This is a genomic window from Variovorax sp. P1_G12 (assembly GCF_056405555.1).
On the sequence record NZ_JBFUBW010000040.1, the window covers coordinates 1 to 56589 of the forward strand.

Here is a 56589-nt window from a genome sequence, read left to right on the forward strand (position 1 = left end):
CCGCCGATGCTGGTGGTGTAGTAGTTGTCGATGTAGGTCGCGATGCCGCCGATGACCGCGATCATCACGGTGGCGATCCCGGCGAACAGCGCCACGCCCAGCGTGTGGCGGCCGATGCCCCACTGGTGCGCCCATTCGAGCCAGTGCGGCAGGTGGTGGGTGCCAAGCGCATCGTCGAGCACCAGTTTGAGGGGCCAGGGGGCGGCCAGGCTCATGACGATCTCCACCATCATGGCGGCGAACACGATCACCAGCCAGGCGTGGTAGGGCTTCAGGAGACCGAGCACGAGTCGCGTCATGTCCTGGCGCTGCGTCTTGGCGGCGTGCTTGGCCACCCGGGTTGCCGAGGCCTGCGGGCGTTCAGTGTCAACTTGGGCTGGCGTCGCGCTTGTTGGATCTGTGGGCGTTGATCGTGACATGTCGAGAAATAGAGAAGAAGACGCGAAGTTTCAAGAGCTCGAGCGCAAGACTCAAAGATAAGGTGTGGTTTGACCTGGACATCCGATCGTTTCATCAGGGCTGGGATTTACCTGTCGCTTTACCCCCTTCAGTTGGCAGATGGTGAAGATGCGACTTCCATGGGTGGCAAATCGAATCCCCCGCCCAGCGCCAAATACAAATTGGTGCGCTGAGCCAACCGTTCGGACTGCACGCGCAGCCGGGAAGTGCGCGCGGCATAGAGCGTCAGCTGGCTTTGCTCGACCGTGCGCAGGTCGACGCTGCCGATGCGGTACTGGGTGCGCGCGAGCTCCAGCGCATCCGAACTGTCGCGGATCGTCGCCGTGAGAATGACCTCGCGTTCGCGAAGGACCGACTCGGTACCCAGCGCGCCTTCGACCTCGCCGAATGCCCGCTGGCCTGCGCGCGCGTACTCGGCCACCGCCTGCTTCTGCTCGGCCGTCCGTATCTCGGCCTGCGCGCGAAGCGCACCTCCCTGGTAAATCGGCGCGATCAGGTTAGCTCCCAGACTCCAGACCGGACTGCTGACGTCCTTCAGCACGATCAGTTCGCTCGACACATTGCTGCCGCCCGCCGTCAGGCTGATCCGCGGGAGCTGCGCGGCCTTGGCTTCGCCCACGCGATCGAACGCGGCGGCGACACGCCGCTCGGCGGCCACCAGGTCGGGGCGGCGCTCCAACAACTCCGAGGGCACGCCCACGGGCAACGGTGGTGGCATCGGCGAAAGCCGGTCCGCCACGGCGATCTCCGCCGTGGGATAGCGGCCGACGAGCAGCTCGAGAGAACGCCGGGCCTGCTCACGTGCGAGTTCGACCTGCTTCAGCGTGTCGCGGTATGTGCCCGCGCTCGCGCGTGCCTGCGCCACCGCCGCAGCGTTGCCGTTGCCGATGCGAAGGCGGTCGTCCGCCATCCGCAGCAGGGCTTCGGAGGAGGTCAGCGCATCCTGCGCGATCGCGCGCTGCAAGCCGGCCTCGACGGCCAGGAACCACGCCTTGGCCACCGTGGCCGCCAGCGATTGGCGCGCATAGGCGTAGTCGGCCTCGGCGGCAGCGGACATTTCATTGGCTGCCGCCTTGCCGTAGCGCAGGCGGCCCCAGACGTCGAGTTCCAGCGATGCATTGAGGAAGACTCCGTCCAGACCGCCACCACCACCCGACTTGCCGCCGCCCAGCCCGATCACACCCGCCGAGGGCAACAAGGTGGCGGATGCCACCTTCACGTAGCCCGCAGCCTGTTCGACCCGCGCCGCGGCCACCCTCAGGTCGGCGTTGTAAATCAGGGCCTCTTTGACGAGGGCGGTCAACGCGGGCTCCTCGAAGGTCGCTAGCCAGCGGTCAGCCACCGGCGCCGCTGCGCCGCCGCCCGCCCGGAACGACGCCGGCAGGGGCGCCTGCGGCAGCACCTCCTTCTGCAGGTCGGCGGCCGTCGGCGGCGACTTGAGCGCACAGCCCGACAGCGCCGCCACCAGCGCCATCGCGAGAATGCGTCGGTGAAACAGAGGTGTGTGCATCAGTGCAGCTTCAACACGAGGTAGTTGGTGATGGCGCCGACGCGAAGGATCACCATGCGCACGATGTGGATCGCCGCAAAGTGATCCGTGTAGACCGCGCCCTGGCCATCCGCGCCGGCGGCGAGGAACAGCCCGGCGTCCTGCTGATCGACGATGAGCTTGACGGGGAAGCGGCCCGGCACCTGCGGGAAGGCGCCCGTCTGCGGCAGCGTGCCCGACGGCGGCACTTGACCCTGGCCCTGCGCCCAGACGATGGAGTCGACTGTTGCGGGGATGATGCGGCCCGCGTACGTCTTGAGCGTGAATTCTGCCCGGTTGCCCGGTTCGACAAGGCGCAGCTCGTTCTGATCGAAGAGCGCAATCACCTGGTAGGTTTCCTCGACGAAGGTCATCGCGGGCGCCAGGGGCACCGAAACCACGAAGGAGCCCGGCCGCAACTGCACATTGATCGCGTAGCCGTTGGCCGGCGCGAACACGGCGGTCTGGTCGAGGTTCCACTGCGCATTGCCGAGCTCCGCGCGGCTGATGTCGACCTGCGCCTTGGCGGTCGCGAGCTGGGCCCGGGCCGACGCGACCGACGCCTGTTCGCCATTGACCCGCCCCGACAGCTTCTGCGAGACCTGAGCCTCGTTCGCCGTCGCGGTCGCGAGCTGGCCTTGCAGTTCGATCAGGTTGGACTCGGCCTGTTCCAGCGCGAACTTGTCACCTGCACCGGTGGCCACCAGTTCCTTGTTCTGCCGCACCCGCAGTCGTGCCAGCTCCAACCTGGGCTGCAGCGACCTGACCTGTCCTGTGGCCGCCTTGAGCTGCTCCTGCAATTGCCGTGCGCCGGCCGAGGCATCGACCAGTGCGGCACCGGCCTGCGCGAACTTCGCCTCGTCGGCGGCAAGCCTGGCCTTGGCGGCGCTGAGTTCGTTCTCGTATTGGGTCGGGTCGATGCGGAACAGCAGCTCGCCTTTCTTCACGAGCCTGTTGGGTTCGACCGGCACCTCCAGAACCCGGCCGCGCACCTGCGGCACGATCTGCACCACGTACTTGATGACCCGGACATCGGCCGACGAGGGCGCCACGACGTTGAGCGTGAAGATCATCGCGCTCAGCGCGACGATCGGAATGATCACGACCGTGACTTGCGTCCCGGTGTTCCACGGCAGCCACTTCAGCTTGATGAAGAAGAGCCAGACGAAGAAGGCGTAGATGGCAAGGAGCAGTGCTTCCATCAGGTGTTCGCCTCCTTGGCCATGGCGGCATCGACTTCTGCTGCCTCGGCTGCCGGCATCGCCACGGTCAGGTCCCTGCGCAACACCTTGAGGTCGGCGGTCAGCGTGCCCTTGGCAGCCATCACGTCGAGTTCCTCGCGCAGGTGGGCGACCTCATGCGCCAACAATTCGCCCGCCCGCGCCTTGTCGCCCTGCTCGTGGAAGTAGTCCTCGTGCTTCTCGGTTCCGTACGCCAGCTGGTAGCCCACCGGCTTCACATAGGCCCACAGCCAGGCGATCGGCCACAGCAGACCGCCGAAGAACAGCGACAGCAGGCACAGCATCTTGATGGCGTCCCGTTGGGGGTGATGCCGCTTGTGCGCGATCTTTTCCGGCAGGACATGCAACATCCAGAACAGCACAATCGCCGCGACGGGCACCGCGAAGATGATGAACCACGCCAGCCCCGTTGCCGCCGAGGCCATCATCTCGGGCGGGAGAAAGGATGCGTGGGCGCCGAAAGGAACGACCCATCCAGCCACGCCCAGCGAGGCTGAAACGAACCTCGGGCTTCGACCGGGAGGCGGCCTCTGCTCCCTTTCTGTCAGCGCGGGAATCGCGATCCTGTTTATCCGGCGAGCTTGCATCTGACGTTCTTCTGGCTTCTTCTGGCAATTGGCAAGCCTCACCAGCTACGTGGCAATGTGCTTGCAGCACCTTCGGGCTCATCTCGGATCCGAGCGCACGCGACGCACCGCGGCGCGCAGCTCGCGCACGCTGACCGGCCGCTCGAGGAAATCCGTCGCCTCCAGGCGCGCGATATCCACGGCCGTGCGAAAAGCGGTGTGCGGACCCAGGACGATCACGGGCAGAGGTACGCCTCGGCGCCTCAACTCGCGCGCCAGTCTGAGCGTCGCTGCCTCGTCCACATCGGCCGACGCAATCAGGCAATGACCCGAACCACAGGGCGGTCGGGCAAGAAAGTCTTCGCCGTCGTCCACAAACAAGACCACGTCGGTGATCCGTCGGAGCGCCGATTCGATCCAGGCGCGCTCATCCGCCTTGAATCCGACGACGTAGACGGTGGTGGACATGAATTCGGCGTCTCCCGAGGCAGTAAAGGTGGTGCTGGATCCCAGCGATGACCAGCTTCCGTGGCGATCGCCCGCGGCCGAAGCACATCGCCAAGCGCAGCGCACTTCGAGTCCGCTTCCGTTCGCCTGGACCGAACCGGAAACCAATGGTGAGGCCATCAGGGCGATGCGACCATCCCGGCGATCACGGGCCATCACGTACGTAGACGCGCGAAAACCCTGGCAGCCTTCATGCGCCATCAACCATTGCTAGCGACCGAAGCCGACGAAGGCGGGACCGCCCCAGCCACCCCAGCCACCCCAGCCCATGGCATCCATCTCGTTCACCTGGGCGGCCTCGAGATTGTTGTTGCTTAGTTGCTTGGCCACGCGCAGCCGTTGGTAGTCCTGGTACTGAGGCAGTCTGCCGACGTAGGCGACGTTGTTCATCGAATCCGGCAGGACGTAGTAGGTCGTTCCCTGGTAGTTGACGGGCGACACCTTGTCCTTCGGGAGCTTCGCGAGCGTGGCCTGCTGGTCCGGCTTCGTGGGTGTGATGACCTTGAAGCCGGCGGCGATGGCCAGATTGTCATTGCCGAGCGCACCGTTGGTGGCGCAGCCAATGACCAGTGCGAAGGAGGTCGCAGCGGCCAGGTATTTCAATGCAGCGAATCGTTGGTTCATGGTTGTTCATCCAATGAGGATTTATTGGCGGGAAGCGATGATGGACTCCGAGCACGCCGCAGGTGTATCCGGGCGGTCACCGACACTACGTACGAGATGCACGTGGCTCGCCTACTTTCCACCCAGCTCGATCTCGGGGTTCTCGCCGGTGTCGTAGCGCGCCACCACGCCGGCGGGATTGAAATAGACATAGAAAAGACGCGGCATGTAGTTGTCCATGTACTGCCAGCTCCAGACGACGCCATCGAACGAGGACACCCGCGTGACCTGATACGGCTTGCCATAGGCACGCAGCACATCGGACTCGGTCCATTTGCCGATCTGGATCGGGTTGTTGTTGAGCGGATTGGTCAGCATCGAGCGCACCGCGACGACCCGGCCGGCCGCATCAAGGTCGACGTTGTCGACCTGGTAGCCCGCGGGCTCGCGCGAGTACTGCAGCCGTTCGCCGCCATCCGACAGCAGGTAGGTGGCGCTCGGCTTGCCCAGCTGCTGCAGCGCCTGGGTGCGTGTCGAGCCTATCGGCAGGCGCGCGGGGTCGGCCGCGCAGCCGGCAAGCGCGGCCCACAGGACTGTCGCCGCAACCCGTACCGTCCAAACCGCTTGCATGAATGTCTCCTGCCGAAACACGAAGTCGAGGAAAACGGGCGACGTATCGGCCGACCGGAACGATGGTGAAGGCCCGAAGGCCCTTCTCTTGCGATCGTCGGTCCATCCTCCCGAGGGGGCAATCCCGGCGGCCACTCAATCCACGTACGTGTACGCGCCGCGAGCCCACGGCCCAGCGCCGGCGAGCGTCATGGGCCGTACTCGTTCTGCCAGGGCGGCAGCCGCTCCCCGCAGTCGCTGCAGTACTGCGCGGCCGGCGAGTGCCCCTCGCTCAGGCATTCGTGGCAGGTCCGGGTCGTGGGTTCGTGCGTCGTGCGCAGGGCCGTGAACTCGGCGCTCACGATGCCGGTGGGCACCGCCAGCGTGCTCCAGCCGAGCAGCATCATGAGCGAGGTAATCATGCGGCCGAGGTCGGTGTGCGGCGTGATGTCGCCGAAGCCGACCGTCGTCATGGTCGTGATCGCCCAGTACACGCCGACCGGGATGCTCGTGTACCCGTGGACGGGCCCTTCGACCACGTACATCAGCGTGCCCATGATCAGGACAACCAGCATCACGAAGGCCATGAAAACGAGGATCTTGCGTCGGGACGCGGCCAGCGCGCGGCCCAGCACGCCGAACTCATAAACGTACTCGGTGAGCTTCAGGATCCGGAACAGGCGCAGCAATCGCAGCACGCGCACGTCGATCAGCGCATGCAGGCCCGGCACGAAGACGGCGAGGTAGGTCGGCAGCACGGCCAGCAGGTCGATGATGCCGAACACGCTTCGCGCGTACCGCAGCGGCCGCTGGACGCAGGCGAGGCGGGCGGCATATTCCAGCGTGAACGCCAGCTGCTGGTGCAGGGGTTCGCGCCCGTCATGCGGGCTGCTCCTGCCCGTCCACCTATCGATCGGGCGTGCCGCCCAGGCCCGAATAGTAGGCCGCGAGGGCACTGATCTCCTGCGCGGTCAACTGGCGCGCGACGCTGCGCATCTGGGCGCTGATGTCGTTGTGCCGACGGCCCGAGGCAAGTGCCAGCAGCTGCACTTCCAGGTAGGCGCGCTGCTGGCCTTGCAGGCCCGGCGCGCCCGGCGTGAGCCCCATCGGACCGTGGCAGGCCGCACAGGCCGCGATGCCGCGCAGCGGATCGCCGACCTCGACCAGCCGGCGCGCCATTGCATCGGCCGACGCGCCCGCCGCTTCGGCACCCGCAAAGGGATCAGGCAGCGCGGCATAGTGCGCCGCGAGATCGCGCACGTCCTGGGGCGACAGCGCCGAAACGTACGCACCCATCACGGCGGCATCGCGCCTGCCGCTGCGGAAATCCTCGAGCTGCTTGTAGATGGCGGCTTGGCTCTGTCCGGCAAGATTGGGGAAAATGGCGTCCGTGCCTACCCCAGTGGCGCCGTGGCAGTTATTGCAGGTGGTGGCCGCGAGCGAAGCGCCCCGGGCCGCATCGCCTGCGGACAGGAACTGCCGCGTCGTCGCGGTCCATGCGACGTTCGAAGCCGGCGGTCCGGCTTGCACGGGCGCCTGTGGGTTGCGAACCGGAAGACCGATGGCGCTGCAGATGACATCCCACAGTCCCGGCTCGCCCGGCCCCGACCCCGCCGCCTGGCTCGCAGGCAGCCAGACGAACCCCACGGCGACCGCGGCGACGAGCAGCGCCGCAGTGGTCCCGATCCACACCGCAAAGCGGGCGTCGCGAGTCGGGGGAGTGCGGGAAGCGGTCATCGCGCCCCGACCGGATAGGTCGCCACGCCGCTGCGCTGAAGGAGCAGGACCTGCGCGATCGGGTAGCCATAGTTCACCACGGTCAACGCCGCCACGAGCAGGATCCAGACGCCGAAGCCGTTCAGCGATGCCGGCAATCGCGAAGGCGGACGCAGCGCCAGCGAGAACCGCAGCGGGGCCTGCGGGCTGGCCGCGCCGCGATGCGATGCCAGCAAACCGATCACCAGCAGCAGCGTCGAGACCACCAGGATCGCCCCGCCAACGGCCGAAATGCTCACCCAGATGGCTTGCGGCGCCAGCGCCGGATCGGAGAAGTCGTAGTAGGCCATGCGGCGGGGCTGGCCCATCATGCCGACCACGTGCCAGGGCAGCGTCACCACCAGCATGCCGATGAACCAGCTCCACAGCTGCCACTGCATGAGCTTCGGCGCAATCGCCCGGCCCGTCATCCGCGGCCACAGCTCATAGGCGATCGCGAAGTACATCATCACGACCGAGCCGCCGTAGATCAGGTGGAAATGCGCCGTCACGAACTGGGTGTTGTGCACGGTGGCGTTGAGCGCATAGCTCATGTTGATGAGGCCCCCCGCGCCTCCCAGGCCCAGCATGACGAGGGACAGCCCCGAGGCCAGCACGACGGGCCGGTCCCACGGCAGCGCTGCGACCCAGCCGAAGATGCCGCGCCCGCCCCGCAGACGCCCGGCGATCTCGAGCGAGGCGCAGATGGTGAAGATCGTCAGCAAGGTCGGCACGGCGACCATCCCGGTGAAGACGGCGTGCAGGAACTTGAAGCCGGCGCCGACCTGCGGATCGGCGAACAGATGGTGCATGCCGATCGGCATGGAGAAGACCAGCAGTTGCAGGAACGCGATGCGGCCCATCTTGTCGCTGTACAGCCGCCCCCCCGCAGACTGCGGCAGCAGCACGTAGAACGCGATGTAGGCGGGCATCAGCCAGAAGTACACAATGGCATGCAGGGTCCAGGAGAAGAGCATCCTCGCAAGCCCCGCGTCGAGCGTATCCGTCCACCCGAATGCGTTGGGCAGGATCAGGAAGGCGATCTCCGAGCCCACCCCCAGCGAAGTCCAGGACCACAGCAACGCGCCCGCCGTGGTGGCGAACATCGCGAGCGGAACCGGTTGCCCCGGATGGTCGCGCTTCCAGCGCCTGAAGTGCCACACCATGAGACCGACCCAGATCCACGAACCCGCGACCGCCAACAGGATGCCGCCGTAGTACCAGGGGCTTCCGAGCAGCGGCGGATAGAAGGTGTAGAGCACCGTCGCCTTGCCCGCGGCGACCGTGGCCAGCGCGATCAGGGCGCCCGCGCACACCATGGCCAGGGAGGTCCAGGCGAGCCGCATACCGTGCATCGGCCGGCCCAGTGAGACCGCGCAGACCGCATAGCCAAAGCCCATCACGATCAGGGTCGGGAATACATAGGCCAGCGTAGTGCCGTGGGCGGTGACCGCCACGTAGTAGCGCTCCGGGTCGACCCAGCGGTGCAACGGGCTGCGCACCCACATCTGCCACGCGCCTAGCAGGACGGCGACAGCGAGTGCCGAGAACGCCGCCCAGAAGTGGGCCAGCACGAGTCGACTACTGCCCTGCACAGGATGCCCTCGGCTGATGGCCATGGAGGCGTTCGAACTCGGTCCGCTCCAACACCTTAACGCGGGCCCACATCCCTTCGTGGCCCACGCTGCAATACTCATGGCAGGGCATCAGGTGATCGCCCGGCGCGTCGAAGCGCGTGCGGACCTCGGCGACATAGCCGGGTATGACCATGGTGTTTACGTTGGTCCCCGTGACGAGGAAGCCGTGGACCACGTCTGGGCTCGTGACACGGAATCTGACCAGCGTCCCGGCAGGCACCACGATGCACGAAGGGACGAACGAATACTGCTGCGCGATCAGCCGTACCACCGCCGTTCGGTCGGGTTGTATGGCTGTGCCGAGATTGCTTTCCATGAACTCGCCCGACAGGTGCAGCCGACTTGCATCGATCGTCTCGACGCTGGACGGCGACATCGCGGTCCATTGCAGGCCGGAATAGACCATCACCGCGAACACCACGGCGATCACGCCCGCCACCCCCCAGGACCATCGACGCTCGGACCGGTCGATGACCCGCGCGGCCGCCAGTTCGACAGACTCAGCCAATGGAGCCTCGCGGCGCAAAGACGAAGAAGAAGAACGCGATCCAGAGCGCGAGCAGGATGAACACGGCCAGGCCGGCCACGGCCAGTGCACCGCGCGGTCCCGCGGCAGCGATCGCCAGGAGCTCCTCCGGACTGCCGTGGAAGGCGACGTTCTCCGCCTGCACGGCGGCCGAGACGTGGTCCTGCGGGTGGCGATTCGACGAGGTGTCCATGCCTTCTACTTCGGTGTGGCGCCAGCGAGCGCGGCCAGCACCGCAGCCGGCCTGAACGGCACCGAGCGCAGGCGCGCTCCCGTGGCGTCCAGCACGGCATTGGCGATCGCGGAGGGCACGGCCGACGTGGTGGGCTCGCCTGCACCCCATGGCACTTCGCCGGGCCGATCGATCAGGTCGATGGCGACCTCCGGGACATCCGGAAAGGTCAGGATCGGATAGCTGGCCCAATCGAGGCTCGTGACCGCGTCGCGGTTGAACGCGAGTTGTTCCACCAGCGTGCGACTCACGGTCTGAACGACGTTGCCTTCGATCTGGTTGCGCAGCCCGTCCGGATTGATGATCTGGCCGCAGTCGTGGACAACAAAAACGCGCTCGACGTGGATCTGCCCGCTGCGCCGGTCGACGGCCACGTCCGCGACCAGGCCCACGTAGGTGCGAACCAGTTCGTACTTCGCGTAGCTGACCCCGCGGCCTCGGGCCAGTGGGCCCGTGTCGCGCACGCGGGTGCCGCGGGGCTGCCATTTCGCGAACTGGCGAAGGCGCTCGAGCAGTTCCAGGCCGCGCTTGTCGCTCAGGCGGCGAACTCGGAATTCGAGCGGATCGACTCCGGTCGCGGCCGCGATCTCGTCAATGAAGCTCTCGTTGCCGAAGGTATTCTGCATGCGCCCAGGGGCGCGGATCCAGGCGGCCGGCAGCGGCGTGTCGTGCAACCAGTGCGCCGTCAGCTTGCTACCGGGCAGGTCGTAGGGAATGCCCAGTCCCGGGTTGTAGGTGCCGGGGCTGTCCGGGCCCTCCTTCGGCAGGCCTGCCAGCACGGCCCCCAGCAGGGTCACGCCGGAACGCTTCATCGGGCGCTCGGGCAGGAAGATGTCGGCTTCCCATGCCGCGACCTGACCCCGAGGATCAATCCTCGCGCGATAGTCCAGCAAAGTCGGCGGACCCTTCGGGTCCCAGCCATGCTCGTCGTGCCGCATCCACTGCAGCCGCACCGGGCGCCCGATCTGCACTGCAATCAGCGCCGCCTCCGACGAGCAGTCGTCGGACCCGTTGCGGCCGTAGCATCCGGCCCCCTCGACGTAGATGCAGCGCACGCGCTCCTCGGACAGCCGCAGCATCGTGGCCAATTGCCGTCGCAGCAGGTGGCTCGCCTGCGACGGGGTCCAGACGGTGAGCGCGCCCTCCTTGAAATCGGCGACCGCGCACGACGGACCGATCGAGCCATGCGTGTTCAGCGGGAAGTCGTAGCTCGCGCGCAGCTGCCGGCCGGCGCCGGCCAGCGCGGCGGTTGGCCCGGCCGTGCTTTGCAGCACCTCGTCGCGATCGACCTTCGCGCCGCGCATCCAGGCCTCGAGGCGGGCATCGTCGGGCAGGCCCTCGCCGGCGCCCCACTTCGCCACGAGCGCGCGCGATGCCCGCACGGCGGCCCATTCGTCATTCGCCACCACGGCGAGGAAGTCGCCCTGGCGCACGGCGCGCAGGTAGCCGGGGATGCCTCGGCACGGGGTGTCGTCCCATGATTCGAGCCTGGCGCCCAGGGCTGCGGGATGCACCATGCGTGCGTGCACCATGCCCGGCAGCCGGACGTCATGCACGAATTCGAAAGTGCCGAAGATCTTGGCCGGAATGTCGAGACGGCGAACAGGCGTGCCGACGATCCGGTAGTCCTTCGGGTCCTTCGTGCGCACCGCCGGGTCGAGCTTCATCGACAGGCTGCGGCCCTGCAGGAGGGCCGCATACGTGACGCCTGGGCCGCCCGCCCGCGACGCCACAGTGCCCGCCTGCACCAGCAGCTGGTCCCTGGCAACGCCCAGGCGGGCCGCGGCCTGGTCCAGCAGAGACTCGCGCGCCGTCGCTGCCGCCTTGCGGATCTGCATGCCGCCGGCCTGGATTGAGAGGCTCGAGTCGGTCGGATGCTGGTCGGGCGTGAGCAAGGTGTCGCCCTGGATCATCGTGACCCGATCCAGCGGTACATCGAGTTCTTCGGCGACGATCTGCGTCAAGGCCGTGAGCACGCCGGTTCCAAGCTCCACCTTGCCGCTGTAGAGCGTGACACGTCCCTGGCTGTCGATCGCAAGGAACCCGCCGACCTCGCCCGCGTCGACGCTCTTGCCTATTGCTGTCGTGCCCGCCCCTTGCGCGAACGCGATGCCCGGTCGCGGCGCGAAGACGAAACTCACCACGAGCACACCGCTGCCGTGCAGAAGTGCGCGACGGGAAAGCGGAGCGAGGCGGGCCATTCGAAACGCTCAGGCCATCTGCTCTGCGGCCCGCATCACGGCGCGCAGGATGCGCACGTGCGTGCCGCACTTGCACAGGTTGGCAGCCAGCGCCTGTCTCACCTGGGCTTCGGTCGGGTGCCGGTTGCTCGCGAGGAAAGCCGCTGCCTGCATGATCATTCCGTTGATGCAGTAGCCGCATTGCGCGGCCTGTTCGTCGATGAAGGCCTGTTGCAGGGGATGTGGCTTCTCGGGCGTACCGAGGCCTTCGAGAGTCACAATCCGGGCGCCGGCCACAGCCGAGACGGGCATCACGCAGCTGCGCAGCGCCTCACCGTCGTAGTGCACGGTGCAGGCGCCGCATTGCGCCAGGCCACAGCCGAAGTGCATGCCGTGCAAGCCGAGCTGATTGCGCAACGCATAGAGCAGCGGCATGGCCGGATCGTCGGCCTGCAGCACCTCGGACTTGCCATTGACAGTCAACGCGATGGTCGTGGCCACGGTCCGCTTTCGAAGGTGAGTGCCTGGTCCGGCCTCCGGTGCCGGAGCCAGGCGTGGGTCAATGACACGTCAATGTGCGGCGCTGGACGATTCCTGCAGTTTCCGCATGAGCTCATCGAGATTGAACGCGGCCGGCTTCTGGCGCGGCGGGAACTTCTCGAACGCTTCCATCTGCTGCGCGACCGCACTCTGCATCGCGTAGACGATGTAGGCGTGCGAGATGACCCAGTCCCAGTAGGTGTTGGAGTTCTCGTCGGCCCGCTCGAACGGATCGCGCCGCAGATGGAACATCTTGGGTGCCCGGTACTTGACGAAGGGCTCGAACCAGCACTGCAGCGTCTTGGCGCGCTGCTCCATCAACACGACCTTCCAGTCGTGCATGCGGATCGCCATGATGTCCCCGTCATCGCTGATGTAGAAGAACGACTGCCTCGGGCTCTCCTGCACCTGGCCGCTCAGGTACGGCAGCATGTTGTAGCCGTCGATGTGTACCTTGAAGCTCTTCTCGCCGACCGTGCAGCCTTCGAGCAGCTTCTCCTTGACATCGTCTTCGCCGGCCGCAGCCAGAAGCGTCGGCAGCCAGTCCTGGTGCGACACGATGCCGTTGATGACCGTGCCGGCCTTGAACCTGCCGGGCCAGCGCACGAAGCACGGCACGCGCCAGCCGCCTTCCCAGTTGGTGTTCTTCTCGGCCCTGTAGGGCGTGATGCCGGCGTCGGGCCAGCTGTTGTAGTGCGGACCGTTGTCGGTGGAGTACATCACGATCGTGTCTTCAGTGATGCCCAGTTCGTCGAGCTTGTCGAGCATCTGCCCGATGTGCTCGTCGTGCGCGACCATCACGTCGTTGTAGTCGCCCTGTCCGCTCTTGCCCTTGTGCTTTTCCGCGCAATGCGTCCTGAAATGCATCGCCGTCGTGTTGTACCAGAGAAAGAAGGGCTTCTGGTCGGCATGGCACTTGTCGATGAAATCGAGTGCCTTCCCGGTCGTTTCGTCGTCGATCGTCTCCATCCGCTTCTTCGTCAGCGGGCCCGTGTTCTCAATGGTTTGTCCGCCCTTGCCATCGGCCAGGCAATGCAGCACGCCGCGCGGGCCGAAGCGCTTCTTGAACGCGGGGTCCTTCGGATAGTCCGGATCCTCGGGCTCTTCTTCGGCGTTGAGGTGGTAGAGATTGCCGAAGAACTCGTCGAAACCATGCATCGTGGGCAGGTACTCGTCCTTGTCGCCCAGATGGTTCTTGCCGAACTGGCCGCAGGTGTAGCCATGCGGCTTCAGCATCTCGGCGATGGTCGGGTCCTCTGCGTGCAACCCCACCGACGCCCCGGGCATGCCAACCTTGGTCAGCCCGGTGCGGATCGGGTTCTGTCCCGTGATGAACGCCGCCCGGCCGGCCGTGCAGCTTTGCTGGGCGTAGTAGTCGGTAAAGGCAACGCCCTCGTTCGCGACCCGATCGATGTTCGGCGTCCGATAGCCCATCTGCCCACGGCTGTTGTAGCTGATGTTCCACCAACCCACGTCATCGCCCCAGAGAATCAGGATGTTGGGCTTCTTCGTCGTCATGGTTGTTCCTCGACATGGTTGAGGTGCCAGGCCACCTCGGGTCACCCTGGTAATGCTCAGTGATCTGCATACGGTGATCGCAGCACCCTGAGCCGGGGCGATGCTATGTCTGTCGAACCTGCCTGCCTATCCCGGTGACCACGCACGAGCACGTACGTGGCTTTCCGTCATTTGCGAATCTTCCAGCGCAGCACGTGGTTGATCAGGCTGCGAACGACGAGATATGGAATGACCGCCAGAATGACGGCCACCATGATGGTCTCGACCGGATACACCCAGCGCTGCACGATGAACTGGTAGATCGCATCGATGACGATCGCCAGCACGAACACCTTGCCCACGTGCTGCCAGCCTTCCTTCAGCAGGGCCCTGCGCTGCGCCGAATCGGTTGCCAGGGCCCAGAAGTAGAGCGGACGCCCGTCGCGCGCATCCTGCCGGCCGGCCCGGAACGCGAGGAAGGCCGCCATCAACGGCTGAACCACGAAGCGAAATGACAGCGGCGCATGCCTGCCGCTGGTGATGTCCGTCCAAGTACGGACGAAGGCGTTGACGATGAGATCCATGACTTGGGGCCCGTGGCACCGTGTGGGGCCACGGGCTCTGCACGCATTCTGGAATGCCGCCATGGCCCGGGGCAATCCTGGTGGTCACGGAGTGCCACGTACGTGGCTCAGCTCAGAGCAGAGCGTCACGCTCGGAAAGTGTCCGGTGCCTTGTCGATCGGCGACAGGAAGCGCACGAGGTCGATCTTGCTGCCGTCGATCAACAGCCGGTCGGACAGAAGCGTGTCCTTCACGCCGCGGTGCCGGTCATCATCTTGACGAACATCGGCTTGGTCAACGTTGCGTTGGCGTCGGCCGCCAGCGCGGCCCATGGGCGGCAAACTCTGGGCCTCGTACAATCCCGGCGGCGGAGCCTCGTTGAGCTTCACGCTTCCAAGTCTCCAATAGACCATGACCGAACCCACCGTATTCATCATCGATGACGACGAAGCCTATCGCGACTCGGTGCGCGAACTGGTCAACTCGATCGGCCTCGCCGCCGAGGTTCACAGTTCGGCGCCGGAGTTCCTCGAATCCTTCGATCCGTCGCGGCCCGGCTGCCTCGTGCTCGATGTGCGCATGGCTCGCATGAGCGGGCTCGCGCTTCAGCAGCGCCTGGTCGCGATCGGCGCGCGAATCCCGATCGTCTTCATCAGCGGCCATGGCGACATCACGATGGCGGTCAAGGCGATCAAGGACGGGGCCGTCGACTTCGTGCAGAAGCCCTACCGCGAGCAGCAGCTGCTGGACGCGATCGACGAGGCCTTGCGCCGCGATGCCGGCATGCGGTCGGCGCCTGTCGCCGATGTGCATCAGGGCCTGGCCAAGCGCATCGCCGCACTGACCGATCGCGAACGCGAGGTGATGTCGCTGGCACTCAAGGGCTTGCCGAGCAAGGTCATTGCCAAGGAGCTCGCGATCAGTCACCGCACGGTCGAGCAGCATCGCAGCCGGCTGCTTGAGAAGCTCAAGGTCAACTCGATTACCGATCTGCTGCGATTGAATCTCGAACTTTCGACCCAATAGCCACCGACAGTCGGCGGGTCGGGCCCGTCATCGATTCGCCGCCATCGCGTTTGCAGTGCTTCAGGGCGCGGCGGTCGCAGGCCCGGCGGCATCGGCCTGCGCTCGCAGCCCGGTCAGCAGGCGCTGATAGTCCGGGTTGTTGCGCAGTAGCTCCCGGCCGGTGGCAATCAACTGCGCCACCTGCTCCTTGTCCAGAACAAAGCTGGTCGGGATCTCGTTCAGGAATCGGCGCAGCGGCAGGTCGGGAACGTCCTCGAAGCTGAGCCGGATGAAGTACGAGTTCACGGGCCGTCCGGGCGTCGACAGCTCGCGGGTCCAGCGGTCGAGACTCTGCTGGGTCTGCTGAAGCGTCGCCACGTTGTAGCGATGTAACTGCACATCGGTGACGGCGTTCATCGTCTGCTCGAAGGTCGGCGCCCGGTTGCTCTCGCCGATGCCCGCGGGCGCGTCGGCGGCGGCATTGACCGAGACGATGGCGATGCGACGCGGCACCGCGATGTCGAGCTTGCTGACGTATTTCTCGGCACCCCCGGTCAGTTCGACGGCGTCCAGCAGTGCGCGAAGGCCCAGGTTGTCGGTGATCCCGCCATCGACGAACTGGGCGTACTTGTGCGTGACCTTGTTCTGGTAGGCGAGGTCATCCTGCACCACCATGCTCAAGTAGGCATCGTCGCTGTCTCGCTTCTTCGCGGCCGCAAGCCAGCGAGGCATGGCGCTGGCGCAGCCACTGTAGTTCTCTGCCACCACGGGCCCGAACAGCACCGGCACGGCGCTCGATGCGGTGACGGCGCGCGCCAGCGGGAAACTGCCCAGGTCCGAGCACAGCAGGTCGAAGTACTCCTGCACGAACGAGAATCGCCCGCCGGTGCTCAGGTCGGAGCTGTTGATCAGGATCAGCGGCGCATCGCGCTTTGCCAGGTCGCCGAAGGTGGCATCGCCGAACAAGGACTGCTGGTAGTAGGAAACAGCCATCTCGGTACGGCCGTGGCTGCTGAACCAGCGCGTGGGATCCAGCAGGCCTCGCAGCAGGGCGCCCTGGACATCGCTGCGAAGGAATCGCTCCTCGTAGTCGGCGAAGATGCGATCGCCGTAGAGGCCGTAGTAGGCTGAGGTGAAGCTGCCTCCGGACACCGAGCTGATGACGTTGATCGCCTCCAGCAGGCTCGTGTCCCGGCCATCGATGTGCACGCGGGTGTCGCGCAGCTCCTGCATGACCCCAAAGGACAGCGCGGCAGCGCGTGTGCCGCCTCCCGAGAAGGCGACGGCCAGGGTGAGCTCGTCGGAATGTCGATGCGGGTTCCTGGCGAACTCGCCGAGCGAATAGACGGGCCCATGGCGGCCCGGATCCAGGCGCACGTTCTCGACCACGCCGTAGGTGGTGCAGGCGCCGAGCGCCAAGGCCATGCCCGGCAGTAGCCACAGCAGGCTTCGGCGCGAGAAGACAACCGACAAAGCCGCCATGCCGCTCGCCGAAGAACTGGCTACGCGAATTGCAGCTAGCCCTTGCGCACCACCGAAGTGGCGATGGCCTGCGTGATGGTCATCTTCATCTGATCGCCGACCTTGACGCCGTTGAGCATGGCCGGGTCCTTCAGCTTCACTTCGGTGAAGTGACCGAACGGACCCCGGACCATCACGGTGCCCTTGGCCTGGTCGATCGCCCAGATGTTCGACACCATCGTCGTCTGCTTCATCGCCGCCCCGCCGGGGAGCTGTCCGACCTGGGCGCGGTCGACGGCTGTCGTCGACGTGGCCATGCGGATGCCGTTGCCCGTCTGGAAGTCCAGCGCCACCGACTGAATGTAGGTCGCATCGACCATGTCGCCGACCTTCACCTGCGCCAGGTTCTTGACCCGCGGGTCGACCATCACCGCGAACTCATTGCCCTCCGGACCCTTGAGGGTCACGATGCGGTTCTTCGCGTCGATCGCCGTCACCAGCGCGGAGATCGAAACCTCTTTCAACATGTCCCGGACATCCAGCACCTTCGGTGAGGCCGAAGGCGTGCTCGGCTGCGCCATGGCCGGCGCACTGAATGCCAGCGCCGAAGCCAGGGCGAGAACTGTGTAGTGGGCTGCTTTCATTTTTAGATTTTCCTTTTTGTGTCCGGATAGACGGACCGCTCGCGGTACCCATGCCAGATCAGATGACCTGATATCGCGGTGATCGCTCGCACCCCGCCCTACCGATTTTCCCGATTGCCGTGCGGCCCGCAATCCGGACGGCCACGCAGAAATACGTACGTGGCCCTAGGTGGGCACCGGGATAGGCCATCAGGTTCGCTTGACGTAAAAACGGCCAGCGCGTCGAACTACACGATGACTTATTCGATCCCAGGGACTTCCATGCAGCTTTCCATTCGGCCCCGCGGGGCCAGGACCTTCGCCTTCTCATCCATCGCCGCCCTGCTGCTCGGCGTGGCACCCATGGAGCAGTCCGCAGCGCAGCCTGCAGCGACTGCGCCGGGACCCGTCGTCTTCCTCGACCAGGGCTGGACGCCGGCCGAACGGGCCTGGTACTACCAGGTCTCTCAGGGCTCGGCCGTGTTGTCCTACGACCTGTTCCTGAACCTCGAGCAGGCCGGCAGCCAGGAACTGTTCCGCTCCGACGCCAACAGCGACCGCTTCGGCCTGATCACCCAACCGGCCGATCCGCAGAACAATCCCGATGCACTGCCGATCGGGCTGAGCAAGACGATCGTCAAGAGGAAGGGCAGCAGCGTGGAAGACGTGCAGCTCGGCCTGACTTGCGCCGCGTGCCACAACGCCCAACTCAACTACCAGGGCAAGCGCATCCGTATCGATGGCGGCGTCGCCAATACCTTCGACATGTTGGGCTACGTGACCGCCCTCGACGATGCGATGCAGGCCACGCTGGCGGACAAGCAGAAGTTCGATCGCCTGGCGGTCAAGCTCGGCGCGATGAGTGCGGACGCGAAGAGCGAACTGGGCAAGCGCTTCGAGCGCGAAGCCGCCCCGATTCGCGACTACCGCACGCGCACGCTCGCGACGCCGACCCTCTGGGGGCCGTCGCGGATCGACGCCATCTCCGCCATCGTCAACCGGCTGCTGGCGATCGAGACCAACATCCCGCAGAATTCGTCCACCCCGCTCGCGCCGACCAAGCCGCCCTTCCTGTGGAACGCGCCGCACGGTTCGTGGACCCAGTGGCGGGCCTCGCAGCAGGACCCGATCAATCGCAACCTCGTCGAATCGATGGGCGTCTACCTGCCGATGAACCTGCACGCCAAGTCGCCAGAGGAAGGGCTCTTCGATTCGAATGCACAGCTGCTCAACCTGCAGCAGATCGAGAACCAGTTGACGCGGCTCGCGCCGCCCAAGTGGCCGGAAGAGGTCTTCGGCCGGATCGACCGCCAGAAGGCCGCCGTCGGCAAGGCGCTGTTCTCGAACCATTGCGCGAGTTGCCACAACGCCTGGCCCTACACGTGGACGCCGCCGAACAAGTATGGCAAGCGCTTCCTGGAGGTCGGCGTGGTGCCGCAGAAGTACGTCGGCACGGACCCGGGCCAGTTCGACAACCTGCGGCCCTACGCCATCACGGGCAACCTCGCGCCCTACCTTCCTGGACCCTTCAAGGACAAGGAAGTCATCCCGACGGGCGCCCTGTACTTGATCACGCAAAAGCTGGTTCTGGACAAGGCACTGTCCGAGCTGAAACTGGATGAACAGCAAACCGCCAACCTCCACGGCTACCGCGAGTTGCCGGCGCCCCGCCAGACGGAAGACGCGTACAAGGCGGCGCCGCGCGACGGCGTGTGGGCCACGCCGCCGTTCATGCACAACGGCTCGGTGCCCAATCTCTACGAAATGCTGATCCCGGCCAAGGAGCGCACCAAGAAGTTCTATGTCGGTCGCGAATTCGACCCCGTCAAGGTGGGCCTGGACACCAGCGGCAAGAGCGGCACCTTCCTGCTCGACACCTCGCTGAGAGGCAATTCGAACAGCGGCCATTCATTCGAGAACGGGCCGCGCGGCAATGGCGTCGTCGGTCCGCTGCTTACGGAAGCGCAGCGTTGGGCGCTGGTCGAATACCTGAAGTCGATTCCGGAAGAACCTGGACGGGCTACGCCCTTCGGCGGCCCGCCGAATGCGGTCACGGGGACCAGCAAATGGTCTCGCCACTAAGCGAAGGCTGAACCATGTCCGACCACGTCGATGGCCCGCGCCAGATCGGTGACCCCTCGGCCGACCTGACCGATCTTTTTGCCTTCACCAGCCCGGCGGACCCGAACCGCACCGTGCTGGCGGCGAACGTGTTCCCCTCCGCCGGCACGCAGGCGATGTTCTCGAACGCCATCGACCACGCCATCGTCGTGCGCCGGCTGACGATCGCTGGCACGGGCGAGCAGACCAAGTTCAGATCGAGCGATCCGGAGCTTCGATTCACTTTCCGCTTCGACGTGCTGGAGCGCGCCGCGGAAGGCAAGAGGCCGGTGCAACGCGGCACCTGCACGCTGCCCGGCGGCCAGACGATCCGCTTCGTCGTCGACGACGAGAAGGGATCGACCTCGGCCGACGGCACCTACCGCGTGTTCGCCGGGCTGCGCTCCGACCCCTTCTACCTGGCCTGGATCGTGGCCGAGATGAAGAAGTTTCCCAACTTGCTTCAGCACGACAACGTGTTGAGTTTCCTGATCGAGTTCGACACGCGCCGCGTGCTGGATCCGGCCAAGGGTTCCCTCTTCGGCGTCGTCGCCGAGACCATCCCGATACCGAAGCCCGGTGGCTTCATCGGCCACGAGCCGCCGCGCATCGACTGGGTCGGCCGCCCCGAGCAGACCAACATGCGGCTGAACAACAACGGGATGACTGGAACCGACGACCTGCGCGACCTGTGGAACCAGCAGACGCCCTTCGCGATCTCGGAGGAGTTCATGCCCCTGTTCCGCAAGCGCATGGTCGACAGCCTGAAGAACTGGGACCTGCGCGACGGCAAGGCCGACTGGACGCCGGCGGCGCTGGCCGCCAACGCCAACATGTTCCTCGACGACTTCATGGTCATCGATGTCGCGAAACCCACCTCGGACACCAGCCACCTGGAGATCGAGAAAAGCACGCTCGCGGGCCGTCCGCATCAAACGGGCGGGGGCCGCACGGTCGACGCGAACGTCATCGACATCCTGCTCACCTGGATGGTGAACCACGACCGGGAGTTCCTGCAGGGCGGCTCGACCGGTGCGACCAAGCCGGGCACATCGACCTTCCCCTACCTGGCCTCGCCGAACGCGGAACTCCAGAACTTGGCCTTCTCCGTCGATCTCGCCGCGCCGCCCGAGCAGGTCTGGGCCCTCATCGGCGGCTTCGGCGGTCACTGGCATCCACTGATCGCGAGCATCCGATTGACCGGCACCGGGGTCGGTCAACTGCGCACGATCGAGACCATCGACGGCAAGCAGATCATCGAACGGCTCGACGCGATCGACAACGCGCAACGAAGCTACCGCTACACCTCGATCGCCGGTATCCCGGCCACGGACTACACCGGCATGCTGGACGTCAAGCCCAAGGGCAACGGCAGCTCGGTCGAGTGGCGGGTGCAGTACATGCCCGGCGGCCAGCCCGACATCATCGTGAAGACCATCAGCTCGACGCTCCTGAAGGCCGGCCTCGAAAGCCTGAAGCCGCGCTTCGGGGTCCCCAAATGATCGCCGAACCCGATCTCGCGACCGGTCCCGTGCAGGCCACCGACGGCATCATCGCCGCCATCAACCTGCGAAGCACGCTCGCGCAATCATGGAACCGCTTCTGGCACGCGCCGCTGCGGGCGGGCATCGCCGAGGGCCTCCTCGAGCAGGAACAGCTCAACGCGCAGTTCCTGGGTGATCTGGAAGCCTATGACCGGCTGGAGCAGTTGGCAGGTCACCTGATGCGGCGGGATCCGGACTCCGCACGCACGGCGCTCATCGAGGCCCAGGTCGCAGCATCGACCCATCGCTTCGCCCATGCGAGGGAATGCCTCGCACGAGCCACGCAGCGAGGCTGTCCCGCGCTCGACGCGGAGCGGCTCGCGATGAGCATCGACCAGGCCTGCGGCACATCGCTGGAAGCGCTGCTGCAACAGAGGCTGCGCCTCGCCGAGCGCCCGGGACGTCTGGAGGACTGGGTGCCGCTGGGCTCCCTGCTGGCCGACCTGGGCGAATTCGACGCCGCAGAGCGCGCCTACTGCCGCGCGCTGGGCGCCTACCGCGATGTCTCGCCATTTGCGGTCGCATGGGTCTGCTTCCAGTTGGGTGTGCTGTGGGGTGAACGCGCACCACAGGCCCAAACGGAGCGCGCGGCCCGTTGGTACGCCAAAGCAATCGACTACCTGCCCGGCTACGTCAAGGCACGCGTGCACCTTTGCGAGATCCACCTGGCCGAAAACCGCGGCGCTCAGGCTCGCGCGTTGCTGGTTCCGGCGCTCGAGAGCGGCGACCCGGAAGTCAGCTGGCGTCTTTCCGACGTGGCGCTCGCGCTGGGCCGGTCGGCCGAAGCGCAGGCGCTGACGGAGGCCGCCCGCAGCGGCTTCGAGCGCCTGCTGGCCAGGCATCCGCTCGCCTTCGCGGACCACGCGGCGGAGTTCTATGCCGGCAGCGGCGACGATGCGCGCCGGGCGTTCGAACTGACCCGCGTCGACCTCGCGAACCGTCCGACGCTGCGGGCCTTCGAGTCGGCCCATGAGGCGGCGATACGGGCCGGCGAGGCACTGGAAGCCGCAGACATCCTGGCTGCGGCCCGCCAGCGCTGGGGAGCGACGCCCGCCTTCAGGCAGTCGCCGCTGGCCGCCCTGCCGCTACACCCGGAGACCGGCCATGCCGATTGACCGCAGGACCTTCGTGCTCGGCAGCGGCATCGCTGCCGCCGGGGGCGCGCTCGCATCTCTGGGTGCGGTCGCTGCCGTCGACCGGATGGCCGGGCCGCTGCCGGCCGCTGCGGCAACTCCGATGCGCGACGTCGCCGCCGGTCCTTCGTTCGAACTGCGGATCCTGGGATGGGATGCCAGCGACGACCGTATGGCCCTGGCGTCGCCGCCGGCCGGCGACGCCACCGGCTGGATCGCGATCGATTCGCAATGGCGGGGCGCGTGGCGCTGAGCCAACCCGACAAACCCGCTGCCTCGACGTACCCGTTCACTCCAGGGACCTGACATGAAACTTGTTCGCCATCCGACCCGGACCGCTCTCCTGCTCTTCGCCGCCCTGCCCCTCTCGGCACTCGCCCACACCGGCGTCGACCATGGTCTTCACCATGGCCTCATGGCGGGATTCCTGCATCCACTGACAGGCGCGGATCACCTGGTCGCGATGGTGGCGGTCGGGCTCTGGAGCGCCCTCGCGGCACGCCGCTGGCCGGATCTGCTGGCGGCCCCTGCGGCCTTTGCGCTGATGCTGCTGGCCGGAGCGCTCCTTGGCATGGCCGGCGTTCGCCTTCCCGCCGTGGAGTCGTCGATCGCGGTCTCGCTGCTGGTGCTCGGCCTGCTGGTCATGACGCAACGCCGGCTGCCTGCGCCGATGGCGGGCTTGCTGGTGGGCTTGTTCGCGCTCTTTCACGGCCACGCGCATGGGCAGGAACTGGCGAGCGAGTCCGACGCGACACTGGCTCTCGCGGGCATGCTGGCGGCATCGCTCCTGCTGCATGCCTCGGGCATCGCCTTGGGCGCCACGCTGCGCCGTGCGCAGCCCTGGTGGCCCCGGCTGGCCGGCCTCTTCGTCGTCGCCTTCGGTGCCACGATGCTCGGCGCCTGGGCCTGACGTCTCGCACGCTGCCCCCCCAAACACTGAACACTGACAAAGGATCGCCATGCACTTTCAATGTCGCCCGGTCGATGCGTCGTTCTTCGACACCGCGCCCATGCAATTCAAGAACGTCGTCGATCTCGATGCACCGGCATCCAAGGTCTTCGCCATCTTCGAAGACGGCGAGTCCTGGCCCCATTGGTTCCATGCCATCCACAAAGTGGTCTGGACCAGCGACAAGCCGTATGGCGTCGGCACCACCCGCACTGTCTCGCTGGCCGCCGCCACGCTCGACGAACACTTCTTCATCTGGGAGAAGGATCGCCGCATGGCGTTTTACGTGACCGGCTCCTCCATGCCGCTCACCCACGCGATGGCGGAGGACTACCAGCTCGAAGAGACCGAGCCCGGCAAGACCCGGTTCACCTACCGCGTTGCGATGGACCCGCATCTCACGATCAGCATGGGCGGGCCACTGTCGAAGATGTATTTCGAATCGATGTTCGAGAGCGCCTGCAAGAACTTGAAGACCTATGTCCAGCCGTGAGCGGGGGAACCCCGAATCGCACCATGCCTGGACTTCTCGACGGTCGCGGTGCCAGGGTTCAGGCCGACGGCGATGATCGCCGCCTCCGATCGCCAACCCTTGGCCGCCAGCAGCTTCGCGCGATCTTTTCGCCCCATGCTCGGGTGCGGAGCCGATCGGCCGCCACAACCTGCGTGACTATTTCGGGAACATGAACTGCGCTTGCACCCGTATCTGCCAGTTGGCGCCGTTGTCAGGCTTCACGGCGTTGTAGTACGCCGAGAGCTGCGTGTTCACCGGCAGCTTGCCGAGGTGGAAGATCTTCCCAATGCCGCCGCCGAGAGGCACCGTCCATCGCTGGCTGCTGTCGGCCTTCCAGTCGGCCGTGATGATCGGGGCGGTGGTGAGATAGAAGCCGCCGCTGAAGTTGTAGTTGATGAAGGGCTGGAGCAGGAAGTTGTTGTATGAGCCGCCCTGCCTGCTGCTGCTCACCGACCAGATGTTGTTGAACAGCGCGCCGTAAACCCACGGGCTGCCGTGGTCGAGATGCAGCACCACAGCCGACGGACCCAGGCCCCAATTCTTGTTGCCCAGCTCCGAACTGCTGTTGGTGGGCATCTGCACCACCGGGCCGGCGCCCCAGATCCATTTGCCGGGGTTGGCCGGCGAGAGAAAGGCGGTCATCACCACATCGCCGACGCCGCTGGTGCTGTCGATGCCCGGGCCCAGCGCCGGCATCGAGATGACCGGCAGGATCGTGCGCGTGATGATGTTCCAGTCCTTGTTGACCGAGATCGGGATCACCGGCTGGATGTTGAGGATGTTCTGCGTCCCCTTCTCCGGCCCGTAATTCAGGTTCGTGTTGTTCTGGAACGGAACGCTGATCAGGTTGCCGACCGGATTCTGGGCCAGCTTCGCGAGCTCTTCCGCGCTCATCTCCGCCTGTGCCTGCAGAGTCGCGCACGCTGCGACGGTCACGGCGACGCGTGATACCCAGGCTGAAGACCTGAACGACATCGAGGGCACCCTTAGTTTCGAGCAGGCCATTATGGACACCCGCTCTCGAGGTCGCCATCCCGGCGCCCACTCATGGGCACGTACGTGCACCCACCCCACCCCCATCAGCCTCGACGCTCCCGGACATACGCCGGAGTCTGGCCGGCCCACATTCGGGTGACTGCCACAATCCACGGTCGGCAAAATCGTGAGATGCGAGTTGCGGCATGTGGCCGTGCAGCCGGAGCACGCCTCTGCCCAAACCTGATGGCGCCGCATCGGTGGCTACACAAGCCCGGCGCCTGGACGACGGGATACTCTCTTCATACGCACCATGGAACATGAACCAGACCCGCACGCCGAGCTGACGGCGGACCGGCTGCGCTTCGAGCGCCTGTTGTCGGAACTTTCGGCGAGCTTCATCAACCTGGAGCCGCAGTACATCGACCGCGCCATCCAGGACAGCCTCCAGCGCATCGTCGGAACGCTGGAGATCGATCGCTGCACCCTTCACCGCCTCGACCCCTTGACCGGATGGATCGAGATCACGCATTCGTTCGCGGTCGAGGGCGTCGAGCCGGTCCCGAAAGCGTTGCCGTCGCGCTCCCTGTTTCCCTGGATCATGTCGAGGTCGCTGCGAAACCTGCCAACGGTGTTCGAGCGGCTCGACGACCTGCCACCCGAGGCGGACAGCGACAAGGAAGGTTTGATCGGCGTCGGGCTCAAGTCTCACGCGACGATACCGATCGTCGTCGCCGGCGATCTGCACGGCTCGCTGAGCTTCAGCTGCGTGCGGGCCGAACGCTCATGGCCCGACAGCCTGCTGGCACAGTTGAGGCTGCTGACCCAGGTATTCGGCAGCGCGCTGGCCCGCAAACAGGCCCAGGAGGCGCTTGACATCGCGATCGGATTTGAACGTTTGGCAAGCAGCATCCTGGCCTCTCTGGTGCTGGTCCAGCCAGGCATGGAAGGCAGCGCCATCGGATCCGGCCTGCAGCAGTTCGGTGAGTTCGTGGGGGCAGAGCAGGTCTCCCTCTGGGAGCATGTCGGCGTCGAAGCGCACTTCAGCCCCGCCCGGCGCTGGGATGCGCAGGGGGTCGATGCTCCGGCCCCCGCGGAAATGTCCGGCCTGCTGCCTTGGGTCAGTGCCCAGGTGGCGGCCGGCCAGGTCGTTCGCTTGCCGCGCCTTGCCGATCTGCCGCCCGTGGCATCGCAGGACCGGTTTGCGCTGGAGGCCGGAGGCGTTCGTTCGTTGATGGTCGTGCCGATCTCGGTGGCCGGGCGGATCGAGGGCGCGCTGTCGATCGCCAGCGTGGCACGCGAGCAACCGTGGCCCGAAGCGCTGACGCCCGGCATCGCCCTGCTGGCCGGCGTCTTCGCCAGCCTGCACGCGCACGAGACCGCCGAGCGGCGCAAGCTGGCGGCGGAGGTCGAGGCAGCGCATTGGCGTGAGCGGCTGGCCCATCTGGTTCGCGTCCATACGGCTGGCGAGATGTCGGTCGCCTTGGCCCACGAGATCACCCAGCCGCTGGGCGCGATCGAAAACTATGCGATGGCAGCGCGCCGCCGCGCCGAAACGGCGATGCCCGACTTGCCGAGGGTGGTCGAGCTCCTGGACAAGGTCATCGGCCAGGCGACCCGGGCCGGCGATGTCGTGACACGCATGCGAGGCATGGCGCAGCGCCATGATCTGGACCCGAAGCCGATCGACATCATGCGGGCGGTCGACGAATGCATCGGCATGGTCAAGACAGACTGCGATCTGCGCGACATCCACGTTCACTCGGCCCCAAGCGGAAGGCTGCCGGTCGTGACGGTCGACGAGATCCACCTGCAGCAGGTCGTCCTCAACCTGCTGCGCAACGCGATGGAAGCGATCGACCTGGCCGGGCCAGGTGCGCGACGGGACATCGCCGTTGGAGTGACGGTCAACGACCATGAGGAGATCGAAGTGGCGGTGCGCGACAGCGGTGCCGGCATCCCCGAGGGCGACCTCGAACGCATCTTCGAATCCTTCTATTCGACCAAGTCCAGCGGCCTGGGCGTCGGCCTGGCGATCGGTCGCAAGCTCATCGAGGCCCACGGCGGCAAGCTCTGGGCCTCGCACAATCCCGAAGGCGGCGCCCTGTTCCACTTCACCCTTCCCGTCGCCGCACCTGATTGACGCCTGATAGCCCGTTCGCGTTCAGCGCAAAAGGGGCCCCCCATTTATCCCTGGCTTTTGAACAATCGGTCACTGCAAGCGCGTACCCAAACGATTGCGTGGTTGAAGCGCAAGCGCGACCCGGTGGTCAGCATTCGATCGTCCGGGTGACCCGTACGGGTTGCAACCTCGGCAGTCAAAAAAACTCTCCTGACACCAACGTGACGATCCAGAGTGCACCGATGCATACCTTTGGCTGACGAGCACACCGCGATGCACAGCCGGATCCACGTACGTGATGCCGTGGCTGCCGGGATAGGTCGCTCGGCACGCCGGACTCACAATCCTTTCCAGGGGGCGAATGCGATCAGGAGGCCAACATGGAGCAACGACCTGGAATCACGTGGCTCGCGAGATTCCACGATGACCTTGCCTGGGACATCTTCACACTCGACTGCATTCTGGCGACCGCATTGGCGATGACGGTCGCAATTCTCGCGAGCCTCAGCGAGACATTCGCCGAACGACTGGTCGCCTTCGAGCGCTGGGTCTGGGCGCTGTTCGCCGTCCTGGCGACCGTCGCCGTGGCATGCCTGCTGCGCATCGTGGCGTCCGATCGACACGGACCTGCCGAGCTGAACGAAGAGGCCGAACCACTCGAGAGCCGCGAAGCTGGAGACGCTGCATGAACAGGACTTTCAGAAGCCTTTGGAACGCCGCATCGGGCACCTGGGTGGCGGCACCGGAGACCTCATCCCGCGGTCGGTGCACGGGTGGCAAACTGGCCGCGCTGGGCCTGGTGCTCGCTTGCGTCGCTTCTGCAGACGCGCAGACCTTGTACTGGGACACCAATGGCACCGCTGCGGGGCTGGGCGGCGCCGGCGTCTGGGACACGACCAACGCATACTGGAACACCAACTCGACGGGCACCGGCGGCACGGTGTCGGCATGGAACAACGGTAGTCTCAACAGCGCCGTCTTCGCCGGCACGGCTGGCGCGGTCACGCTCGGCATCCCCATCACCGCCGGCAACCTGACCTTCAACACCGCTGGCTACACGCTCAGCGGGTCGACCCTCACCCTTGGCGGGGGGACGCCGACCGTTACCACGACCGCTTCCGCAACCATCGGCTCCGTCATCGCCGGCACCACGGGCCTGATCAAGGCCGGCGCTGGCACCTTGACGCTCAGTGGTGCCAACACCTTCAGTGGCGGCATCACCGTCAATGCCGGCACGCTGAGCGTCAACGCCAACGCCGCCCTCGGCAACACCGCGAACGGCATCACCATGGCCGGTGGCACCGCGCTGAACCTCACCGGCTCGCTCGCCAACAGCCGGGTGGTCACCCTGACCAGCGGCAACGTCACCCTGAGCGGCGGGGCGACCGGGGCCCGCTTCACCGGCGCCGGCGGGCTCCTCGTGCAGTCGGGGGTCACCCTGAACAACAGCGCCAGCAACTACACCGGCCAGACCATTTTCAATGGGACTGGCACGGCCGCCGTCTCATTTTCGTTCGCCTCCATCGCCAACCTGGGCGTGGCCAGCGCCCTGGGCGCGCCGATCACGGCGGCCAACGGCACCGTTCTGGTGAACGCCTCCCAAGGCGGCACGACGGTGAACTACACCGGCAGTGGCGCCAGCAACTCCAACCGCAACTGGACGCTGCAGAACGCCATCAATGGGGGAAGCACTACGCTGCGCACTCAGGGCGCCGGTACCCTGACCCTGACCGGCGATATCCTGATGAGCGGCAACGGGCCGGTGGGCGGCACCTTCAACGCCGCTGGGGCCAACATGGCTTTGCTCGGCGTGATCAGCGAAGGCGGCGGCTTCGCGAAGAATGTGGCCTACACCGGTATCAGCACCGGCACGCAGACCATCACCCTCGGCGGCGCCAACACCTATACCGGCAACAACACCATCACGCGTGTGACGGTGCAGGCCCCGGTGCTCGCGGATGTGGGAACCGTCAGCTCCCTCGGCACCGGCTCAGGCGCCTCTAGCCCCTTCAACCTCATCAACTTCGGCGGCAGATTGAGCTATACCGGCGCGGGCGCCAGCAGCAACCGCGTCTGGAACATCAACAACGGCACCATCAGCAACGACGGCAGCGGTGCGTTGACGCTCAGCGGCACCATGGCGATCGCCTTTGGCACCGCCACGCTCGGCGGCAGTTTCAGCGGTGCAACCAACAGCGCATCCGGCGTCATCTCCGGCGCCGGCGGCTTGGTCGCCAACGGCGCAGGCACCTGGGTGCTCACCGGCAGCAACACCTATACGGGCGGCACGACAATCAGCGCGGGCACGCTGCAACTGGGCAACGGCGGCGCCACCGGCTCCATCGTTGGCGACGTCACCAACAACGCTGCCCTGGTCATCAACCGTTCGGACCCAGTCACCTTCGCTGGCGCAATCTCCGGCACAGGCGCCGTTACCAAGCTCGGCACCAACACGCTGACGCTGACCGCTGACAACACGTACAACGGCGCCACCACCATCGATGCGGGCACGTTGCAACTGGGCAATGGCGGCACCACCGGTGCTGTCGCGGGTGATATCAACAACAACGGCGCCCTGGTCCTCAACCGTTCGAACGCCGTCACCCTGGGCGGCGCCATCTCCGGCGCCGGGAGCCTCTCGCAGATCGGCAGCGGTGTCACCACGCTCAGCGGCAACAGCGCTGCTTTCTCTGGCAGCACCAGCGTGAGCAATGGCACCTTGCAGGTCAACGGCATCCTGGGCACCGCGGCCAGCACGCTCAATGTTTCCGGCGGCGGCACGCTCGGGGGCACCGGCACGATCGGCGGCAGCGTCTCGATCGCCGACGGCATCCTCGCGCCCGGCAACTCGCCCGGCACCCTGACCATCAACGGCAACCTGGCGCTCACCAACGCCTCGGTGCTCAACTACGAATTCGGGCAGGCCGGCGTCGTCGGCGGGCCGCTCAACGACCTGACCGTGGTGGGCGGCAACCTCGCGCTGGACGGCACGATCAACGTCACCGTCCCGCCGGGCGGCACCTATGGTCCCGGCCTTTCGCGAGTGATCAGCTACGGTGGCGCGCTCACCGACAACGGACTCATCCTCGGCACGCAGCCCGCCGGCAGCGTGAATCTGGTGCAGACTTCCATCCCCGGGCAGGTCAACCTGATCAACACGGCCGGCCTGACGCTGAACTTCTGGGACGGCGGCACCGCACCGCGCAACAATGCCGTAGTCAATGGCGGCGACGGCGTCTGGCAGGCCTCGGCCGGCAACGCCAACTGGACCGAATCCACCGGCGCCATCAACGCACCCTACACGAATGGCAGCTTCGCGATCTTTGCGGGATCGCCAGGCGCCGTCACGGTCGACAACAGCCTGGGCGCGGTGGTCTCAGGCGGCATGCAGTTCGCGACCGGCGGCTATGTGGTGCAAGGCCAGCCGATCACGCTGGCCGCCGGCAGCAACATCGTGCGCGTGGGTGACGGCACGGCGCCGGGCGCGGGCTACGTGGCCACCATCGCGTCGCAGTTGGCCGGCATCGGCGGTATCGACAAGACCGACCTGGGCACGCTGGTCCTGACGGGAGCCAACAGCTACACCGGCGGCACGACGATCAGCGCGGGCACCGTGCAGCTCGGCAACGGCGGCACGACCGGGTCCATCGTGGGGGACGTGATCGACAACGGCACGCTGGCCTTCCTTCGCTCCGACGACTTCACCTTCGGCAACGTCATCTCCGGCACCGGCTCGGTCACCAAGCTCGGCACCAACACGCTCAGCCTGACTGGTGCCAACAGCTACACGGGGGCCACCACCGTGGCCGCCGGCACCTTGCGCGCGGGCGCGGCCAATACCTTCAGCGCCGCTTCGGCCCACACGGTGGCGCAGGGCGCCACGCTCGACACGGCAGGCTTCAACCAGCGCGTCGCCGCATTGACCCACAGCGGCACGGTCAACCTGGCGAGTGGCGTGGCGGGCAGTACGCTCACGGTCACAGGGCCGTATGTGGGCAATGGCGGACTGCTAAGACTCGGCACCGCCCTGGCCGGCAGCGCCAGCGTGAGCGACAGGCTGGTTCTCGAGGGTCCCGCGGCCGTGGCGAACGGCAGCACCGGCGTGCAGGTCGTCAACCTCAGTGGCCTGGGTGCGCTGACCACGGGCAGCGGCATCGAGATCATCAGTGCGCTCAATGGCGCCACCACGACAGCGCAAACCACCAAGAGCGCTTTCAGCCTGGTGGGGGGTCATGTGGATGCAGGCGCGTTCGAATACCGGCTCCACGCTGCCGATGCGTTGGGCGCGGGCGAGAGTTGGTACCTGCGGTCGACGACGACAGTCGTTCCGCCTGTGATACCGCCAGCGGATCCGGCGGCGGGACTGCCATTGCCACCCTCGCTTCCTCCAGTCCAGGTGCCGACCTATCGGGCCGAAGTGCCGCTGGTGGCAGCCCTGCCGGCGCAGTTCAGGCAAGCCGATCTGGCGATGCTGGGCAACCTGCATCGGCGCATGGGCGATGAGGATCCCGCCGCCGGCCCTGGCTCCAGCGCCGGCACCGCTTCAGCCGCAACGGCCGCAGGCACGCGCCGGGCTTGGGGCCGCCTCGTGTATGCGGACCTCGACATCGATCAACCGGGCATTGCGCAGCCCCGTAGCGATGGACACGTGAGCGGCCTGCAGGTTGGCTCCGACCTGTTCGTCGCCCAAGACTGGAAGTCAGGACTCTATGTCGGCTATCTGGACGGTAGCGCCGATGTCGCCGGCAATGCGCGCGGGCTCACGGCGCGCGTGGGCAGTAATGACCTGCGCTCGCGCTTCCTCGGCGCATACGCGACCTGGATGGATGCCAGTGGCTGGTACGTGGACAGCGTGCTGCAGGGGGCGAGCCAGCGCTATGACGTCAAACCCGACATCAATCCCCGGGTCTCCGGCAAGGCCAGCAGCTTCACGGCTTCGATCGAAAGCGGAAAACCCTTTGCGGTCAACGAGCGCTGGAGCATCGAGCCGCAGGCGCAGCTCGCCTGGCAGCACAGCAGCTTCGACGACTTGTTCCTCGGCGGCGCGCGCGTGCAACAGGACGCGGACAGCGGCTGGATCGGTCGGCTCGGCGTGCGCATCAAGGGGGATCTCGCAGCGGGCGGCGGACGGCTGCAGCCCTATGGGCGCCTGAACCTGTACTACGCCAGCTTCGGCGACGACGCGGCCACCTTCATCGGACCGGCGGGAGCGACCGTCATCGCGAGCGGAGGCGGCTACAGCGCCGCCGAAGTGGCTGCCGGCGCGACCCTGGCGCTGACGGCAGCGACGAGCCTCTACGGGGAACTCGGCCATCTGTGGAGCATCGGCGGTGACGCCACCGTGAAATCCTCCGTGCAGGCTTCGCTCGGCATCAAGGTCCGCTGGTAGAGCCGTGCTGGCTGTGGAGGTCCTCGGCCCAGTGCCACCGGAGCGCGGTCCACGTCGAGGTGGCGATGGTGTTCCAACGCATCGACCCACATCGGGCTCAAGGCCTTCAGCTGCTTGCCGCAGGCTCGATCGGCGACCTCCCACAGCACCGTCAGCGCTTGCCGCACCGCCTCGGCAACAGACGATTGCGTGCCCGCGTTTCCTTCGCGGTGGCCTCTTCTTGCAACACCCGAACGGCGTGATTGCAGTGATAGCCGTTCAAGCCACGAACTCATCCAGGATCTTCGCCTTCTCCAGCGGTGGCGCACCGCTGTAGAGCGCTCACAGTGCGTAGGGATGTGCGCTGCAGCAGAGTAGGCTTCGGGCATGGAACCTGGGGCCGCTTCCGGGCAGCCGATCCTGCAACTTCGAGTGGTGCTGCGCCGCCACATCAGCCCGCTGATTTGGCGCCGACTGCTCGTGTGCCGCGACACGAACAGTGCGCATTTGCACCACATCCTGCAGGTGGCGTTCGGGTGGGAAGACCTGCACCTCCATCGCTTCGATATCCGTGGGCGCGAATACGGCGTCTTCAAGAACGGGGGCCTGCATTTCTCCACCGACGCCCGCGCGGTTCGATCGGCGACTTGCATCTGCGGCTCGGCGAACGATTCACCTATGAGTACGACCTGGGCGACAGCTGGATGCATGATCTGCGCATCGAAGCGACCCTACCGGTTGACCTCAGGCTGAGCTAGCCGCCGTGCACTGCAGGACACAGAGCCGCACCGCCGCCCGAGGACTGCGGCGGCGCGCAGGCGTTCATGACCGACCGATCCGTTCACGCCCTCATCGGCGAGCGCCAAGCGCGTGAGCTGCGGGAGGACCTCATCGATGACATGGACGATAGGAGGAATGGGACATCCTGAGCCGAAATCGCCCTGACCGCTTCGACCGGCGGCGAGCGGTACCTATGTGGCGAGCGTATTTCCACCAGATTCGTGGAGTCCGCCGTCAAACAGCCTGTGGCCAACATCGCCTCGCTGGGCGAGGATGCAGTTCAAGCGCCTGATAGCGCCTTCCCGGGCCGCGTCGACTAGGCGGCCTGCCCAGACCTGGCCGGACACGAGGCTTAAAGCCTGCGACGCGCCGATCATGATCGACGCGGTGTGCGCCGTGGTGCAACATCGTGGCCAAGAGGCAGCCGACTTTCATGCGAACGTCTTCGTCGGCAGGCGTGACACGGCACCAGCCGCACCGTAGTTCAGTGTGGACGCGCGGGATCGGGATAGATCAGCGGCCCGAACATTCCGCGATCGAAGGGCTTCCAGTGCCCTTCGGGCTGGGCCAGACGATCGGCCAATGCCAACAGCACCGCCGGATGCGCGCAAAGACCCAGGTGGCTCGCCACCACCTCGATGTTCTCCGATTGCGGCCCGGTTTCCTCGATGCTGCAGCGCCAAGCGACGACGCCGTCACTGCGGCTGAAGATCGACGTGGTCGGCACCGAAGGCCTCCGCTGCACGTGCTTCATGCGGCGCGGATCTTCCGAACTCAGGCCACTGACACCCTCATAGACGCGCCATGCATTCGTCGCGCGGGCGCTGCCGGTGAATGGGCTGCCCAGCGTGACCACGCTGCGCACGAGATCCGGCCAGCTCGACGCGAGCTGTCGCGCATAGACGCCGCCCAGGCTCCACCCGACGAGGCTGACCTTGCGGCCACTCTGGGCATGCAGCGATTCGAGCTTGCGCGCCATGCCCTCTTCCACGCCATCGCGCGGCCCGAGGTTTCGGCCCAGGCCCCACCCGTGCGCGTCGTAGCCGCGGCTGCGCAGATAGTGCCGCAGCAGCTTGGTGGAAAGGTCGCTCGCGATCAGCCCCGGCAGCACGAGCACCGGATGGCCGTCGCCGCGCGGCGCCAGTTGCAACAGCGGCCATAGCGCCACGGCGGCACCGACCTCCCAGAGGGCACGTCCTTCGGCGAGGAGCAGCAGCCGCGAAGGCGGCGCGATGGGTTCATGAGCCGCGGTCATCCTCGATGCTCCTTGTGTCGTTCATTTTGAATGGGCAGTCGCGATGCCACCAAGCCAATCGGCCGACAGCGCTATTCATCCGAGGTATTTGCCCCGCAGGTAATCGAGGTAAGCCCTCGATTCGCGCGAGACATACGGAGAAATCAGCGTCAGCGTGTAGAAAGCCGCAAACCCCGGGTCGGCTTGCCGCAAGGCATCGCGGCCCGGCACGAGGCGCTCGAACGACAGCCAGCAGGTCGTGGTAAAGACCATCTGCAGCGCCAGCATCTGCGCCTCCTCCGCGGTCGCCTCGATGACACCGGCGGCGACCAGCGTCTCGCACAGCGACTTGGCCGACAAAAGGTTTTGCGCCGTCAGCGCCTGGGCGCGCTGGCCCAGCGCGGGATATTCACTAGAGAGAAAGGCCATGTCGCGATAGACGAAGCGGTAGCCATCGATCGCCTCGAAGCGCAGATGGAGCGCCAGCCACAGGTCGTCGATCGCACGCACGTTGTCTGCCGATGCATTGAGCAGTTCGAGGCTTTCCTCGAAACGCCGGAAGAGCCGCTCGACGATGAGCTGCTTGGCCTTGAAGTGGTAGTGGAGGTTGCCGGGGCTGATGTCGAGCTCGGCGGCAATGCGGTGCGTCGACACCGCCGCGAGCCCCTGCGCATTGAACAGCGCAAGGCTGGTCTGCAGGATGCGTTCTCGCGTGTTGGAACTGGCCACGGGCTGAAGATCGCTCTGTCCGCCGGACCTCAGCGCTTGCGCCGACCGGCTTCAAGCCGCTCGACGCGGTCGAGCAGCAGTCGCATCTGCTCGCGCAGTTCCTGGAATTCCTGGGCGCTCGGCATGCCGAGGCGTGGAAGCGACGTGGCGACGCGTTGATCGAACACGTCCTCGAACTTGCGGATGCCGAAAGTCTCGAGGCCGGGAAAGCGCGGCGGGATGCTCTTGTCGCTCGCGGGATCGGTCTTGCCGAGGCCGAGGAAGCTTTCGATCACGTTGGACTGGTGCTTGACGACATCGTCGCGCACCGTGCCCAACGCCTTGAGGCCTGCGCGCAGGAGGCCTTTCGGGCCAGTCTGGTCGGCTTTATCGTTGGGTGGCGCGATCGTGGGCACAACCGCCCTGGCCGCGGGCTTCCTGCGCGCTGGGGCGTTCTTGGCGGGCACCGTCTTCTTGGGCGGTGGCGCCGCCTTCTTGGCCGGCGGCGCCGCCTTCTTCTTCACGCTGTCAGTTTCATCGCGGCGAGTCGCCATGCGTTGCTCCAGGGGACGTTACGGAAGAGAGGCGGTCGCCCGCCTCCGGAATCAGACCTTGTTGACTGCGCGGCTCGTGCGGGCACGACGCGTTGCGGGCTTGGCCTTCACGGTTTTTTCCTTGGCCACTGCATTGTCATTGCCGGACACGCGGCTTTCGATTTGCTTGGCGCCGGCGGCGACCGTGTCGGCGATCTTCACCGACACGTCAGCGATCGGCTGGTGCACGCTGTGGAAAGCGTTCATGGCCGAGGCACCCAGCGGCGCTTCGATGCGGGCGGCGATGCTGGCGATCGATTCGATGCCGTTGGTCGCGCCAGTGGCCACGCGATCCATCAGCGCGACGATGCTGCTGGTGTCGATGTCAAGACGGTTCGCGAGGAAACCGGTCACCTGCTCTTGCGCGCTCAGCAGGCGGGCCTTGTCATCGTCGCTCACCATCGGCAGTTCGCGAGCGTCCAGGAACGCGCTGTAGCGCGACGCGGCGCCGCCCAGCAGGCGATGCGCACCAGCGCGGTAGGCGCTGACGAGGGTCTTGCCTGCGTCGTTGTATTGGCCGACGACGTGGATGGCGGCGGTGGAGATGGATTGCGTGGACATGGTGGTTTCCTTGAAGTTGAGGGAACGCGCCATGGTTCTGGCGCGATGGGGTCATCTTCTTTGAAAAGCCCTAGGCCTTGAAAACTAGAACGGTTCGATAGTTAGTCCAATTGCCCCAATTTCGCGCCGGCACGACAGAGCCGTCCGATGCCATTGCATCGAGTGCATGGGTCGCGCCCTGAATATGCATTGGACTCCTTCCTCGTCCATCGGAATAATCGCGGCCAACAAGGCGCCATTGCGGCGCATTGCCTTCGAGGCCGCGCCACCCTCGCCCGCTGGCGCACCAGGCCGAGCCGTGCCGGCCGACCGATGCGCCGGCACCGCCGGCACCGCCGGCAGGAGATTGGATATGAAAGCAGTCATGCTGCGACCCGACCGTGCCCCCTCTGTCTTGCTGATGCTCGCCGAGTTCCGCGCCCTGTGGGAAGCCGGTGCCACGCTCGCCGTGTGGCCGCTGCTGAAACTGGCACCGCGCGGCGACGGCCATCCGGTCCTGGTGCTGCCCGGCCTGACATCCGGCGATTCGTCGACGCTCCTGTTGCGGCGCTACCTGAAGGCCCGCGGCTACGACGTGCACGGATGGGGCCAGGGTCGCAACCTCGGTCCGCGCGCCGGCGTCGAGGCGTCCATGGTCAGGAAGCTGAAGGAACTGCACGCGAAGGAAGGCCGCAAGGTGAGCCTGGTCGGCAAGAGCCTCGGCGGGGCGTATGCACGCTTTCTGGCCAACCGCCATCCCAAGCTCGTACGCGGCGTCGTGACGCTCGGCAGCCCCTTCAAGGGCAGCCCGCGCTCGACCCGTGCCTGGCGCGTCTATGAAGGCCTGAGCGGCCAGAGCGCCGAAGATGCGCCTCGCCTGAAGCTCGTGGCGCGCAAGCCGCCGGTGCCGACCACGTCGATCTTCAGCCGCAGCGACGGCATCGTGGCTTGGCGCTGCAGCCTGGAGACTACGGGGCCACGCGCCGAGAACATTGAAGTGCTCGGCAGCCACTTCGGCCTCGACACCCACCCCGCAGTGCTCTATGCGCTGGCCGACCGGCTCGCACAGCCCGAGGGCGAGTGGAAGCCGTTCCGGCGAGGGATGCTCGGCCCGCTGCTGTTTCCCAATCCGGCGCGTGGCACGAGCACCGCCTGAGGCCCAGCGACAGCCGCTCATTGCAACGGGACTTGGGTGGCGCGCTGCCCGAGCGAAGAATCGGCGAGCGACGGGTCGGCGTGCCCCAGGTAGAACTTGAACACCAGCCGCTGCACCAGGTTGCCGTATGGTGGATAGAAGAGGCTCATCGGGAACCAGCGCGCACGCTTGAAGGTGCCCTTGGCGTGCGACAGCTCGCGAAAGCCTTCCTCGCCATGGTAGGTGCCCATGCCCGAGTTGCCGGTGCCGCCGAAAGGCAGGTCGTGGTTGAAGGCATGCCACCCCCAGTCGTCGACGCACAGACCGCCGGAATGCGTGAGGTTCGTCAGGCGCTCAAGGTCCGCGTCCTTGCATCCGAACGCGTAGAGCGCCAAGGGCCGCGGCCTGGCCGAGATGTAGTCGATGGCTTGGTCGAGCGAGTCGTAGCCCACCACCGGGAGGATCGGCCCGAACAGTTCTTCGTTGGCGATGCGCATGTCGGCGCGCACGCCGGTGACGACATGCAGCGGAATGCGTCGCCCCGATCCGCTGTCGCCGCAGGCGACGACCTTGCCGCCCTTGGCGGTGGCTTCGGCCAGCAGATCGCGGATGCGCTGCGAATGCGGCTCGGAAGCCATGCTGGTGTAGTCGTGGTTGCCCTGCACCGTGGGGTACAGGCGCCGGAAGGATCGTTCCACCGCACCGGCGAAGGCATCGACCTGGTGGCGCGGCACCAGTGCGTAATCGGGCGCGAGGCAGACCTGGCCGCTGCTGAAGGCCTTGCCGTGCGCGACGCGTTCGGCCGCCATTTCCAGCGCGCTGTCGTTCGCCACGAGCGCGGGCGACTTGCCGCCCAGCTCCAGCGTCACCGGCGTCAGGTGTTGCGCGGCCGCCCGCATGATGTGGTGGCCCACCGCCGGCGAGCCGGTGAACACCAGATGGTTGAAGGGCAGGTGCGAAAACGCCTGGGCCTGCGCGACCTCGCCGCCGAAGACCGCGACCTCGTCCTCGGCAAAGGTCTCAGCCAGCATCTGCGCCAGCAGTTCGGTGGTGCGCGGAGACAACTCCGACATCTTGATCATCACGCGGTTGCCTGCGGCCAGCGCGGCGACCAGCGGCCCCAGCGACAGGTACAACGGGAAGTTCCACGGCGTGATCACGCCGACCACGCCCTTGGGCTGGTAGTTGACGAGCGCGCTGTTGCTCAGGAAGAGCAACTCGGTGGCGCGGCGCTGCGGCGCCATCCATTGGCGCAGGCGGTGCAGCGCATGGTTGATCTCGAGGATCGGCCCCAGCACCTCGATCAGCTTCGTCTCGGCCGGCGAACGACCGCCAAAGTCGGCGCTCACCGCCACGGCGATGCGATCCTGGTAGCGCCTGAGCAGGACCTTCAGGGCCTTCAGCTTGGCCTTGCGCTCGGAGAGGGTGGGATACGGCTTCGCGAGAAACGCCAGGCGTTGCTGCTCGAACGTGTCTTGCATGTGCCGAACGATGGTGTCCATGGGGTTGCGCTCCTATGAAGGCGCCGCCATCGAATGCGCGCTGGCGGGCGTCGGGGACTGCTGCTTGAGGCCGCAGCGCTCGACGAAGAAGGCGCCGATCTCGTCGAGTGACTGCTTCGACTGCGGCAGCATGCCGAACAGCTGGAAGACGTGCGGCATGCCGGGCCAGACCTTGACCCGGGCGTCGACGCCGCAGGCGCGGGCGCGCTCGGCCGCACGCAGCGAATCGTCGAGCAGCATCTCGCTGCCCGACACATGGAACAGCAGCGGTGGCAGTCCGGCCCAGTCGCCGAACAGCGGCGACACGGCGGGATCGTCCGCGGGCGCACCGTCGAGGTAGGTCGACAGCACCAGCGTGAGTGCATGCCGGTCGAACAGCACATCGCTGCCTTCGTTGCCATGCACCGACGGGCTACCGCCGGTGAGGTCGGTGACGGGCGACATCAGCGCTGCGCAGGTGGGCAATGGCAGCCCTTCATCACGCAGGCGCATCAGCAAGGCCAATGTGAGATTGCCACCGGCGGAATCGCCTGCGACGGCCATGTGCTCGGGCGAGAACCCCTGCTCGACCAGCCAGCGGTAGGCGGCGAAGCAATCGTCCAGTCCGGCTGGATAGCGGTGCTCCGGCGCCAGGCGATAGGCTGGCACCAGCACGCGCAGGTCGGTCTTCCGGGCCAGGCTGGACGCCAGTTGCCGATAGCCGTTGGGCAGGTGCAGGCTGAAAGCCCCGCCGTGCAGGTAGAGCAGGACGCCGCATCGCGCCGCGCCCTCCCCCCCGATCCATTCCGACGACACGCCGTTGGCATCGACGCGGGCGACGCGGATCCTGTTGCCGGCGAGCTGGAGCCCGGCGTCCAGGACCCGGGCCTTCCTGCGCAATTCGTCGACGGTGACGCCCTTGCGCCACAGGCGCTTGACACCGAGGCGCAGTGCCGCGTTGAGGACCGGCATGGGGATCATGGGTGCGGCTTCTGTGCGGCAAGAGGGATGTGGCTCATCGCGTGCTCGGCGATGGCCGTGATCGTCAGCGATGGGTTGACGCCGGGATTCGCCGGCATGGCCGCCCCGTCGCAGACGAGGAGGTTGCGGTAGCCGAAGACGCGATTGTGCCGATCGACGACGCCGCTGCCCGCGTCCTTGCCGATGACCGCGCCGCCGAGGATGTGCGCGGTCGACGGGATGTTGGCCAGGGCTTCGAGCACCATGCTCTGGGCGATGCCGCCCGTGTGCTGCGCCAGCCATTCCGCAGCCTCGTTCGCCACCGGGATGAAGGTCGGGTTGGGCTTTTCCTTGTCCTGCTCGGTGCTCAAGCCGATACCGCCCCACCACCTGCGCCTGGCGCGAAAGGCAATCGCGTTGTCGAGACTTTGCATGACCAGGAAGATGACGGTGCGCCGCCCCCAGCCGAACGGCCACAGTACCTTGGCGAAGCGCAGCGGGTGGCGCGCGATGCTGCCGAGCAGCCTCAACGGGCGGGTCAGGCGCGTGCCTTGGCCGGTGATCATGGTGAACTGGGTCGACATGAAGTCACCCTTGGCCCCGTAGGTGACGAATTCGATGTGCGTGTCCGGCCGCGGGTGGATGCTGGCGCTGATGGCCACGTCCTTGCCCGGTTGGAGCTTCTCGTCAGGCAGGGTCACGGCCAGGATCGACTCGCTGTTGGTGCGCACCAGTTCGCCCAGCCGGTCGCTGATGCCAGGCAGCGAGCCCCCGTGCTTGCACTTGGCGAGCAACCGGTTGGTGCCCAGCGCCCCGGCGGACACGACCACGCCGCGCGCGTTGAAGCTGCGCCGCTGCTTGTTGAACCAGGCACCGGGCCGCTTCGTCGTGACGCGGTAGCCGTCACTGCCGTCGGCCGCGCCCAGCGGCCGAATGTCGACGACTTCGTGTTCCGGCAGGATCTGCGCACCGGCCTTCTCGGCGAACCACAGGTAGTTCTTCACGAGCGTGTTCTTCGCGCCGACGCGGCAACCCACCATGCAGGCGCCGCAGCGCGTGCAGCCGGTGCGTTCCGGCCCCTGGCCGCCGAAGTAGGGGTCGGGCACGGGGGTGCCCGGTTCGCCGAAGAAGATGCCCACCGGCGTTCGCCTGAAGGTCTTCTCCACGCCGAAGTGCCGGGCCACGTCCATCAGCAATTTCTGCCCGTCGCTCTCGAAAGGAACGGTGTTCACGCCCAGCATGTGTTCGGCCGTGTCGTAGTGGGGCTTGAGCGTGGCCGCCCAGTCCTCCAGGCCGGCCCACTGCGGATTGACGAAGAACTCCGGTGCACCCCGATACAGGGTGCAGGCATAGACGACGCTGCCGCCACCAACCGCCGAGCCGCTGGCGATGAACACGTCCTTGAAGGGCGTCAGGCGCAGGATGCCGCGCAGGCCCAGCGCGGGCGCCCAGAGAAAATCCCGCAGGTTCCAGGTCGTGGCGGCGTAGTCCTCGTCGCGATAGCGCCGGCCGCATTCGAGCACGGCCACCTTGTAGCCCTTCTCGGACAGGCGCAGCGCCGACACGCTGCCGCCGAAGCCCGAGCCAATGATCAGCCAGTCATAGTCGAAGCTCGTCATGCCACGTTGCGCAGTTCACGGCGAAGGATCTTGCCAACGGCCGATTTCGGCAGCGCATCGACGAAGCGGACGATCCGCGGTACCTTGTAGGCGGTGAGCAGTTTGCGGCAGAACGCGACGACGTCGGCTTCGCTCAGCGTCGCGTCCGCCGCCTTGACGATGAACAGCTTGACCGCCTCGCCCGACTTCGCGTCGGGCACTCCGATGCAGGCGCATTCGACGACGCCGGGGCAGCCGGTGGCCACCGCCTCGATCTCGTTCGGGAACACGTTGAAGCCCGAGACGATGATCATGTCCTTCTTGCGGTCGACGATCCGGAGGAAGCCCTGGGTGTCGAACACACCGACATCGCCGGTCCGAAAATAGCCGTCCGCGGTGAACGTAGTCGCCTGGGTCTCGGGCTTCTGCCAGTAGCCGCTCATCACCTGCGGGCCCTTGACGCAGATCTCGCCGGGCTCGCCGATGCCGACCACGCGGTTCTCCTCGTCGAGCAGCTGGACGTCGGTCGAGGGCAGCGGGAGCCCCGTGGTGCCGGTGAAGGCTTGTACAGCGGCCGGATTGAAGCTCACGATCGGGCTCGTCTCCGACAGGCCGAAGCCCTCGCGGATGAAGGTGCCGGTGAGCGCGAGCCACTTGTCGGAGACCGCGCCGATCACCGCCGCGCCGCCCCCGCCCGCCAGGCGCAGGTTGGACCAGTCGATCTCCTTGCTCTTCGGGTGCGCGCACAGCCCCCGCGTAGAGCGTGTTCACGCCCATGAACACGGTGGGGCGCGCCTTCTTCATCGTGTCGATGAAGCTGTCGAAGTCGCGCGGATTGGGCACCAGCCAGTTGTCGGCGCCGACCGAGAAGTAGGTGATGAAGTTCACCATCAGCGCGAAGATGTGATACAGCGGGATCGCCGTGACAACCACCTCCTCGCCTGGGCGCAGGTTGTCGGGCATGAAGGCCTTGAACTGCTCGGTGTTGGCGACCAGGTTGCGGTGCGACAGCGACGCGCCCTTCGACAGCCCCGTGGTGCCGCCGGTGTACTGCAGGAACAGCAGGTCGTCGCCGTGGAGCTCGACCGGCTCGAACGGCAGCTTGGCGCCCTCTTCCAGCGCCTGGGCCAGCGACATCGCCGTACCCAGCCGCGCATCGACCGGTGGGCTGGGAATCTGCACGCCGCTGCCGTCGCCCACGCCGGTGGTGAGCACCGTCTTCAGTTGGGTGCGCCCCATCACATCGGCGACCGTGCCCGATACGCCGCTGTAGACGATGATGGTTTCGACCCCGGCATCGTTGAGCTGGTGTTCGAGTTCGCGCGGTGTGTACAGCGGATTGACATTCACCTGCACCGCCCCGGCGCGAATGATGCCCAGGAAGGCGATCGGGAACGCGAGCAGGTTCGGCGCCATCACGGCGACGCGGTCGCCGCGCCGAACGCCCAGCCCGGCCTGCAGGTAGGCCGCGAAATCGCGTGACAGCCGGTCCACCTGGGCATAGGTGAGCGTCTGGCCGGCGCAGCGGAACGCCGGCTTGTCGGCGAAGCGCTTCATCGCCTGCTCCATCATCTCGGTGACCGAGCGGTAGGCGTCGGGGTTGATCTCGCGCGGGATGTCGCCATAGCTGGCGTGCCAGTGCCTTGCCGTCATGATTTGCTCCTGGGTGCGAGGGTGGTGAGGGCCGTGACGGGGATCAGGGTGCGACGATGTTGAAGAGCGGATCGAAGTCGACGACGTTCGCCACCACGGCGGCGAAGCCCTTCGGGTCGCCCTCGACCTTGAGCAGGCCGGCCTGCACCAGGTCGGGCACCTTCTTGCCTTGCAGCAGCATGGCCAGGAAGGCGGGGCGAGTCAGTGTCAGCGTGACATCGGGGTTCTTCAGCACGCGCCCCTTGGTGTTGTTCAACACCGAGTTCGACAGCTCCAGCGCCCAGACTTCGTTCGTGTCGCTGAACACCATGCTGATCGCGGCCTTCATGCCGTCGGTCTTCTCGTGATTCAGGCGCAGCGCGATGAAGTCGAACAGCAACTCGTTGGTCATGCCGCGCACCGTGTCCGGCCCGCTCGAACTGGCCCCCGAGGTGCGTGGGCCGGCGCGCAACTCCATCGCACCCATGAGGTAGGCATTGCGCCAGGTGGCCGACTCGGCCTGGTAGCCCAGCTGTTCGAGCGCATCGGCCTGCAGCGCGCGTGCCTGGGCGTTGTTCGGGTTGGCGAACACCACGTGGTTCACCATCTCAGCGACCCAGCGGTAGTCGCCGGCGTCGAAGGCCTTCTTGCCATTGGCGATGACCGCTGCCTCCCCCCCCATCGCGGCCACGTAGCGCTTGGCCGCATCGGCCGGCGCAAGGCGATGCAGCGTGGCCGGGTTGGCGTCGTAGTAGCCCAGGTAGAAGTTGTAGACCGCGCGCAGGTTGTGGCTGAGCGTGCCGTAGTAGCCGTGCGAGCTGGCATCCTTGGCCAGCTCCTTCGGGAAGAAGGGTTCGTTGCCGATCTCATCCATCACCTGGCCCTGGTTGGCCAGATGCAGCGCCCGGTCGTGCAGGAAGCGGTAGGTGTCGCGTTGGTTCGCCAGGTACTGGCGGATGTTCGGGTTGCCCCAGGTCGGCCAGTGGTGGCTCGCGAACGCCACTTCGACGTCGGGATACAGGTCGAGCGTCTCGTTGATGTACTTGCTCCAGGACAGCGCGTCACGCACCTTGGCACCACGAATGGTGTAGACGTTGTGCATCAGCTTGGTGGCCACCTCCGACAGGCACAGCGCTTTCTTGTCGGGGAGATAGATCATGAATTCCGACGGCGCCTCCGAGCCCTGTGCCATCTGGAACTGGAAGCGCACGCCGTCGACGGTCATCTCCTCGCCGGTCTTCTTGATGAGGTGCGTCGGCGGCACCAGCCCCGGTGCGCCGTTGCTCAGCGCCAGCCCCAGGCCGGTGCCCACCGAGCCCTTGTCGTTGGCCGGCAACGTGATGCCGTACATGTAGTTGGCGCGGCGCGACATGGCATTGCCGGCGAGCACGTTTTCGGCGACGGCGTTGTCCATGAAGCCTTCGGGCGCGATCACCTTGACCTTGCCCGAGCGCACGTCGGCCTCGTCGACCACGCCGCGCATGCCACCGAAGTGGTCGGCATGGCTGTGGGTGTAGATCACCGCGACCACCGGCTTGGTGCTGTGGAGGTACTCCATGGCCAGCTTCATGCCGGCCCGGGCCGTGTCTTCGGTCAACAGCGTATCAATGACGATCCAGCCGCTGGCGCCTTCGATCAACGTCATGTTGGCGATGTCGTAGCCGCGAATCTGGTAGATGCCATCGGCCACCTTGAACAGGCCCTGCGCGGTGTTGAGCTTCTGCTCGCGCCACAGGCTGGGGTTGACCGTCGCGGGCGCGTCGCCCTTGACGAAGTCGTATCTCTGCGTGTTCCACACGACCCGCCCGTCCGGCGCCTTGACCAGCGGATCCTTCAGCTCGGCCAGCTTGCCCCGAGTGGCGTCCTCGAGGTCTTGCTTGTCGGCCATCGCCATTGCCTTGCGCACCGCTTCGTTGGCGCGCTCGGTGGCTGCGGTGGCAGGCTTGGACACCGGAATCGCCTTGGGGGCTTGCTGGGCCAAGGCGGCGGAGCCGGCCAGCAGCACGACACCGACGTATGTCTTGACGAATGCGTTTCTCATTGATCCTTCTCCTGGCGCTGGTGGGGGCGTGTGAGGTAACGTGATCAGGCAGACGCCGGGCGCGTGCTGCGCTTGGCCGGCGCCGCCCGCTTTCGCGCCGCCGGGGCCTGCGCGGGGGTCTTGGCCGGCGCCTTGGGCGACGCTGCGGCGGATTTCTTGCGCGGTGCGCGCGACGGGGCATGAGTAGGGGCAGGTTCGGCGGCCGGCACGCTTGCGCCCAACGCGGCCCGCATTTCCACATAGGCCTGTTCGGTGAATCGCGCCAGCTCTTCGATGTGCGGCACCGCCTCGGGCATGGCCAGGAAGCCAAGCTGCAGCCGCTCGCCCAGCGAGACCGCCGTGACGTTGAGCTTGTGCCCGGCCGCCACCACCGATACCGGCAGCACAAGCTCGACCGCGGCGCCCATCAGGTACGGCTGGCCGGCCAGGCCGAAGGGGTTGGACACCATCAGGTTCGACAGGCGCGGCGCCGCCTTGGCCGAGGCCATTTCCATCAGCAGCGGCACCGCATGCACGATGGTGGTGTAGAGCATCACGGTGTCGCTGCTGAGCGTCTTCAATTGCTCCTTCAGCTGGCCCGTCTCGGCGCGGATCGCGGCCAGCCGCTCGGCCACCGAGGCGCCGGGCTTGCCCAGCGGAAACTGAAGCACCGCGATCTGGTTGCCGCCCTTGGCGTCGGCCAGTGCCACCGGCATGTCGGCCACCAACGGCTCCTTGTGCGTGCCGCCGCGCTTGCGCAAGTACTGCTGCATCGCCATGTCGAGTACCGTCAGCAGCAGGTCGTTGACCGTGGCGCCGCGGGCCTTGCCGAGGCTCTTCATCTCGGCAAGCGGCAGGGTGCAGTACGCATAGCTGCGCTTCGGCGACAGCGCGCCGTCGAAGGCCGGCGAAACCTTCAGGAACGGCAGCGCCAACTCCTTGCCCAGGCTCAACGAACGCAGCCCTTGCTGGGCCAGCATGCCGTACAACCCGACTGCCGAAAGCAACCCGCCGCTGACCTGGCGGCTCGCGCTCATGAGCTGCTGCACCATGTCGGTACGCTCCTTGTCTGCCGTGCTGGATCGCGGCACGCCGTCCCACAGGGCGCGCACGACCTTGTCCTTCGGGTCATCGCTGAGCCACGTCGTGACCGCCTTGACGAACGTGCGCCCGTCGATGATCCCGTGGTGTGCCTTGCCGTACAGCGCCACACGGCCGTCGGCCAGCCCATCGATGACATGGAACTGCCAGAGCAGTCCGGACCGGTCGAGCGGCGTCTCGTGCAACGCGCAGACTTCTTTCAGCAACCCGTCCATCGTCGCGTCCTTGAGCGTCAGGCGGTGCACGTGCCCCCGGATGTCGGGGTCGGTCATCGGCCCGACCGAGGGCAGGCGGGTCAAGGACTGCTTGAAGCGGTAGTTGAAGGGCGGGCCGGGCGGGCGCTTCAGCAATTTGACGTGCAGCTTGTCGGCAAAGCTGCCCTTGAAACCCTCCGGCGGACGCAACAGGACCAGCGGACCGATGTTGAACGGCCGGGCAGGCGTTTCGAGCAGGAACATGGCCAGGTCAATTGGCGAAAGTGCGGGCATCGTCGTCTCCTGTCTGTTGTTCGAGCGGTCTGCGCCGGTGAGCGAATCGAGGCGTTCGCTTTGCTGCGGTCTGCGACGCGGGACAGCCAATTGCCAGGGCCTTGGACGCCGGCGAAGCTTTCGCCGTCGATGCGAGCCAGGGAGATTGCGTGTCGAGCGTCCGCGACACACCCATGCGCAACCGTCACTCCCGCATCGCGGGCAGCTCGAAGACTAGCCCTCCAACGGTGCGTTGAAAATCGTGGCGTGCACGTGACCAACGTCCGTGCGCCCACGCAGGCCCATAGGTGCTGCCACGTACTACCAGACTCCACTTGACTTCCGGTCAGACGCGGCGTAAGCCGACGCTCGGCCCGGTTGTCGCGGGCTGCGTGCGTGCGTTCTCAGAGACCTTGCGGGCCCAGCTTGTCGATCAGCACCTTCAGCGCGTCCATTTCGTCCGGTTTCAGGTCAGTCAGCGGAACGCGAACCGGTCCCGCGTCATGTCCGACGAGACGATCTTGCCGCCGGCCTAGACGAGGCGCACTGCGTCGCCCTGGAAGCGGCTGCGGATCTCCGAGATCGATTGCGAGCGCATGACCACGCGCCAGGCCGACGCCGAGCTGGCCAAGGAGCGGAAGGCACGCGCGGCCGACCTGGACGCCGCCCGCGCTGCCCGGGTGGCGGCACAGCAGGCGTTCCAGGACGAGAAGTCGGTTCACCGCGCTGCCGAAGCCGCCTGATCGCGCCAGCACCAGGAGCTTCAGGTCGAACTTGCAACCCTGCGCGAACGCGCCGCCGGCGCGGATCAGCGAGCAACCGACCTCGCCTCCCAGCTACAGCGTCAGCAGGAGCAGTCGAAGCGTGAGATTGCACAGCTTTCCTGCATGCGCGCTCCGAGCACATCCTGGACTGGTTTCATGTGGCGATGCGCGTTGAGCAACTCCTGCAGACCACACGAGGCTTGCGCAGCGTGGGCCAGAAGCCCCTCCTCGCCCAACTCGAGCGCGTGAAGTGGTTCCTCTGGCACCCACCAGCCACATGCCGGCCAGGTGGGTGTAGTTTTCCATGTATTCGGTGAAATCCGGGCCCCAGCCGCCTGGATTCAGGAACGCGGCCATGAATGGAACGCCAAGCGCGAGCGTTTCGAGCTCGTAGCCACCGACGAAGCCGCGCTTCGGGTCATTGCGCGCCTCATCCCGCACGATGCCCATCGGACAACGGCCGTCGTACGACGGTTGTGCAGCGATTGCCGTCTTTCCCTGCCGCTCGGTGAACTTACGCTGTGACGCCGGTTCCGGTCATCCCGGTGCCACAGTGATCTCCGTATCGACGACCGGTTTCAAGGTAGTGCCGACGTAGCCGTACCAAGCGGCGCCGAAACGGCCAAGCAAGCGCGGTCAGCGCTAATCCCGTGCCCAATCGAAAGTCCGCTTCCATGAGCGCCGGAGTGGCGGTCCGGGCCCGAAGCGGGCCTACGCGCACGCTTGATAGCAGACGTTCTGGCCACATGGAAATAAGACTGGCGTAGTTCAACCCGCCGCCTCTCTGGTTGCGGACTGCCGAGCGAGTTCCTCATCCAGAATGGGCACGCCCAAATTACAGGCCTCGACGCCCATCGCCACGCACACCTTGAGCACTTCCATGATCTCTTCCATCGACGCGCCGAGGGCGAGCGCGCCCTTGATGTGACGGCGCGTACCCGGCGCGTACATGTGCGTGATTGACGCATCGAAGGCGATGGACAACAACTCAAGATCCTTGGCCGACAGCAAGCCGCTCTGATAGACGCCGACCCCGGCCGAAAAGAACTGGTCAGTCCACACCGGATCAAGTTCGAAGAACGGGTCCCAGGCCGTATTCCACTGGCCGATGGCCCGCATCTTGTCGCAGAAAGGAACCGGCTTGCCCTTGTCGCGTCCTGCCGGTTTGACGCCGGCCGCATTGGCTTCTTCCAGCAAGATCGGCGCGCCGAGGCTGCATGAATGGATCGCGAGCAAGCTGGCGCATTTGAGCACCATGAGAATTTCGTCGCGTGTTGCGCCGACTGAGAGCGCGGCGCGGATATGGCGGCGCGTGGCCTCGGACTGCAGGTTCGTGCAGGCCGCGTTCAGTCCGATGCAGATGAGTTCGATCAGCTTCACAGGCAAGATCCCGTTGACCCACGGGTTTCCCGCCCACTCCGGGTCCCAAGCCTGGAGCCTCTCCTGCCCCTGCGGGAGCGCGCCGGCCGTCATGCTGTTTTTCATTGCTGCTCCTGTGCGTGCCAGTGCTAGTGCCCGGCGAGCGGGTGTCCGTCCGATCCGCCCGCCTGTGCCTCGCGGATTTTTCCATCGGTCGCCGGGTAGCCTATGAAGCCCTTCTCCCCTCCCGCGCGATTCGGCGGCAGACCGAGGCTTTGCAGCGTCTCCTCGACCGAGTTGTAGGTGACGCCGATCTTGAGGATCTTGCGCGCCTCGTCGGCGGTCGCGATCGGGCGCCCGAGCTCCCTGGCCATGCGGACATGCTTCTCAATCATCTGGACCGAGGTCAGGCGCTTGCCTGGGGTCGTGTCCCAGAGGTTGTCCTCGATACCGGCGCGGGTGTGTTGGCCGAGCGCGATCATCATTGCCGCAAGTGGGTGGGACAACCGGAAAACAGACTGATAGGTGAATACAGAGCCGTGCGGCGTGCGCCGAACCAGCTCCATCCAGTCGAACGGATTTGCACCGCAGGCGCCCCCGCCGCCCATGCTGAAGAAGCCGTTCATCGGTCCCATATAGAGGCCCCTGCGAATGAGCCGCTCCACGATCTCGAGATTGTGAATGTGGGCGGTTCTGTCGCGATAGTGCCGCGGAGCCCAGCGAGGTCAGGCCGCCGTCTGCTGCTCAATGGGCCAGCGAATAGAACTGGCTCGCCGCAGACGTGGTTCGTCCTTCGGGGCGATCAAGCTGGCCTTTGCGGATCATGTGGAGGGTTTCGATGCCGGCCAGTAGGATGCGCGCGCAGCGAAAGGACTTGAATCCGAGCATGGGTCGCACGATGCGTTTGATCGCTCGGTGATCCTGCTCCACGATGTTGTTGAGATACTTGATCTGACGCAGTTCGATGGCTGCTGCGGAGTCTTCATTGATGCCCTGGATGGCAGCCGTGTTGGCGCCGCTCTTGTCGATGGTGATCTTTGCAGGCACACCGTGCAATCCGATGGCTTGCTCCAGAAAACGCCGAGCAGCAGCGCAGTCTCGGCGGGCACGAAGCAGAAAATCGATGGTGTCACCGTCGTGGTCAACCGCCCGGTACAAGTATTTCCACTGACCAGCGACCTTGATATAGGTCTCGTCCATCCGCCAACTCGTGCCCACGGGGCGTTTGCGCCGTCGGAACACGGCAGTCAGCACCGGCAAGATCTTGATCGACCAGCGGTGCACGGTGGCGTGATCGACGGACACGCCACGCTCCTGCATCATCTCTTCAATGTGCCGCAGGCTCAGCGGATAGGCCGCATACCAACGCACGCAGGTCAGCATTATTTCCAGCGGATAGTGCGCCCGCTTGATCACCTTGCGCAGTGCCTCGATCATCGCCTTCATCCAGTCGTCAGTCTCCCCCCAGCTTAGCGGCGTCGGCTTGCCGCGACAGAACCCCTCGTCGCGCCTGGCCGTGAGCAGGAAGTCCACTGTCTGGCCGAGCCGATCGACGCCCGGTACAAATACTTCCACTGACCCCCGACCTGGACATAGGTCTCGTCGACCCGCCAAGAGCGCCCCACCGGGTGCTTTCGCCGACGAAAAACATTGGCCAGTACGTGCAACATCTTCAGTGCCCAGCGGTGAACCGTGGCGTGGTCGACCAGGACGCCGCGCTCGGCCATCATCTCCTCCAAGTGCCGCAGGCTCAGCGGGTAGGCCGCGTACCAGCGCGCGCACACCAGCATGATCTCCAGCGGGAAATGCAACCGCCTGATGACCCCTCGAAGCGTTGAGTTCGCGAGTTAGACGTGCAGCGGTACCATTCCTGAATTGTGGCCGACCGGCTTATCGCGACAGAACACTTGCCCTTCGTGTAGAGGTCGGTGCATCCCCAGACATAGGGCGAATTGTTGCCTCGGGTCCGATAGCCCATATATCAACGTCGGCCTTCCACGCCTTCGCCAGTCTTATCGCGCCAGAGCCGTATCAGCGACCAACTTCTTCTCCTCCTTCCGTTTGGGGATTCTCGTATTCGGCCGCCGCAGGAAACTTGACGCGAGGCGTGGTTCCGTGGGCGGATGAGCTGCAGGCCTACGCTGAGTGATCGCCATCGCGTTCGCACCAAGAAGAATGAAGCCTGGAGTTAAAGGACTATGAAAAAGTCTGATCCTCAAGCTAGCTGGCAAGGTCGTTGCGAGCTCATGATCCATTGCCGCAGGCTCGCCATGGTGCTCATGCCTTTTGCGCTGCAAGCATGCGCTCAAGTGGTCTACATCGATGGGGCAAATCACCGGAGTGTTATCGGCCACGTTGTTGGCTTAGTCTGGCTGACCATGGAGCCTGGCGCCACTGCAGAGTACGCGGGGGAGTCACTTCGGACGCGCTCATTCGGCCTTTCGTTCACCAACTCGGAAGCGGGAAGTGCGCTCGCGCTGGGATACAACGATGCGACCCTCGCTTTTGTCCGTGACAACCGGATGGTGTCGGCCAGTGCGCTTCAGCTCGGACACGTCCCGATCGAACGTGCTCAACCTTGAGGGGAACCTCCATGGCAACCGTCCTCTTGCGTATACGCGTGCTTTTCTTGGGCGCCGTCTGCCTCGGGGGACTGGCCGGCTGCAGCGTCACAAAGGACAACGCGGTCTTCGTCACAAAGACGTCGTTCACCCTGCTTGACCTCGATGCCACACCGGGTGGTGTGAGCGTCGCGTATGACCGAACCGAGGGATATGCAGGGCCCCGCTTCGCCAATGGCAGCGTATTTCCGGTGGTGAGCTATATCGCGATTTCCGGCAAAGGCCTTGAGCGCGATGTCAATCAGGTCTACGCCACCGGATCAGCCGCGCGTATCGTGACGACCCAACCAAAGGATTTGGCTGCGCCAGATGGCAAAACATTGCAGTCCTCGACAACTCCGGAGAGGGACCGCAGGCGCCAGCCAGCTCTCGTGAAAGTCAGTGATCCGGCTGCTAGCGTCTCAACGCCGGCGGCGTCGACGAGAGTCAACGAGGAAGAGTCCCCTGCTCCAAAGAGCGACGACGGCAAGGTCATGTTCTTTGCGACAGGAACGACGATTGGACTGAAATTGGGATTTGCGGATGGGACCAATGTCCCAACCTCATTCGCCCTGGGCTACAAGCGCAAAGAACTTTCCATCATTCCGGTAGACGCTGTTCGACAACCTTCGGTCCTTGCGACTTTCAACAACTCGGCCGGTGTCCAGGCGCCTGACGCAACCAAGGCGACGGACGCGACGCAGACGACGGCCGCCGTTCTAAGACCCAATGCCCTGTTCGGCGTGAAGCAATTCTTCGCTACAGGCGATGCGGCCGACAACCTCGCCGGCCGAGGTGACATCCAGGAAAACTTCAGAGACGCTGCCAGGGCTGGCATGGGGCCTCTCGAGACCTACTACAGCGAAGCGGCGACACAGCGAGCCATGATGCTGGATGCCATGGATTGCCTGCTGAAGGTGGACGACAAGAAGCTCGATCGAGTCTGGGCCAACGGCGACGCATTGGCTGTGTTCCCTGTCTCAGGCGCGGCCGGGCGCATTCGCAAGCTGCCAGTCGCCCAGCAACGAGAACACTACCTGACGGAAATCAAGCCGCTTCGGGGCGCCGGTGGACCAACACAGACCCAGCAGCTCCATCTTCACCAGCAATTCGTTTGTGGGTTGTCCAACAGCTAAGGAGAAGAGAATGGCATCTCAGATAGCATGTGCTGAGTGTGCGAACGAGACCAGCAATCTTGCGGCGATCGGATGCACGAACATCGTCTGCAATCCCATCGGTGGCGGGATGTGCTCTATCACCTTCGACCCGCCACCCGCCGGAGCGTTGCAGGCCTTGGCCAAAAACCGTGCCGGGGCGCCGGCACCTGCAACGGGGCCGGTCGCTGCCGCGGCTTTGATTGCCTCGGATCCGCAGGCGCTCCATCCCTTTCCCGGAAGACTGATCAAGGAAGGCGAGCCGGACACTGCTGTCGTCAGTGAGCTTCAGGGAGGCCTCGCGAAGGTCGGCAGCGGCCCATTCCGCGCGCCAGGCGTCTTCGATGAGGCCATGACCTCAACGGTCAAGCTCTTTCAGGCGCAGCACGTGGATTCAGATGGCGCACCTCTGGCGATCGATGGAGAGGTCGGGAGCCTCTCCTGGAGCGCCATCTTCCCTCAGGCCCAGATACCTCGGGTGTTTCCGGCGACTGAACCTTCGACGCTCATGCTGCACGCCCTGGGCGTGGCCGGCACGCAGGTAGGGCAGATGGAGGTTCCGCCGGGATCCAATCGCGGACCGATGGTGGACAAATACTTGTCTTCGGTCGGGATACCTCCGAACCAGGGCACGGCGGACCAGCGCTTCTGGTGCATGGCGTTCATTTACTGGACATTCCAAACCGCAGCCGTCTCGATGGGGGTGCACAACCCCCTGCCAAGAACGGCCGGTTGCGCAACACATTGGGAGAAGGCCGCGACCATTCCCGGTGCGGTACGGATCACGAGGGCGGATGCCTTCGACAACGTCAGCCTTATCAAGCCCGGTCTGGTCGCGATACTGGACTTTGGAGGTGGTGCAGGTCACACCTACATCGTCGAACGCTTGCTGGGCAGCGGACGCATTGCGAGCTTCGAGGGCAATTCGAACAACGATGGGTCGCGAAATGGCGTTGGTGTCTTCAGGCTCGAGAGACGCAAGTTGTCGGACCCGTTTCTGGTCGGGTTTGTCGACTACTCCAATGCTTAGAGAGTTGTACCGCGATTGTCGCCGTACGTGTCCGCAGCATCATTCAGGAGAAATCTCATGGACCTTCCGCTGAACCGTGACCAGGCGCACGTGATGGCCGGTTGGATCAAGACAAACTTCGGCACGAGAATCACACAGGAATTGACTGACACGCCCTTCAACCTAGATATTGCCTGCGCGATCGCGTGCCAGGAGACAGGGATTTATCTCGTTCGTTTCATCAAGACTTTGAGCGTTGATGATGCGCTGGGGCGCTGCGTTTTCGATGCAAGTGGTGACTATCCGGGAACTACGCGAAGCGCGTTTCCCAGAAATACCGGGATTTTTCGCGAAGCCTACGGGGGTGCATTCACGGACATGCTGATCGACGAGGCGAACAAGATGCGAAAGGAGAGAGGATTCTCCCCAGCAACGTGGGTCTACAAAGGCTACGGAATCTTCCAATACGACCTTCAGTATGTGAAGAAGGACCAAGCCTTTTTTGAGAACCGCAAATGGTATGACTTCGGTGAATGTCTTTCGAGGCTCAAGTCTGAGCTCATGAGGAAGTTCGCCGCCAAGCAGGATGTGATGCTGTCCATCCAGGCGTACAACGGGTCCGGCCCGCGATCAGAGGCCTATCTCGAGAACGTCAAGCATTTCATCACTTTTTGCAGCGAGGTCTAGAGTCGTGAAGTAGAACTGCGCTCTTCAGGGCCGCTCGGCGTCCTTGTCGGACTTGGGGCCTTGGGCGCTTAAAGCGCCCTCGGTGAAGTCCGTCCACGACTGATCGTGCTTTCCAGCGTCCTTGGGAGGCTCTTCAGAGTCTCCCGGGGTCGCCCTTTTCTTCTCGCCTTGATCCGATGTGTCCGTAGTGCCGCCGCCGTTCTTACGGGTGTCTTGCTTGTCCTGCGAGGCCTCCTCGGGGCTCTTTTCATGAGGCTTGACGGTCGACCGGATCACCATGATCCGGTTGAGCACGTCGAACCAGAATGGCGCACCCAGCATGACGGCCAGCGCAGTGATCAACCAGCCGATCACCATCCTGAAGATGGAAGCATCGCTGTTCCAATGACACTTCTGATCCTTCTGGTCTGCGATCGTCTGCGGTGCATTGCACAGTTGGGTTGGGACCATTACAGGAAGATTGACCCAAGGGACAACTGTGTCAGCGGATTGCTTCCAGCCGACGGGCAGATCGACGTTCTCGATCTGACCGTGAAGCTTGTGTATCTCCTCAACCGGGTCCGCGCTCTGACCCTCAGACTTCGGCGCCCTCGCAACGGAAGCTTCCTTGACAACCACGTCTCTGAACGTCTTATCGGAAGTCAAGCGGTGAAGCACGTTCATCGAGTCCACGTTGAGGCCGATGGCGGCGCACAGACCGATCAGAAATAACACTGTCTGCGTGCGCCGCTTGTACCAACCTGAAGTCCTATCCATCGTGGCGTCGAACCATCGCTCGATGCTTTTGCGAACCTTCTCCAGATCCCCTGCTCCGTAGTCGATCGCAGAGAGCATGATGCGACGTAGGTGCGCCGATTGGAGCTTGGACGCACGATCCCGCAGCATCTCGATCGAAAGCGCAGTGCTGCCGCCGACGCCCGTATCAGAGATCGGTCCCTTCCCTACCAAGTCGATGAACGCCGCGGAAAAGCTGGAAGCCGGAATGTACGAAGGCAGGTTTCTGCGACTTGACAGTCGCATGTGATACGGATTGCCTGGTGCCCACAAGCTCCGTCTCAGGGCGTTCCGATCGTAGTTGCCGGCGAATAGCGAGAAGATTTCTGGATGACTGAAGAGGTGCGCCGTGATCTTGCCCGTGGGATCGGCGAGCATGGTGCGCAAACCCCGCTCCAGATCCATTGCGCGCCATTTCAGGACCCCTTCGATCCATTCCTTGATGGCGGTACATATCAGTGCCATGAGCAGGAACAGGAACACCATTCCGACGGCGATCTCGAGAGTCTCGGAATTCAGCATTCGTTGCTCCTGTGAAGGTTACTCACTGGGGCCTGCTCGGCGCAATCGAAGTCTCAACTGGACTAAGGTTCCTGAAAGACGAAGTCGACGATCACTGCTCCCGTGGCATCGAGGTAGTTCATGAGATTTGTAGGCGCGTATCTTCCGGTAACAGGGGCCGAGGGATCGAGAACCACGGAACCAGCGGCTCTACGTGCTTCGATCGAAGCGTGAACCATCAGGCCGGCTCTCATGCCGGTCCCGCCCTCTCGAACGACTTTAGGAAGGCTTGACCAAGGGCTATGCAGCACGGGTTGGTGGGCCGTCCCTAGCGCGTCCGGAGAAGACTCGTTTGGTCTCGGATCCAGAAGGAGAACACCTCTGCTCACGAGGCGATTCGTCATCCATTCCAGCGAGCCGTCGGATAGACCGCTCTCCGCATACCCTCCCCCGACATCCGAATGGGCTCCAGGGAAAAGGACCTGCACGATTCTGCTCGGTTTGTCAGGGTCAGGGTCGAAGAAACACGGTGGGAAGTTGGCGCGCTGCTCGTCGAGCGACGTCGCCTGAAAGGCCTGTTCCACTTGGGCGCTGAGCTTGGTATTGACAAAACGAAGCGGTTCAATATCGGTGCCGTCGCTATCGAACTTAGGAATACCCAATGAGCCCACGGTATCCCACACAGCGACCGTATTGATCGTGACATCGGTGATCAACTCGTCGTTCGATACAACGGTGCTCGTGAAGAAACCTGGCAGTAGCGTGACTAGCTCTTCAAACTTTCCGAGGCGCCCTGGATCGTCTTCTTGAAGGCGCTCTCGACGATACGAATACCAAACCGAGGCACCCAACTTGTACGCTGACTCCTTGTCCGATTGAAGATCGACTTTGCTTGCGTCCAGAAGGCCTTTTGTCGTGATAAGGCCCGCCAGCGCACGCACTGTGTAGGATCCGCGACTGAATCCGATCAGGTAAATCTGATCCCCATGCTCATAATTTCTCGACACGAATGTGTATCCGCGAACGATGCGCGAAATCAGACCCGTCCCGATGGTTCCTCCTACAAGCTTGACCAACCAGTTGCTCGAATCTCCGACGCCGTGAAGGTACTTCGCCATCTGCGCCACGTTGCCGTTTCGCGAGAAACCCTTCTCCTGCTCGTCGGCCAAGCGGACTGTTTCGATGGAGGGGACGCCGCTCAAGTTCTGATACAGCTTGAGGACATTCGTGGGATGCGTGATGTCGGCTGGGTCCT

General features: G+C 65.3%; 51 protein-coding genes and 5 pseudogenes (1 of these 56 only partly in view). 18 read left to right on the plus strand and 38 right to left on the minus strand.

The annotated features are described in order from the left end of the window. The 17 genes from AC1D2O_RS31990 to AC1D2O_RS32070 all read right to left on the minus strand — a co-directional run. Positions 1 to 335: hypothetical protein (locus tag AC1D2O_RS31990; RefSeq protein WP_478158499.1), on the minus strand; the 335-nt coding region annotated here is incomplete at its 3' end. A gap of 212 nt (positions 336 to 547) precedes the next feature. Continuing rightward, complete coding sequence (locus AC1D2O_RS31995) at positions 548 to 1933, minus strand: TolC family protein (RefSeq protein WP_478090765.1); 1386 nt, start codon at positions 1931 to 1933, stop codon at positions 548 to 550. A gap of 35 nt (positions 1934 to 1968) precedes the next feature. Next, positions 1969 to 3189 (minus strand): HlyD family secretion protein, encoded by a 1221-nt coding sequence (locus tag AC1D2O_RS32000; protein ID WP_478090766.1) that lies wholly within the window; start codon positions 3187 to 3189, stop codon positions 1969 to 1971. Beyond that, positions 3189 to 3857, minus strand: coding sequence for a DUF3302 domain-containing protein (locus AC1D2O_RS32005; protein ID WP_478158500.1), 669 nt, complete (start codon positions 3855 to 3857; stop codon positions 3189 to 3191). The genes AC1D2O_RS32000 and AC1D2O_RS32005 overlap by 1 nt, the downstream gene beginning before the upstream one ends. Before the next feature lie 36 nt (positions 3858 to 3893). Then, positions 3894 to 4262 (minus strand): response regulator, encoded by a 369-nt coding sequence (locus tag AC1D2O_RS32010; RefSeq protein WP_478090768.1) that lies wholly within the window; start codon positions 4260 to 4262, stop codon positions 3894 to 3896. Between the two features lie 249 nt (positions 4263 to 4511). Next, positions 4512 to 4925 carry a hypothetical protein gene (locus AC1D2O_RS32015; protein ID WP_478090769.1) on the minus strand — a complete coding sequence of 138 codons (414 nt, stop codon included), beginning with the start codon at positions 4923 to 4925 and terminating at the stop codon, positions 4512 to 4514. Positions 4926 to 5036: 111 nt separating this feature from the next. Then, the gene (locus tag AC1D2O_RS32020; RefSeq protein WP_478090770.1) at positions 5037 to 5534 is read right to left on the minus strand and encodes a hypothetical protein; all 498 of its coding nucleotides are present in this window, start codon (positions 5532 to 5534) and stop codon (positions 5037 to 5039) included. A 188-nt stretch (positions 5535 to 5722) separates the two neighbouring features. Then, entirely contained in the window at positions 5723 to 6469 is a 747-nt protein-coding gene (locus tag AC1D2O_RS32025) for an ion transporter (RefSeq protein ID WP_478090771.1), read from the minus strand. Next, complete coding sequence (locus AC1D2O_RS32030) at positions 6420 to 7250, minus strand: c-type cytochrome (protein WP_478090772.1); 831 nt, start codon at positions 7248 to 7250, stop codon at positions 6420 to 6422. The genes AC1D2O_RS32025 and AC1D2O_RS32030 overlap by 50 nt, the downstream gene beginning before the upstream one ends. Then, positions 7247 to 8887, minus strand: a complete 1641-nt coding sequence (locus tag AC1D2O_RS32035; protein ID WP_478158501.1) for a cbb3-type cytochrome c oxidase subunit I — start codon at positions 8885 to 8887, stop codon at positions 7247 to 7249. Before AC1D2O_RS32035 ends, AC1D2O_RS32030 begins: the two co-directional genes overlap by 4 nt. Continuing rightward, a complete protein-coding gene (locus AC1D2O_RS32040) occupies positions 8850 to 9413 on the minus strand; it encodes a cupredoxin domain-containing protein (protein WP_478090774.1) in 564 nt (187 codons plus the stop codon). The genes AC1D2O_RS32035 and AC1D2O_RS32040 overlap by 38 nt, the downstream gene beginning before the upstream one ends. After that, entirely contained in the window at positions 9406 to 9624 is a 219-nt protein-coding gene (locus AC1D2O_RS32045) for a hypothetical protein (protein WP_478090775.1), read from the minus strand. Before AC1D2O_RS32045 ends, AC1D2O_RS32040 begins: the two co-directional genes overlap by 8 nt. A 5-nt stretch (positions 9625 to 9629) precedes the next feature. Beyond that, positions 9630 to 11864 (minus strand): xanthine dehydrogenase family protein molybdopterin-binding subunit, encoded by a 2235-nt coding sequence (locus AC1D2O_RS32050; RefSeq protein ID WP_478158502.1) that lies wholly within the window; start codon positions 11862 to 11864, stop codon positions 9630 to 9632. 9 nt (positions 11865 to 11873) lie between these two features. After that, on the minus strand, positions 11874 to 12344 hold the full coding sequence (locus AC1D2O_RS32055) for a (2Fe-2S)-binding protein (protein ID WP_478091734.1): 471 nt from the start codon (positions 12342 to 12344) through the stop codon (positions 11874 to 11876). Between the two features lie 69 nt (positions 12345 to 12413). Then, positions 12414 to 13901 (minus strand): arylsulfatase, encoded by a 1488-nt coding sequence (locus AC1D2O_RS32060; protein ID WP_478158503.1) that lies wholly within the window; start codon positions 13899 to 13901, stop codon positions 12414 to 12416. Positions 13902 to 14068: 167 nt separating this feature from the next. Next, entirely contained in the window at positions 14069 to 14464 is a 396-nt protein-coding gene (locus AC1D2O_RS32065; protein ID WP_477650831.1) for a hypothetical protein, read from the minus strand. A gap of 125 nt (positions 14465 to 14589) precedes the next feature. After that, on the minus strand, positions 14590 to 14832 hold the full coding sequence (locus tag AC1D2O_RS32070) for a hypothetical protein (RefSeq protein ID WP_478158504.1): 243 nt from the start codon (positions 14830 to 14832) through the stop codon (positions 14590 to 14592). Positions 14833 to 14854: 22 nt separating this feature from the next. Here AC1D2O_RS32070 and AC1D2O_RS32075 point away from each other — a divergent pair, with 22 nt between their 5' ends. Beyond that, entirely contained in the window at positions 14855 to 15469 is a 615-nt protein-coding gene (locus tag AC1D2O_RS32075) for a response regulator transcription factor (RefSeq protein ID WP_478094561.1), read from the plus strand. 60 nt (positions 15470 to 15529) lie between these two features. Here AC1D2O_RS32075 and AC1D2O_RS32080 read toward each other — a convergent pair whose 3' ends face one another. After that, on the minus strand, positions 15530 to 16930 hold the full coding sequence (locus tag AC1D2O_RS32080) for a patatin-like phospholipase family protein (RefSeq protein WP_478158505.1): 1401 nt from the start codon (positions 16928 to 16930) through the stop codon (positions 15530 to 15532). A gap of 35 nt (positions 16931 to 16965) precedes the next feature. Continuing rightward, a complete protein-coding gene (locus AC1D2O_RS32085) occupies positions 16966 to 17553 on the minus strand; it encodes a hypothetical protein (RefSeq protein WP_478158506.1) in 588 nt (195 codons plus the stop codon). Positions 17554 to 17814: 261 nt separating this feature from the next. Between AC1D2O_RS32085 and AC1D2O_RS32090 the strand changes: the two genes are divergently transcribed. The 6 genes from AC1D2O_RS32090 to AC1D2O_RS32115 are packed head-to-tail and all read left to right on the plus strand — an operon-like array spanning position 17815 to position 23751. Then, positions 17815 to 19614 carry a di-heme-cytochrome C peroxidase gene (locus tag AC1D2O_RS32090; protein WP_478086531.1) on the plus strand — a complete coding sequence of 600 codons (1800 nt, stop codon included), beginning with the start codon at positions 17815 to 17817 and terminating at the stop codon, positions 19612 to 19614. A 14-nt stretch (positions 19615 to 19628) separates the two neighbouring features. After that, entirely contained in the window at positions 19629 to 21134 is a 1506-nt protein-coding gene (locus AC1D2O_RS32095) for a DUF4331 family protein (RefSeq protein WP_478086530.1), read from the plus strand. Then, the gene (locus tag AC1D2O_RS32100) at positions 21131 to 22291 is read left to right on the plus strand and encodes a tetratricopeptide repeat protein (RefSeq protein ID WP_478086528.1); all 1161 of its coding nucleotides are present in this window, start codon (positions 21131 to 21133) and stop codon (positions 22289 to 22291) included. The genes AC1D2O_RS32095 and AC1D2O_RS32100 overlap by 4 nt, the downstream gene beginning before the upstream one ends. Next, positions 22281 to 22562, plus strand: a complete 282-nt coding sequence (locus AC1D2O_RS32105) for a hypothetical protein (RefSeq protein WP_478086526.1) — start codon at positions 22281 to 22283, stop codon at positions 22560 to 22562. Before AC1D2O_RS32100 ends, AC1D2O_RS32105 begins: the two co-directional genes overlap by 11 nt. Positions 22563 to 22616: 54 nt before the next feature. Next, positions 22617 to 23219 (plus strand): HupE/UreJ family protein, encoded by a 603-nt coding sequence (locus AC1D2O_RS32110; RefSeq protein WP_478086525.1) that lies wholly within the window; start codon positions 22617 to 22619, stop codon positions 23217 to 23219. A gap of 49 nt (positions 23220 to 23268) precedes the next feature. Continuing rightward, positions 23269 to 23751, plus strand: coding sequence for an SRPBCC family protein (locus tag AC1D2O_RS32115; protein ID WP_478086524.1), 483 nt, complete (start codon positions 23269 to 23271; stop codon positions 23749 to 23751). A gap of 177 nt (positions 23752 to 23928) precedes the next feature. Here the strand turns inward: AC1D2O_RS32115 and AC1D2O_RS32120 are convergent, their stop codons facing one another. Then, the gene (locus AC1D2O_RS32120) at positions 23929 to 24666 is read right to left on the minus strand and encodes a transporter (RefSeq protein ID WP_478086522.1); all 738 of its coding nucleotides are present in this window, start codon (positions 24664 to 24666) and stop codon (positions 23929 to 23931) included. Positions 24667 to 25060: 394 nt separating this feature from the next. Here AC1D2O_RS32120 and AC1D2O_RS32125 point away from each other — a divergent pair, with 394 nt between their 5' ends. The 5 genes and pseudogenes from AC1D2O_RS32125 (at position 25061) to AC1D2O_RS32145 (ending at position 32995) form a co-directional block, all read left to right on the plus strand. Next, entirely contained in the window at positions 25061 to 26890 is a 1830-nt protein-coding gene (locus AC1D2O_RS32125) for a sensor histidine kinase (protein WP_478086520.1), read from the plus strand. A gap of 359 nt (positions 26891 to 27249) precedes the next feature. Further along, positions 27250 to 27558, plus strand: a complete 309-nt coding sequence (locus tag AC1D2O_RS32130) for a hypothetical protein (RefSeq protein ID WP_478086519.1) — start codon at positions 27250 to 27252, stop codon at positions 27556 to 27558. Beyond that, positions 27555 to 32258, plus strand: a complete 4704-nt coding sequence (locus tag AC1D2O_RS32135) for an autotransporter outer membrane beta-barrel domain-containing protein (protein ID WP_478158507.1) — start codon at positions 27555 to 27557, stop codon at positions 32256 to 32258. Before AC1D2O_RS32130 ends, AC1D2O_RS32135 begins: the two co-directional genes overlap by 4 nt. A 366-nt stretch (positions 32259 to 32624) precedes the next feature. Beyond that, positions 32625 to 32816 (plus strand): annotated as a pseudogene (locus tag AC1D2O_RS32140) (IS1096 element passenger TnpR family protein); the annotation flags it as partial. Further along, positions 32774 to 32995 (plus strand): IS1096 element passenger TnpR family protein, encoded by a 222-nt coding sequence (locus AC1D2O_RS32145; protein WP_478086534.1) that lies wholly within the window; start codon positions 32774 to 32776, stop codon positions 32993 to 32995. The pseudogene AC1D2O_RS32140 and the gene AC1D2O_RS32145, both read left to right, overlap by 43 nt. A 506-nt stretch (positions 32996 to 33501) precedes the next feature. Here AC1D2O_RS32145 and AC1D2O_RS32150 read toward each other — a convergent pair. The 4 genes from AC1D2O_RS32150 to AC1D2O_RS32165 form a co-directional block, all read right to left on the minus strand. Next, the gene (locus AC1D2O_RS32150) at positions 33502 to 34272 is read right to left on the minus strand and encodes an esterase/lipase family protein (RefSeq protein WP_478086517.1); all 771 of its coding nucleotides are present in this window, start codon (positions 34270 to 34272) and stop codon (positions 33502 to 33504) included. A gap of 75 nt (positions 34273 to 34347) precedes the next feature. Next, entirely contained in the window at positions 34348 to 34980 is a 633-nt protein-coding gene (locus tag AC1D2O_RS32155; protein WP_478086515.1) for a TetR/AcrR family transcriptional regulator, read from the minus strand. A 29-nt stretch (positions 34981 to 35009) separates the two neighbouring features. Continuing rightward, entirely contained in the window at positions 35010 to 35426 is a 417-nt protein-coding gene (locus tag AC1D2O_RS32160) for a phasin family protein (protein ID WP_478086513.1), read from the minus strand. 138 nt (positions 35427 to 35564) lie between these two features. After that, on the minus strand, positions 35565 to 36113 hold the full coding sequence (locus AC1D2O_RS32165) for a hypothetical protein (protein ID WP_478086512.1): 549 nt from the start codon (positions 36111 to 36113) through the stop codon (positions 35565 to 35567). 352 nt (positions 36114 to 36465) lie between these two features. Between AC1D2O_RS32165 and AC1D2O_RS32170 the strand changes: the two genes are divergently transcribed. Beyond that, positions 36466 to 37248 (plus strand): serine aminopeptidase domain-containing protein, encoded by a 783-nt coding sequence (locus tag AC1D2O_RS32170; RefSeq protein ID WP_478086511.1) that lies wholly within the window; start codon positions 36466 to 36468, stop codon positions 37246 to 37248. Between the two features lie 17 nt (positions 37249 to 37265). On the opposite strand, the gene AC1D2O_RS32175 is transcribed toward AC1D2O_RS32170, so the two are convergent. From AC1D2O_RS32175 to AC1D2O_RS32205, 7 genes and pseudogenes are all read right to left on the minus strand, one after another. Further along, a complete protein-coding gene (locus tag AC1D2O_RS32175; RefSeq protein WP_478086510.1) occupies positions 37266 to 38729 on the minus strand; it encodes a coniferyl aldehyde dehydrogenase in 1464 nt (487 codons plus the stop codon). Positions 38730 to 38741: 12 nt separating this feature from the next. Continuing rightward, positions 38742 to 39689: an alpha/beta hydrolase gene (locus AC1D2O_RS32180; protein WP_478086508.1), complete on the minus strand. Its 948-nt coding sequence runs from the start codon at positions 39687 to 39689 to the stop codon at positions 38742 to 38744. Beyond that, positions 39686 to 41287 carry a GMC oxidoreductase gene (locus tag AC1D2O_RS32185; protein WP_478086507.1) on the minus strand — a complete coding sequence of 534 codons (1602 nt, stop codon included), beginning with the start codon at positions 41285 to 41287 and terminating at the stop codon, positions 39686 to 39688. The genes AC1D2O_RS32180 and AC1D2O_RS32185 overlap by 4 nt, the downstream gene beginning before the upstream one ends. After that, positions 41284 to 42919: pseudogene (locus AC1D2O_RS32190) on the minus strand (AMP-binding protein). The gene AC1D2O_RS32185 and the pseudogene AC1D2O_RS32190 overlap by 4 nt, the downstream one beginning before the upstream one ends. A gap of 43 nt (positions 42920 to 42962) precedes the next feature. Beyond that, positions 42963 to 44939: an alkyl/aryl-sulfatase gene (locus AC1D2O_RS32195; protein ID WP_478158508.1), complete on the minus strand. Its 1977-nt coding sequence runs from the start codon at positions 44937 to 44939 to the stop codon at positions 42963 to 42965. A gap of 44 nt (positions 44940 to 44983) precedes the next feature. Then, a complete protein-coding gene (locus AC1D2O_RS32200) occupies positions 44984 to 46507 on the minus strand; it encodes a wax ester/triacylglycerol synthase domain-containing protein (protein WP_478086504.1) in 1524 nt (507 codons plus the stop codon). 383 nt (positions 46508 to 46890) lie between these two features. Then, a pseudogene (locus AC1D2O_RS32205) lies at positions 46891 to 47004 on the minus strand (5-dehydro-4-deoxyglucarate dehydratase); the annotation flags it as partial. 78 nt (positions 47005 to 47082) lie between these two features. On the opposite strand from AC1D2O_RS32205, the gene AC1D2O_RS32210 reads away from it, so the two are divergent. Next, entirely contained in the window at positions 47083 to 47229 is a 147-nt protein-coding gene (locus tag AC1D2O_RS32210; protein ID WP_478086535.1) for a hypothetical protein, read from the plus strand. Positions 47230 to 47514: 285 nt separating this feature from the next. Here the strand turns inward: AC1D2O_RS32210 and AC1D2O_RS32215 are convergent. From AC1D2O_RS32215 to AC1D2O_RS32235, 5 genes and pseudogenes are all read right to left on the minus strand, one after another. Further along, a pseudogene (locus AC1D2O_RS32215) lies at positions 47515 to 47703 on the minus strand (GMC family oxidoreductase); the annotation flags it as partial. A gap of 315 nt (positions 47704 to 48018) precedes the next feature. Beyond that, positions 48019 to 48735 (minus strand): carboxymuconolactone decarboxylase family protein, encoded by a 717-nt coding sequence (locus tag AC1D2O_RS32220; protein ID WP_478086503.1) that lies wholly within the window; start codon positions 48733 to 48735, stop codon positions 48019 to 48021. A 23-nt stretch (positions 48736 to 48758) separates the two neighbouring features. Beyond that, positions 48759 to 49292, minus strand: a complete 534-nt coding sequence (locus AC1D2O_RS32225) for a 3-keto-5-aminohexanoate cleavage protein (protein WP_478086532.1) — start codon at positions 49290 to 49292, stop codon at positions 48759 to 48761. 61 nt (positions 49293 to 49353) lie between these two features. Beyond that, positions 49354 to 50055, minus strand: coding sequence for an IS6 family transposase (locus AC1D2O_RS32230; RefSeq protein WP_478158513.1), 702 nt, complete (start codon positions 50053 to 50055; stop codon positions 49354 to 49356). Positions 50056 to 50109: 54 nt separating this feature from the next. Beyond that, positions 50110 to 50399, minus strand: a pseudogene (locus AC1D2O_RS32235) (IS6 family transposase); the annotation flags it as partial. A 408-nt stretch (positions 50400 to 50807) separates the two neighbouring features. On the opposite strand from AC1D2O_RS32235, the gene AC1D2O_RS32240 reads away from it, so the two are divergent. The 4 genes from AC1D2O_RS32240 to AC1D2O_RS32255 are packed head-to-tail and all read left to right on the plus strand — an operon-like array spanning position 50808 to position 54059. Next, complete coding sequence (locus AC1D2O_RS32240; RefSeq protein WP_477650674.1) at positions 50808 to 51191, plus strand: hypothetical protein; 384 nt, start codon at positions 50808 to 50810, stop codon at positions 51189 to 51191. Positions 51192 to 51202: 11 nt separating this feature from the next. After that, positions 51203 to 52345 carry a hypothetical protein gene (locus AC1D2O_RS32245; protein WP_478158509.1) on the plus strand — a complete coding sequence of 381 codons (1143 nt, stop codon included), beginning with the start codon at positions 51203 to 51205 and terminating at the stop codon, positions 52343 to 52345. Between the two features lie 10 nt (positions 52346 to 52355). Next, the gene (locus AC1D2O_RS32250) at positions 52356 to 53393 is read left to right on the plus strand and encodes a peptidoglycan-binding domain-containing protein (RefSeq protein WP_477650669.1); all 1038 of its coding nucleotides are present in this window, start codon (positions 52356 to 52358) and stop codon (positions 53391 to 53393) included. 57 nt (positions 53394 to 53450) lie between these two features. Then, positions 53451 to 54059: a hypothetical protein gene (locus AC1D2O_RS32255; protein ID WP_477650668.1), complete on the plus strand. Its 609-nt coding sequence runs from the start codon at positions 53451 to 53453 to the stop codon at positions 54057 to 54059. A gap of 24 nt (positions 54060 to 54083) precedes the next feature. Here the strand turns inward: AC1D2O_RS32255 and AC1D2O_RS32260 are convergent, their stop codons facing one another. Further along, positions 54084 to 55355: a hypothetical protein gene (locus AC1D2O_RS32260; RefSeq protein ID WP_478158510.1), complete on the minus strand. Its 1272-nt coding sequence runs from the start codon at positions 55353 to 55355 to the stop codon at positions 54084 to 54086. 62 nt (positions 55356 to 55417) lie between these two features. Continuing rightward, positions 55418 to 56589, minus strand: the 3' portion of a protein-coding gene (locus AC1D2O_RS32265) for a DUF2235 domain-containing protein (protein ID WP_478158511.1). Its footprint extends 52 nt past the window's final position; only the last 1172 of its 1224 coding nucleotides appear in the window; its start codon lies off the right edge, out of view; its stop codon occupies positions 55418 to 55420.

What these genes read in the sequence shown, in the direction of transcription:
- AC1D2O_RS32170 (WP_478086511.1), top strand. Translation starts at nt 36,466, where the DNA reads ATGAAAGCAGTCATGCTGCGACCCGACCGTGCCCCCTCTGTCTTGCTG.
- AC1D2O_RS32200 (WP_478086504.1), bottom strand. Translation starts at nt 46,507, where the DNA reads ATGCCCGCACTTTCGCCAATTGACCTGGCCATGTTCCTGCTCGAAACG.
- AC1D2O_RS32085 (WP_478158506.1), bottom strand. Translation starts at nt 17,553, where the DNA reads ATGAAAGCAGCCCACTACACAGTTCTCGCCCTGGCTTCGGCGCTGGCA.
- AC1D2O_RS32075 (WP_478094561.1), top strand. Translation starts at nt 14,855, where the DNA reads ATGACCGAACCCACCGTATTCATCATCGATGACGACGAAGCCTATCGC.
- AC1D2O_RS32135 (WP_478158507.1), top strand. Translation starts at nt 27,555, where the DNA reads ATGAACAGGACTTTCAGAAGCCTTTGGAACGCCGCATCGGGCACCTGG.
- AC1D2O_RS32180 (WP_478086508.1), bottom strand. Translation starts at nt 39,689, where the DNA reads ATGATCCCCATGCCGGTCCTCAACGCGGCACTGCGCCTCGGTGTCAAG.
- AC1D2O_RS32100 (WP_478086528.1), top strand. Translation starts at nt 21,131, where the DNA reads ATGATCGCCGAACCCGATCTCGCGACCGGTCCCGTGCAGGCCACCGAC.
- AC1D2O_RS32210 (WP_478086535.1), top strand. Translation starts at nt 47,083, where the DNA reads ATGACCACGCGCCAGGCCGACGCCGAGCTGGCCAAGGAGCGGAAGGCA.
- AC1D2O_RS32220 (WP_478086503.1), bottom strand. Translation starts at nt 48,735, where the DNA reads ATGAAAAACAGCATGACGGCCGGCGCGCTCCCGCAGGGGCAGGAGAGG.
- AC1D2O_RS32045 (WP_478090775.1), bottom strand. Translation starts at nt 9,624, where the DNA reads ATGGACACCTCGTCGAATCGCCACCCGCAGGACCACGTCTCGGCCGCC.
- AC1D2O_RS32105 (WP_478086526.1), top strand. Translation starts at nt 22,281, where the DNA reads ATGCCGATTGACCGCAGGACCTTCGTGCTCGGCAGCGGCATCGCTGCC.
- AC1D2O_RS32035 (WP_478158501.1), bottom strand. Translation starts at nt 8,887, where the DNA reads ATGGCCATCAGCCGAGGGCATCCTGTGCAGGGCAGTAGTCGACTCGTG.
- AC1D2O_RS32015 (WP_478090769.1), bottom strand. Translation starts at nt 4,925, where the DNA reads ATGAACCAACGATTCGCTGCATTGAAATACCTGGCCGCTGCGACCTCC.
- AC1D2O_RS32165 (WP_478086512.1), bottom strand. Translation starts at nt 36,113, where the DNA reads ATGTCCACGCAATCCATCTCCACCGCCGCCATCCACGTCGTCGGCCAA.
- AC1D2O_RS32120 (WP_478086522.1), bottom strand. Translation starts at nt 24,666, where the DNA reads ATGAGCGCGGAAGAGCTCGCGAAGCTGGCCCAGAATCCGGTCGGCAAC.
- AC1D2O_RS32080 (WP_478158505.1), bottom strand. Translation starts at nt 16,930, where the DNA reads ATGGCGGCTTTGTCGGTTGTCTTCTCGCGCCGAAGCCTGCTGTGGCTA.
- AC1D2O_RS32010 (WP_478090768.1), bottom strand. Translation starts at nt 4,262, where the DNA reads ATGTCCACCACCGTCTACGTCGTCGGATTCAAGGCGGATGAGCGCGCC.
- AC1D2O_RS32230 (WP_478158513.1), bottom strand. Translation starts at nt 50,055, where the DNA reads ATGAAGGCGATGATCGAGGCACTGCGCAAGGTGATCAAGCGGGCGCAC.
- AC1D2O_RS32110 (WP_478086525.1), top strand. Translation starts at nt 22,617, where the DNA reads ATGAAACTTGTTCGCCATCCGACCCGGACCGCTCTCCTGCTCTTCGCC.
- AC1D2O_RS32065 (WP_477650831.1), bottom strand. Translation starts at nt 14,464, where the DNA reads ATGGATCTCATCGTCAACGCCTTCGTCCGTACTTGGACGGACATCACC.
- AC1D2O_RS32125 (WP_478086520.1), top strand. Translation starts at nt 25,061, where the DNA reads ATGGAACATGAACCAGACCCGCACGCCGAGCTGACGGCGGACCGGCTG.
- AC1D2O_RS32130 (WP_478086519.1), top strand. Translation starts at nt 27,250, where the DNA reads ATGGAGCAACGACCTGGAATCACGTGGCTCGCGAGATTCCACGATGAC.
- AC1D2O_RS32090 (WP_478086531.1), top strand. Translation starts at nt 17,815, where the DNA reads ATGCAGCTTTCCATTCGGCCCCGCGGGGCCAGGACCTTCGCCTTCTCA.
- AC1D2O_RS32060 (WP_478158503.1), bottom strand. Translation starts at nt 13,901, where the DNA reads ATGACGACGAAGAAGCCCAACATCCTGATTCTCTGGGGCGATGACGTG.
- AC1D2O_RS32195 (WP_478158508.1), bottom strand. Translation starts at nt 44,939, where the DNA reads ATGAGAAACGCATTCGTCAAGACATACGTCGGTGTCGTGCTGCTGGCC.
- AC1D2O_RS32245 (WP_478158509.1), top strand. Translation starts at nt 51,203, where the DNA reads ATGGCAACCGTCCTCTTGCGTATACGCGTGCTTTTCTTGGGCGCCGTC.
- AC1D2O_RS32150 (WP_478086517.1), bottom strand. Translation starts at nt 34,272, where the DNA reads ATGACCGCGGCTCATGAACCCATCGCGCCGCCTTCGCGGCTGCTGCTC.
- AC1D2O_RS32185 (WP_478086507.1), bottom strand. Translation starts at nt 41,287, where the DNA reads ATGACGAGCTTCGACTATGACTGGCTGATCATTGGCTCGGGCTTCGGC.
- AC1D2O_RS32030 (WP_478090772.1), bottom strand. Translation starts at nt 7,250, where the DNA reads ATGACCGCTTCCCGCACTCCCCCGACTCGCGACGCCCGCTTTGCGGTG.
- AC1D2O_RS32240 (WP_477650674.1), top strand. Translation starts at nt 50,808, where the DNA reads ATGAAAAAGTCTGATCCTCAAGCTAGCTGGCAAGGTCGTTGCGAGCTC.
- AC1D2O_RS32260 (WP_478158510.1), bottom strand. Translation starts at nt 55,355, where the DNA reads ATGCTGAATTCCGAGACTCTCGAGATCGCCGTCGGAATGGTGTTCCTG.
- AC1D2O_RS32175 (WP_478086510.1), bottom strand. Translation starts at nt 38,729, where the DNA reads ATGGACACCATCGTTCGGCACATGCAAGACACGTTCGAGCAGCAACGC.
- AC1D2O_RS32020 (WP_478090770.1), bottom strand. Translation starts at nt 5,534, where the DNA reads ATGCAAGCGGTTTGGACGGTACGGGTTGCGGCGACAGTCCTGTGGGCC.
- AC1D2O_RS32095 (WP_478086530.1), top strand. Translation starts at nt 19,629, where the DNA reads ATGTCCGACCACGTCGATGGCCCGCGCCAGATCGGTGACCCCTCGGCC.
- AC1D2O_RS32050 (WP_478158502.1), bottom strand. Translation starts at nt 11,864, where the DNA reads ATGGCCCGCCTCGCTCCGCTTTCCCGTCGCGCACTTCTGCACGGCAGC.
- AC1D2O_RS32115 (WP_478086524.1), top strand. Translation starts at nt 23,269, where the DNA reads ATGCACTTTCAATGTCGCCCGGTCGATGCGTCGTTCTTCGACACCGCG.
- AC1D2O_RS32255 (WP_477650668.1), top strand. Translation starts at nt 53,451, where the DNA reads ATGGACCTTCCGCTGAACCGTGACCAGGCGCACGTGATGGCCGGTTGG.
- AC1D2O_RS32000 (WP_478090766.1), bottom strand. Translation starts at nt 3,189, where the DNA reads ATGGAAGCACTGCTCCTTGCCATCTACGCCTTCTTCGTCTGGCTCTTC.
- AC1D2O_RS31995 (WP_478090765.1), bottom strand. Translation starts at nt 1,933, where the DNA reads ATGGCGCTGGTGGCGGCGCTGTCGGGCTGTGCGCTCAAGTCGCCGCCG.
- AC1D2O_RS32250 (WP_477650669.1), top strand. Translation starts at nt 52,356, where the DNA reads ATGGCATCTCAGATAGCATGTGCTGAGTGTGCGAACGAGACCAGCAAT.